56 protein-coding genes (1 of these 56 cut by a window edge) are annotated in these 54562 nt (G+C 68.4%); 28 read left to right on the top strand and 28 right to left on the bottom strand.

The features are described 5' to 3' along the window. The 14 genes in view from HV793_RS27870 to HV793_RS27805 are tightly spaced (at most 17 nt apart) and all read right to left on the bottom strand, a layout consistent with a single transcriptional unit that may run on beyond the window. Positions 1-94, bottom strand: the 5' end (the start) of a protein-coding gene (locus HV793_RS27870) for a beta-ketoacyl-ACP synthase (protein WP_175214288.1). 1106 nt of this gene lie to the left of the window's left edge; only the first 94 of its 1200 coding nucleotides appear in the window; its start codon is at positions 92-94; its stop codon lies beyond the left edge, outside the window. After that, positions 91-648 (bottom strand): DUF3261 domain-containing protein, encoded by a 558-nt coding sequence (locus HV793_RS27865; RefSeq protein ID WP_175214287.1) that lies wholly within the window; start codon positions 646-648, stop codon positions 91-93. The genes HV793_RS27870 and HV793_RS27865 overlap by 4 nt, the downstream gene beginning before the upstream one ends. An 8-nt stretch (positions 649-656) precedes the next feature. Then, entirely contained in the window at positions 657-1904 is a 1248-nt protein-coding gene (locus tag HV793_RS27860) for an NAD(P)/FAD-dependent oxidoreductase (RefSeq protein ID WP_175162733.1), read from the bottom strand. 15 nt (positions 1905-1919) lie between these two features. Continuing rightward, positions 1920-4280, bottom strand: coding sequence for an MMPL family transporter (locus HV793_RS27855; protein WP_175214286.1), 2361 nt, complete (start codon positions 4278-4280; stop codon positions 1920-1922). Continuing rightward, a complete protein-coding gene (locus tag HV793_RS27850; RefSeq protein ID WP_175214285.1) occupies positions 4264-4881 on the bottom strand; it encodes an outer membrane lipoprotein carrier protein LolA in 618 nt (205 codons plus the stop codon). Before HV793_RS27850 ends, HV793_RS27855 begins: the two co-directional genes overlap by 17 nt. Continuing rightward, a complete protein-coding gene (locus tag HV793_RS27845; protein ID WP_054458182.1) occupies positions 4878-5321 on the bottom strand; it encodes an acyl-CoA thioesterase in 444 nt (147 codons plus the stop codon). Before HV793_RS27845 ends, HV793_RS27850 begins: the two co-directional genes overlap by 4 nt. After that, a complete protein-coding gene (locus HV793_RS27840) occupies positions 5314-6237 on the bottom strand; it encodes a lysophospholipid acyltransferase family protein (protein ID WP_175162731.1) in 924 nt (307 codons plus the stop codon). The genes HV793_RS27845 and HV793_RS27840 overlap by 8 nt, the downstream gene beginning before the upstream one ends. Next, positions 6234-6986, bottom strand: a complete 753-nt coding sequence (locus tag HV793_RS27835; protein ID WP_119451660.1) for a glycosyltransferase family 2 protein — start codon at positions 6984-6986, stop codon at positions 6234-6236. The genes HV793_RS27840 and HV793_RS27835 overlap by 4 nt, the downstream gene beginning before the upstream one ends. Beyond that, positions 6973-8673, bottom strand: coding sequence for an ApeI family dehydratase (locus HV793_RS27830; RefSeq protein ID WP_175214284.1), 1701 nt, complete (start codon positions 8671-8673; stop codon positions 6973-6975). Before HV793_RS27830 ends, HV793_RS27835 begins: the two co-directional genes overlap by 14 nt. Before the next feature lie 3 nt (positions 8674-8676). Next, the gene (locus HV793_RS27825) at positions 8677-9225 is read right to left on the bottom strand and encodes a COG4648 family protein (RefSeq protein WP_175162726.1); all 549 of its coding nucleotides are present in this window, start codon (positions 9223-9225) and stop codon (positions 8677-8679) included. Then, positions 9222-9476 (bottom strand): acyl carrier protein, encoded by a 255-nt coding sequence (locus HV793_RS27820; RefSeq protein WP_013392999.1) that lies wholly within the window; start codon positions 9474-9476, stop codon positions 9222-9224. The genes HV793_RS27825 and HV793_RS27820 overlap by 4 nt, the downstream gene beginning before the upstream one ends. A 17-nt stretch (positions 9477-9493) precedes the next feature. Further along, entirely contained in the window at positions 9494-9754 is a 261-nt protein-coding gene (locus tag HV793_RS27815) for a phosphopantetheine-binding protein (protein WP_054458177.1), read from the bottom strand. Positions 9755-9758: 4 nt separating this feature from the next. Continuing rightward, positions 9759-10598: a lysophospholipid acyltransferase family protein gene (locus HV793_RS27810; RefSeq protein WP_119451677.1), complete on the bottom strand. Its 840-nt coding sequence runs from the start codon at positions 10596-10598 to the stop codon at positions 9759-9761. Next, positions 10595-11320 (bottom strand): beta-ketoacyl synthase chain length factor, encoded by a 726-nt coding sequence (locus tag HV793_RS27805; RefSeq protein ID WP_175214283.1) that lies wholly within the window; start codon positions 11318-11320, stop codon positions 10595-10597. The genes HV793_RS27810 and HV793_RS27805 overlap by 4 nt, the downstream gene beginning before the upstream one ends. Positions 11321-11603: 283 nt before the next feature. On the opposite strand from HV793_RS27805, the gene HV793_RS27800 reads away from it, so the two are divergent. The 7 genes from HV793_RS27800 to HV793_RS27770 all read left to right on the top strand — a co-directional run bounded on the left by HV793_RS27800 (position 11604) and on the right by HV793_RS27770 (position 18197). Continuing rightward, positions 11604-12089 (top strand): 4'-phosphopantetheinyl transferase family protein, encoded by a 486-nt coding sequence (locus HV793_RS27800; protein ID WP_244300665.1) that lies wholly within the window; start codon positions 11604-11606, stop codon positions 12087-12089. Between the two features lie 88 nt (positions 12090-12177). Next, positions 12178-13395 carry an NO-inducible flavohemoprotein gene (hmpA, locus tag HV793_RS27795; RefSeq protein WP_054458173.1) on the top strand — a complete coding sequence of 406 codons (1218 nt, stop codon included), beginning with the start codon at positions 12178-12180 and terminating at the stop codon, positions 13393-13395. A 61-nt stretch (positions 13396-13456) separates the two neighbouring features. Then, positions 13457-13894 carry an Rrf2 family transcriptional regulator gene (locus HV793_RS27790; protein WP_054458172.1) on the top strand — a complete coding sequence of 146 codons (438 nt, stop codon included), beginning with the start codon at positions 13457-13459 and terminating at the stop codon, positions 13892-13894. A gap of 108 nt (positions 13895-14002) precedes the next feature. Further along, the gene (locus HV793_RS27785; RefSeq protein WP_054458171.1) at positions 14003-15253 is read left to right on the top strand and encodes a D-amino acid dehydrogenase; all 1251 of its coding nucleotides are present in this window, start codon (positions 14003-14005) and stop codon (positions 15251-15253) included. Between the two features lie 154 nt (positions 15254-15407). Next, positions 15408-16310: a DMT family transporter gene (locus tag HV793_RS27780; RefSeq protein WP_054458170.1), complete on the top strand. Its 903-nt coding sequence runs from the start codon at positions 15408-15410 to the stop codon at positions 16308-16310. Positions 16311-16382: 72 nt separating this feature from the next. After that, positions 16383-17342, top strand: a complete 960-nt coding sequence (locus HV793_RS27775) for a proline dehydrogenase family protein (RefSeq protein WP_175214282.1) — start codon at positions 16383-16385, stop codon at positions 17340-17342. 21 nt (positions 17343-17363) lie between these two features. After that, a complete protein-coding gene (locus HV793_RS27770; RefSeq protein ID WP_175214281.1) occupies positions 17364-18197 on the top strand; it encodes a helix-turn-helix transcriptional regulator in 834 nt (277 codons plus the stop codon). Here the strand turns inward: HV793_RS27770 and HV793_RS27765 are convergent. Beyond that, positions 18116-18787: a flavodoxin family protein gene (locus HV793_RS27765; protein WP_175214280.1), complete on the bottom strand. Its 672-nt coding sequence runs from the start codon at positions 18785-18787 to the stop codon at positions 18116-18118. The two genes, HV793_RS27770 and HV793_RS27765, sit on opposite strands and share 82 nt — an antisense overlap. 128 nt (positions 18788-18915) lie before the next feature. Between HV793_RS27765 and HV793_RS27760 the strand changes: the two genes are divergently transcribed. From HV793_RS27760 to HV793_RS27745, 4 genes are all read left to right on the top strand, one after another. Next, positions 18916-19806 (top strand): LysR substrate-binding domain-containing protein, encoded by an 891-nt coding sequence (locus tag HV793_RS27760; protein ID WP_054458167.1) that lies wholly within the window; start codon positions 18916-18918, stop codon positions 19804-19806. 99 nt (positions 19807-19905) lie between these two features. Continuing rightward, positions 19906-20811 (top strand): LysR family transcriptional regulator, encoded by a 906-nt coding sequence (locus tag HV793_RS27755; protein WP_054458166.1) that lies wholly within the window; start codon positions 19906-19908, stop codon positions 20809-20811. A 159-nt stretch (positions 20812-20970) separates the two neighbouring features. Beyond that, on the top strand, positions 20971-21609 hold the full coding sequence (locus HV793_RS27750; protein ID WP_175214279.1) for a glutathione S-transferase family protein: 639 nt from the start codon (positions 20971-20973) through the stop codon (positions 21607-21609). A 29-nt stretch (positions 21610-21638) separates the two neighbouring features. Next, the gene (locus HV793_RS27745) at positions 21639-22610 is read left to right on the top strand and encodes a pyridoxamine 5'-phosphate oxidase family protein (RefSeq protein WP_175214278.1); all 972 of its coding nucleotides are present in this window, start codon (positions 21639-21641) and stop codon (positions 22608-22610) included. Between the two features lie 7 nt (positions 22611-22617). Here HV793_RS27745 and HV793_RS27740 read toward each other — a convergent pair whose 3' ends face one another. Continuing rightward, positions 22618-23073 (bottom strand): winged helix-turn-helix transcriptional regulator, encoded by a 456-nt coding sequence (locus HV793_RS27740; RefSeq protein WP_054458163.1) that lies wholly within the window; start codon positions 23071-23073, stop codon positions 22618-22620. Between the two features lie 117 nt (positions 23074-23190). Here HV793_RS27740 and HV793_RS27735 point away from each other — a divergent pair, with 117 nt between their 5' ends. Then, the gene (locus tag HV793_RS27735) at positions 23191-24438 is read left to right on the top strand and encodes an MFS transporter (RefSeq protein ID WP_175162714.1); all 1248 of its coding nucleotides are present in this window, start codon (positions 23191-23193) and stop codon (positions 24436-24438) included. Positions 24439-25413: 975 nt separating this feature from the next. Here HV793_RS27735 and HV793_RS27730 read toward each other — a convergent pair. Together HV793_RS27730 and HV793_RS27725 are read right to left on the bottom strand one after the other, a co-directional pair. After that, positions 25414-27183, bottom strand: coding sequence for an acyl-CoA dehydrogenase (locus HV793_RS27730; RefSeq protein WP_125473105.1), 1770 nt, complete (start codon positions 27181-27183; stop codon positions 25414-25416). Between the two features lie 37 nt (positions 27184-27220). Further along, on the bottom strand, positions 27221-28876 hold the full coding sequence (locus HV793_RS27725) for an acyl-CoA synthetase (protein ID WP_175214277.1): 1656 nt from the start codon (positions 28874-28876) through the stop codon (positions 27221-27223). Between the two features lie 162 nt (positions 28877-29038). Here HV793_RS27725 and HV793_RS27720 point away from each other — a divergent pair, with 162 nt between their 5' ends. Then, positions 29039-29749 (top strand): Crp/Fnr family transcriptional regulator, encoded by a 711-nt coding sequence (locus HV793_RS27720; protein ID WP_125473103.1) that lies wholly within the window; start codon positions 29039-29041, stop codon positions 29747-29749. 10 nt (positions 29750-29759) lie between these two features. Here HV793_RS27720 and HV793_RS27715 read toward each other — a convergent pair whose 3' ends face one another. After that, on the bottom strand, positions 29760-30464 hold the full coding sequence (locus HV793_RS27715; protein ID WP_175182302.1) for an aspartate/glutamate racemase family protein: 705 nt from the start codon (positions 30462-30464) through the stop codon (positions 29760-29762). Continuing rightward, entirely contained in the window at positions 30461-30919 is a 459-nt protein-coding gene (locus tag HV793_RS27710) for a MarR family winged helix-turn-helix transcriptional regulator (protein WP_119452062.1), read from the bottom strand. The genes HV793_RS27715 and HV793_RS27710 overlap by 4 nt, the downstream gene beginning before the upstream one ends. Positions 30920-31158: 239 nt before the next feature. On the opposite strand from HV793_RS27710, the gene HV793_RS27705 reads away from it, so the two are divergent. Together HV793_RS27705 and HV793_RS27700 are read left to right on the top strand one after the other, a co-directional pair. Then, a complete protein-coding gene (locus HV793_RS27705; protein ID WP_119452061.1) occupies positions 31159-33444 on the top strand; it encodes a nitric-oxide reductase large subunit in 2286 nt (761 codons plus the stop codon). Between the two features lie 79 nt (positions 33445-33523). Then, positions 33524-34405 (top strand): formylglycine-generating enzyme family protein, encoded by an 882-nt coding sequence (locus HV793_RS27700; RefSeq protein WP_175214276.1) that lies wholly within the window; start codon positions 33524-33526, stop codon positions 34403-34405. 17 nt (positions 34406-34422) lie between these two features. Here the strand turns inward: HV793_RS27700 and HV793_RS27695 are convergent, their stop codons facing one another. After that, positions 34423-35247, bottom strand: coding sequence for a Crp/Fnr family transcriptional regulator (locus HV793_RS27695; RefSeq protein WP_054458157.1), 825 nt, complete (start codon positions 35245-35247; stop codon positions 34423-34425). 156 nt (positions 35248-35403) lie between these two features. Between HV793_RS27695 and nirK the strand changes: the two genes are divergently transcribed. The 3 genes from nirK to aceE all read left to right on the top strand — a co-directional run bounded on the left by nirK (position 35404) and on the right by aceE (position 39718). Then, positions 35404-36486, top strand: coding sequence for a copper-containing nitrite reductase (gene nirK / locus HV793_RS27690; protein ID WP_175214275.1), 1083 nt, complete (start codon positions 35404-35406; stop codon positions 36484-36486). An 82-nt stretch (positions 36487-36568) separates the two neighbouring features. Next, on the top strand, positions 36569-36895 hold the full coding sequence (locus tag HV793_RS27685; protein ID WP_054458155.1) for a c-type cytochrome: 327 nt from the start codon (positions 36569-36571) through the stop codon (positions 36893-36895). Positions 36896-37054: 159 nt separating this feature from the next. After that, positions 37055-39718 (top strand): pyruvate dehydrogenase (acetyl-transferring), homodimeric type, encoded by a 2664-nt coding sequence (aceE, locus tag HV793_RS27680; RefSeq protein ID WP_054458154.1) that lies wholly within the window; start codon positions 37055-37057, stop codon positions 39716-39718. A 7-nt stretch (positions 39719-39725) separates the two neighbouring features. On the opposite strand, the gene HV793_RS27675 is transcribed toward aceE, so the two are convergent. Next, positions 39726-40349 carry a LysE family translocator gene (locus HV793_RS27675; RefSeq protein ID WP_175214274.1) on the bottom strand — a complete coding sequence of 208 codons (624 nt, stop codon included), beginning with the start codon at positions 40347-40349 and terminating at the stop codon, positions 39726-39728. A gap of 172 nt (positions 40350-40521) precedes the next feature. On the opposite strand from HV793_RS27675, the gene gorA reads away from it, so the two are divergent. Next, positions 40522-41880, top strand: a complete 1359-nt coding sequence (gene gorA / locus HV793_RS27670; protein ID WP_175214273.1) for a glutathione-disulfide reductase — start codon at positions 40522-40524, stop codon at positions 41878-41880. Positions 41881-41884: 4 nt separating this feature from the next. Here the strand turns inward: gorA and HV793_RS27665 are convergent, their stop codons facing one another. Further along, positions 41885-42700, bottom strand: a complete 816-nt coding sequence (locus HV793_RS27665; protein ID WP_175214272.1) for a DUF72 domain-containing protein — start codon at positions 42698-42700, stop codon at positions 41885-41887. 151 nt (positions 42701-42851) lie between these two features. On the opposite strand from HV793_RS27665, the gene HV793_RS27660 reads away from it, so the two are divergent. Next, positions 42852-43484, top strand: a complete 633-nt coding sequence (locus HV793_RS27660) for a LysE family translocator (protein ID WP_175214271.1) — start codon at positions 42852-42854, stop codon at positions 43482-43484. After that, on the top strand, positions 43484-43780 hold the full coding sequence (locus HV793_RS27655) for a hypothetical protein (RefSeq protein ID WP_125473095.1): 297 nt from the start codon (positions 43484-43486) through the stop codon (positions 43778-43780). The genes HV793_RS27660 and HV793_RS27655 overlap by 1 nt, the downstream gene beginning before the upstream one ends. Here HV793_RS27655 and HV793_RS27650 read toward each other — a convergent pair. Beyond that, the gene (locus tag HV793_RS27650; RefSeq protein ID WP_217481790.1) at positions 43751-44713 is read right to left on the bottom strand and encodes a LysR family transcriptional regulator; all 963 of its coding nucleotides are present in this window, start codon (positions 44711-44713) and stop codon (positions 43751-43753) included. The genes HV793_RS27655 and HV793_RS27650 overlap by 30 nt on opposite strands. 97 nt (positions 44714-44810) lie before the next feature. Here HV793_RS27650 and HV793_RS27645 point away from each other — a divergent pair, with 97 nt between their 5' ends. Genes HV793_RS27645 through HV793_RS27625 form a run of 5 tightly spaced genes read left to right on the top strand, consistent with a single transcriptional unit; the run spans position 44811 to position 49647 of the window. Further along, entirely contained in the window at positions 44811-45788 is a 978-nt protein-coding gene (locus HV793_RS27645) for a Bug family tripartite tricarboxylate transporter substrate binding protein (protein ID WP_175162694.1), read from the top strand. 14 nt (positions 45789-45802) lie between these two features. Next, a complete protein-coding gene (locus tag HV793_RS27640) occupies positions 45803-47059 on the top strand; it encodes a CaiB/BaiF CoA transferase family protein (RefSeq protein ID WP_175162692.1) in 1257 nt (418 codons plus the stop codon). Between the two features lie 23 nt (positions 47060-47082). Beyond that, positions 47083-47985 (top strand): SDR family NAD(P)-dependent oxidoreductase, encoded by a 903-nt coding sequence (locus HV793_RS27635; protein WP_125473092.1) that lies wholly within the window; start codon positions 47083-47085, stop codon positions 47983-47985. Beyond that, the gene (gene bktB / locus HV793_RS27630; protein ID WP_175214270.1) at positions 47964-49148 is read left to right on the top strand and encodes a beta-ketothiolase BktB; all 1185 of its coding nucleotides are present in this window, start codon (positions 47964-47966) and stop codon (positions 49146-49148) included. The genes HV793_RS27635 and bktB overlap by 22 nt, the downstream gene beginning before the upstream one ends. Before the next feature lie 7 nt (positions 49149-49155). Then, positions 49156-49647 (top strand): MaoC family dehydratase, encoded by a 492-nt coding sequence (locus tag HV793_RS27625; RefSeq protein WP_125473090.1) that lies wholly within the window; start codon positions 49156-49158, stop codon positions 49645-49647. On the opposite strand, the gene pdxR is transcribed toward HV793_RS27625, so the two are convergent. Beyond that, positions 49622-51100, bottom strand: a complete 1479-nt coding sequence (gene pdxR, locus HV793_RS27620; protein ID WP_175182298.1) for a MocR-like pyridoxine biosynthesis transcription factor PdxR — start codon at positions 51098-51100, stop codon at positions 49622-49624. The two genes, HV793_RS27625 and pdxR, sit on opposite strands and share 26 nt — an antisense overlap. 123 nt (positions 51101-51223) lie before the next feature. On the opposite strand from pdxR, the gene HV793_RS27615 reads away from it, so the two are divergent. Both HV793_RS27615 and HV793_RS27610 read left to right on the top strand, forming a co-directional pair. Further along, the gene (locus tag HV793_RS27615; protein WP_054458148.1) at positions 51224-51952 is read left to right on the top strand and encodes a GNAT family N-acetyltransferase; all 729 of its coding nucleotides are present in this window, start codon (positions 51224-51226) and stop codon (positions 51950-51952) included. Further along, positions 51943-52842 (top strand): DMT family transporter, encoded by a 900-nt coding sequence (locus HV793_RS27610; protein ID WP_175214269.1) that lies wholly within the window; start codon positions 51943-51945, stop codon positions 52840-52842. Before HV793_RS27615 ends, HV793_RS27610 begins: the two co-directional genes overlap by 10 nt. Positions 52843-52853: 11 nt before the next feature. Here HV793_RS27610 and HV793_RS27605 read toward each other — a convergent pair whose 3' ends face one another. The 3 genes from HV793_RS27605 to HV793_RS27595 all read right to left on the bottom strand — a co-directional run. Then, positions 52854-53792, bottom strand: coding sequence for a DMT family transporter (locus HV793_RS27605; RefSeq protein WP_119452052.1), 939 nt, complete (start codon positions 53790-53792; stop codon positions 52854-52856). Then, positions 53789-54124, bottom strand: a complete 336-nt coding sequence (locus HV793_RS27600) for a thioredoxin family protein (RefSeq protein ID WP_119452051.1) — start codon at positions 54122-54124, stop codon at positions 53789-53791. Before HV793_RS27600 ends, HV793_RS27605 begins: the two co-directional genes overlap by 4 nt. 110 nt (positions 54125-54234) lie before the next feature. Beyond that, positions 54235-54562 (bottom strand): M20/M25/M40 family metallo-hydrolase (locus HV793_RS27595; protein ID WP_175214268.1); only part of this gene is annotated, 328 nt, incomplete at its 5' end.

The following is a 54562-nucleotide window of genomic DNA, read 5'->3' as shown; positions in this document are numbered from 1 at the left end:
CCGAGGTGTCGCCGGCGAAGGCGGCGCGGGCTACCGCGTCGATGCCGGCACCCAGCGCGCACACCACGCCGGGCGTACCCAACCAGGTGTTCATTGCTGCTCCTTCAAGGGCGAGATCCGCCAGGTGACCTGGTCGGCAGTGGTGATGATGAACGTGCCGGTCTGCGCGGCCTGCGGCCAGCGCACGCTCCAGCGCGAACCGCCGCGGTCCAGCAGTTCGCGTTGCGCCGCGCCATCGTCCTCGCGGCTGGCGCGCCAGTTGCCGGCGCCGTAGGCCGCATCCAGTTCCGCTTCGGGCGTCCACGCAAACATCAGGGCGGCGAACAGATCGCGCGCCCCGGCATTGGGCCGCAGGAAGCCGTCGTTGCGCCATTGGCCGCGTTCCAGCATCTGGCGCGCCTGCGGCACGCCCATGGGATCGAACAGGGACCAGCGCAAGGCGGCGCCTTCGCGCTGCACCACCAGCAGCGCGTCCAGCGGCGGCTGGCCGGCGACGGCCTGCACCACATGCAGCTGCCGCGGCAGCGTGAAGTCCGCGTTGCGCGCCGGCAAGGGCGGCGCGCCCGCGCAGCCCGCCAGCAGGGCAAGCGCCAGCAGCGCGCCCAGGGTGCGTGCGGCGGACAGGAAGGAGGAGCGGGTGGCGGCCATGGTCGGAATCAGGCGGGCAGCGGCTGCGCTTCGGCGCCGCGGCAAAGTTCGCTCAGCATGCGCAGGCGGCGCTGCGGGTTGGCGACGAAGGGGTTGTTCCGGTCCCAGGCGTAGCCCGCCAGGATGGAGCTGATCATGCGCCGGATCTCGGGCTGCGCGTTCTCGTAGAAGACCACATCCTGGAATTCCCCGCTGTACCAGCCCTGGACATAGGCGCGGAAGGTCTCCACGCCCACCATCAGCGGATCGGCGAATTCGGCCTGCCAGTCGACCTGCGCACCGGTCAGTTGGCGGTGCAGCGCGTCGGCCGCCAGCTTGGACGAGCGCAGGGCGATGGTGACGCCCGAGGAAAACACGGGGTCCAGGAATTCCGCCGCGTTGCCCAGCAGCGCGTAGCCGGGGCCGTGCAGCTGCGTCACGCTGGCCGAATAGCCGCCGATGGTATTGGCGGGCGTGTCCCAGACGGCGTTCTTCAGGACGCGCCTGAGATTGGGCGCGGCGTCGGCCATCTCGCGCAGCGTGGCCATCAGGTCCTGGCCGGGGCCGCCGAAGAGGTTTTCGCCGCCCACGACGCCGAACGAGCAGCGGCCGTTGGAGAAGGGGATCAGCCAGTACCAGATGCCGCGTTCTTCCGGGTGCACGCTGATCAGGATCTTCTCGCGGTCGAAGCCGGGGTCGTCGATGCGGTCCTCGATATGGGTGAAGATGGCCTTGCGCGGCGGCATCGACGACGGGCGCTCCAGGTCCAGCAGGCGCGCCAGCACGCGGCCGTAGCCGCTGGCATCGAGCACGAACCGGCTCTGCACCTGGTAGGACGCGCCATCGGCGCCGCGCACATCCAGCAAGGGGGCGTCGCCGTCGAAATCGGCCGCCGTCACTTCCTGCAGGTAGCGCACTTCCACGCCCTGGCGGGCGGCATCGTCCGCCAGCACTTTGTCGAAGTGCGCGCGCTGCACCTGGAACGTGGTGCCGGGGCCGGGGCTGAACTTGTCGCGGAAATCGAAGTGGGTATAGCGCTCGCCGCAGGCAAACGCCGCGCCGTTCTTCACCTGGAAGCCGGCGGCCTGCACCGCCGGCAGCATGCCCGCTTCTTCCACGAATTCCAGGCAATGGGCGAGCAGGCTTTCGCCGATGGAAAAACGCGGAAACTGCTGGCGTTCCAGCATCAGGACGTCATGTCCTTGGCGCTTCAACAGGGCGGCGGCGACCGCGCCTGCCGGCCCCGCTCCTATGACTACGACTTCGCGATGTTCCATGCCGGGTATTTCCTTTTAGTTATTGAAAGCAGGATGCGGCGCGGCGGCGCGCGGCGGATTGATCCATGGCGCCCACAGCAGCGAGAAGGCCACGCCCAGCGCGACCGCCAGCCCGAAGTTGGCGATGGCGGGCGTCTGGCTGACGGCGAGCAGGCCGAAGGACAGCAGCGTGGTGGCGGCGCCCAGCAGGATGCCGACCAGGCTGGCGGCCGCGCCCGCGACCCGCTCGTACATGAAGATGGCGTAATCCACGCCGATGGCCGACACCAGCAGCAAACCGAACAGGCTGAACAGGGTGAGCGGCTGGCCCAGATAGCCCAGCGCGGCCAGGCTGCATGCGGTGGCCGCGAGCGGCACGGCCAGGATGCGCCAGGCGGCGGCCCGGCCCAGAGTCAGCAGCAGCAACAGCGCCGCGACCCCATAGGACAGCAGCTTGAGCTCGGCGGCTTCGATGCGCGTGGCCGCGAACATGCGATTCAGTTCGCCGCTGCGGTCCACCAGCGTGACGTCCGGGGCAACCCGGGCGATGGCCTCGAGCGCGGACGCGTCGCGCAGGCCCAGCAAGGTCACCATGCCTGCGGCCTGTCCTTCACGCACGCCCAGCCACAGCGGCCGCCAGCGTTCGGCCAGCGGGCCTTGCAGCGCGTCTTCGATGGCCTGCGGCGGCAGCGCGGCCATGGATTGCAGTTCCAGGCGCAAGGCGGCGTAGGGGATGCCGATGTCGGTAAGCGGCTTCCAGGCGTCGGGCTGCCCGGCCAGGCTGGCCAGCGTCGCGCCCAGCGCCTTCTGGTCGGCGGCCGGCGAGACCAGCTGGCTCAAGGCGTTGTAGGCGGCGAGATCGCCGCGCGCGACCAGCGCATCCAGCGCCTGCGACACCCGCGCCTGCCTGCGCAGCAGCTCGTCGGCGTCGGGCGCGCGCACCAGGAAGAACTGGCTGGTCGGCATGAAGCCGGTGATTTCGCCGATCTGCCGGGCCTGCTGCAGCAAGGGCGCGGGCAGGCTCAGCCATTGCCGCAGATCGTCCTGGATGCTCAGCCGGCTGATGCCGCCGGCAGTGGCGGCGATAAGGGCCAGGGCGCCCAGCCACAGCGCGGCGCGGCGTCCGGCCAGGCGCTGACGCGCGTGCAGCGCGGCCTCGGCAAAACGCAGCAGCGGCTGCCAGGGGCGGGGCCGCCAGCCGTCCATCCAGGCCGGCAACTGGCACACGGTGCAGGCGTAGGCGCCCAGCAGGCCGGCGGCCGAGAACACCGCGGTCTGCGTCAGCGCGGGGAATGGGGTGAACGCCAGCGCGACGTAGCCGACCAGGCTGGCTGCCAGGCTGATGGTCAGCCCGGGCAGGACGCGCCGCAGCGCGGGCCAGGCCTGCCAGTCGGCCATGCCATAGCTCTTGCCGAGCCAATGCATGGGGAAATCCACCGCTACGCCGATCAGGCTCGCGCCGATCACCAGGGTCAGGACGTGGATGGAGCCGAACACTGCCACGCAGGCCACCGCGCCGGTCAGCAGCCCGACGGCGACCGGCACGAAAGCCAGCAGCGCGCGCACGCGCCGCAGCGCCAGCAGCAGGACCAGCACGATGCCGATGGTGGCGCCGGTACCGATCCAGCTGCTTTCGGCAACCGCTTGCGCCCGGCCCGCGGCGGCGTACAGGGGGCCGCCGGCCACCAGCAGCTCGGCGCCGGCCGCGCCGAGCGCCGCGCGGTCCTGTTCGAGCTGCGCGGCGATTTGTTGGGGCGCGGCCGCGTCGAACGCATCGCCGCGGGTTTCTGCGCGCACCAGCATCCAGCGTCTGCCAGCATGTTCGGCCTGCAGGGTGCCCGTGCCCATGTCGTACTGCACCGCGCCGCCTGGGCGCAGCGCCTGTTCGGCGCGGCGCGTCAGGCCCAGCCAGTCCTGGTCCGCCGGCACCAGGCCCGAAGATGAAAATGGATCGGACAGCTCGCGTGCGCGGCGCTGGGCGTAGGCTGCGGGATCGGTCTCGAGCTGATGCCGGTCGGCCGCCGGCAGCATGGCCAGCCGGCCCGCCAGCAGTTGCGCGCGCAGCGCGGGCACGTCGATTTGCAGTTCCACCTGCACGGAAGAAAACAGGCCGCTGTCGGTCCAGCGCTGCGCAAGCAGGCGCGCGGGGGCCGCGGCATCCGCGCCGGCGTTTGCGCTTTGAGTCGCGACCAGCACGATGAGCTGGCGCGACAGGGGCTCCTGGATGCGGGCCTCGGCCAATTGGCGCGTGGCGTCGGCGCCGGCCTGGGGCACCAGCTCCATCAGGTTGGCCGACACCGGCCAGCCGTGGCGGCTTTGCCAGGCGCCGGCGCAGAGAATCAGCAGCAGCCCCAGCTTGAACAGCCGCGGCAGCCAGCGCTCAATCGGCGAACGCACGTTGCTCCTCGGCGGTCAGGGCCTGGGCGGCCTGCGCATCCGTCATTTGCAGCACGCTGCGGTCGCCCTGCGTCTCGCGCAGTTCGATGCGGTCCACCAGCTTGCCCCCGTTGATCTGGATGTTGTCGAAGATCTGGCGCAGCAGGACCGAGCGCGGCGTCAGCAGCAGCTGCCAGGCATCGGCGTCGCCAGTGAGCGCCAGGTCGAAGTTTTCGCGCATCCCGGCGGTGTCGCCTGCCAGCACGGACAGGAACAGCCGGTTCTCGCGGCCGGCGCCGGAATGCTGCGGCAGAGCCTGCCATTTGCCGGCTTCGTCGCGCCGGGAGATGCCGCGGGCGTCGATGCGCAGGTCCTGCGCGATCGGCGTGCGCAGCAGCCACAGCAGGCCCTTGCCCGCCGCCAGCGTGAAATCGCCGCGGCTGGTCAGCGGCTGCGGCAGCGAGCGCAGGAACTTCTGCTGCACGAAATGGCCGCGCACCACCGGCGTGGCGTTCAGCTGTGTTTGCAGGTCGGCCAGGTCGAAGGCGCGGGCGCCCAGCGGCAGCAGGGCCAAGGCCAGCAGGGCGCACAGGCGGCGTATGAAAACCAGGCGGCGCGTCATGCGGGCGTCTCCATCGATTGCAGCTTGCGTTGCACGGCATCGACCAGCGCGGCGGGCGAGGTCAGCTGCATCTCGCGGGTCTGGATGCAGACCGCCACCTGTTCGGACGTGGCCCGCGTCAGGCGCTGGCCGCTGGCGGCGTCCAGGATCAGGTAGTTGATCTTCAGCCGGTGCTCCCATTCCACCAGTTCGGCGCGCACCTTCAGGCGCTGGCCGAATTGTGCGGGCTGCGCGTAGCGCAGATGCAGGTCGATCACCGGCCAGGCGTAGCCGCTGGCGCGCATGGCGTCGTAGTTGTGTCCCAGCAGGTCCAGCAGTTCGCAGCGGGCCTGTTCCAGATACTTGACGTAGTGTCCGTGCCAGACGACGTTTAGCGGATCCACGTCGAAGAAGGGCACACGGATTTCGACTTCAGCGCCAATGGCGCCCCGTTTACGCATCGTCTTTCCAGAAAGGGTAGAAGTTGAACCATTGCAGCGGCGCCAGGCGGCAGTGTGCGGCCAGACGGTCGGCGTAGCGCTGGGCCAGCTCGGCGATCCGGGCCTGGCGCGTGGCGCGCGTCCATTCGATGCCGTCCGACAGGCGTTCCATCGCGACGCGGTAGCGCGCGCCGTGGCGCGTGCAGAACAGCAGGTTGACCGGGCAGCGCAACAGGCCCGCCAGCAGCCAGGGCCCTTGCGGGAACAGCGCGCTGGCGCCCAGAAAGTCCACCGGCGTGCAACGGTCGCCCTGCAGCGGCACGCGGTCGCCGGCGATGGCGAGCCATTCGCCGCGGTCCAGGCGCTGCGCCAGGTCCAGCATGGCCGGAGCATCCAGTTCGCTGACCTGGATCATGCGCAGCCCGCCGCCGGCCTCGTGCAGCAGCCGGCTGAAGTGAACCGCGTGCTTGTCGTGGACCAGCACATTGAGTTTCAAGGTGCCGCTTTGCTCCGCCAGCGCGCGGCAGACCTCGATATTGCCCAGGTGCGAGCCCACCAGGATCTGGCCGCGGTTGCTGCCCATTTGCGCGTGCAGGCCGTCAGGGTCGGAGATGTCCAGATGGGCCATCGTGATCTTGCCCTGCCAGACGTCCAGCTTGTCCAGGATGGCGTTGGCGAACGCGAGGTACTGGCGGTAGACCGGCATGCGGCGCGGCAGCGGCTCGGCCAGCGTGCCGGATTGCGCCAGACGGCGCTGGTAGGCCGCGATCGAACGCCGGGCGCGGGCGCCGCTGACATAGAAATACAGCACGACCAGCCAGACCACGGGCGCGACCAAACGGCGGCCCAGGGTGCGCGCGGCCCAGGCGGTCAGGCGCATCAGCAGGGCGCTGCCGCGCTCGGGCTGATCGGCCCAATGCTGATCTGTGGCGCTCATGGACGCTGACCTCCGGCAAGCCGGCGCCACAGCAGCGCCGGCGAACGCGCCAGCATGCCGAAGAAGAGGCGCGCGTGCATGCGGCTGATCAGCAGGTTGTCGCGCAGGCCCTGGAAGTGGGAAATGCCGCCTTCCGGGTAGGCCACGCGCGTCGGCAGCCAGACCATCGCGACGCCGCGCCAGTGCAGGCGCACCAGGACGGCGATGTCGAAATCCATGCGCCGGCCCACGCGCGCGCCGTCGATCACGGGCAGCGCCGCGGCCAGCGGGTAGACGCGGAAACCGCACATGGCGTCGGGGATGTCGAGCGAAAGCGTATTGATCCAGACCCACACGCGCGTCAGCCAGCGGCCATAGAGACGGCTGCGTGGCACGTCGTCGCCATACAGCGGCGCGCCGCAGACGAGGGCTTCGGGGCGAGCACGGGAGGCCGCGGCGAAGGCCGCCGCGTCCGTCAGGGCGTGCTGACCGTCGGCGTCGACCTGCAAGGCATGGGTATAGCCCAGCGCCGCCGCCGCGCGCAGCCCGTCCTGCACCGCCGCGCCTTTGCCGCCGTTGACCGCGCGCCGCAGCAGATGCGTATGCGGTTGGGCGGCCAGCGCATCCAGCGCGGCGGCGCAAGACGGTTCGGAGCCGTCATCCACCAGCACGCAGGGCAAGCCTTGCGCCACAAGCTGCGCGTGCACCGCGGCGACCGTGGCGCCGTGGTTGTACACGGGAATGAGCGCGCAGAGCTTATGCGGGGCCATGGCCGCCTGCCTGCAGAATGCGGCCGGAAGAGCAGGGCGCGTCGTTGACCGTGTAGGCGAAATACAGCTTCTGCTTCGAGGCGTCCCATTTGAGCGCCAGCATGGCGGTATCGCCCGGACGCAGCAGGCGCTGGAATTTCAGGGCTTCCATGCCGGCGAAACGCAGCTCGGGATGGAGGTCGCGTTGTGCCAGCGACATGGCCCAGCCGATCTGGACAACCCCGGGCACAACGGGAGCAGTGGGGAAGTGGCCGCTGAAATGCGCCAGGTCGCAGGGGATTTCCAGCCGGTAGCGGCGTTCGTGATCCGCCAGGCGCGGCAGTTCCTGCGCCTCGGGCGCAAGCGGCCGGGGGCCCGCGGCCGCTTCGAACACGCCGCGCGGCAGCTTGCCCTGGGCGTTGGCAGGCAGTTGCGCGAAGAAGCGCCAGGTGCGCGGAATGGCCAGCGATTCGAAGCCTGGGGCCAGATGCGCGCGCAGCGCATCCACTAGCGCCTTGCGGCCCTGGTTGCGCAAGGCATGCAGGCCGCCGGCCGACAGGGCGACCAGCGCGGCAAGGCGCGTGGTCCCGGCCAGACCTCCCATGCGCGCTTCGGCGACGTAGGAATGGCGCGCCAGCGCCTGTTCCAGCATGGGCAGGGAAATGCGCTTTTCCTCGATCTTCACGATGCGGTCGAGGCGGCCGAGCAGCCGGAAACCGTTATGCGCAAGCTCCGCGCCGTCGGCGGTCTGCGCCTCGGCCGGATTGACCCATGGCGATTGCACGCGCAGCGCGCCTTCGGCGTTCAGGTCGACGGCCACGCCGGGCAGCGGCTGCCAGGGACTGTCGCCTTCGCGCCAGGCGACGGCGCCGGTTTCGGAGCTGCCGTAGATCTCGCTGGGGCGCAGTCCCAGGTGCTGTGCGATATGGTCGGATGCGTCGGCGGGCAATTCGCCGCCGGACGAGTGGATGCGGGTCAGGCGGCCGCGCAGCTGGTCCCAATCCAGCCGCTGTCCCAGGCGGCGCAGCAGCGCCGGGCTGGCGATCCAGGTGCAGGCCGGATGGCGCAGGCTGGCCTGCTGCAGTTCTTCCGGATAAAGGCGCTGCGGCCGGTCCAGCTGGCGCCCGGCGCACAGCGGCCACAGCACCCTGAAGGGCAGGCCGTACATGTGTTGCGCCGATACGCTGCCCAGCACGGGGCCGCGCGCATCCGGCCATTGCTGCTGCAGCGCGCGGACTTCGTCCATCAGTTGCCGCCAGTGCTTGGCGATATGTTTGGGCGTGCCGCTGGATCCCGAAGTGCACAGCACCAGCGTCAGCGCAGGGTCCAGTTCGGCGGGCGCGAGCGGTGCGTGGCCTTGCAGCTCGGCCAGCCGGCACAGCCGCTCGGCCGGCAGCGGCAGATCAGTGTCGCTCAGCCAGGCGTCCACCATGGCGTCGAGCGTGGCGCAGGTCTGCGCCTGGGCGTCGCCCGGCAGCACCGCGACCACGCCGGCGCGCCAGCATGCGAACAACGCGACGGCCATGCGGGCGGCGTCCTCGAACCAGATCGCGACGCGTTGCAGCTGCCTCGCTTGCAAGGCGCCCGCGGCCTGCAGGCTGGCGCGAGCAAACGCCTCGCGCGTCAGTGGCGGCTCGTCGGCGACCAGCGCATCGGCCAAGTCAGGCGGGGCGGGCAGCAGCAGCTGCGCGAGATCGGTCCAGGCCATGCGTTACGCCGCCTTGGCGGCGGCGGGGCGCAGCAGCCATTCGCCCGCCAGCAGCAGGCCCATCAGCACATAGCTCACGGCGCCGTTGTAGACGGTCCACCAGCTCCAGGGGCCCCAGGCCGCAAGGGCCGCCGCCACGCTGCCGTTCAGGGCGAAGAAGGCGCACCACACGCGGGTGACATTGCGGGTGTAGCGCACGCCTTCGGGCGGCAGATCAGGGTGGCGCAGCCGGGCCAGTTGCTCGATCACGGGGCGGCCGCGCCGCAGGCTGGCGCCGAAGATAGCCAGCATCATGCCGTTGACCAGCACGGGATACCAGCGCAGCCAGTCTTGCGAATTCGAAACGGCCAGGACCAGGCAGAAGGCCACCGCCACAGCGGGCAGCAGGCGCGCGCCCGGCCGGGCGGCATCCGCGGTCAGGCCGCGCGCCAGCCACAGCAGGGCCAGCGGCAGCGCCAGCCAGGCGGCGCTTACCCGTCCCAGCGCCGCATGGACGGCGAAGGGATAGGCGATGCCGGCCACGGCCAGGGCTGCCGCCACGCCGCGTTTCATGCGGCGGGGTCCTGTTTCTGGCACATGGCCTGCACCACGTCCTCGACCGTGCGCACGGTGCGGAAGTCGTTGGCGTCGAGCTTGCGGCCGGTCTGGCGGCGCACATGGTCGATCAGGTCGATGGCGTCGATGCTGTCGATCTCCAGGTCCGTGTACAGGTTTGCTTCGGGCGTGATGCGTTCAGGTTCGATCTCGAACAGTTCGACCAGCGCGCCGCGCAGCGTGTTGAAGATTTCGTCGCGGGTATGCATCCTGGACTCCGTATCCTTTAGGCGCGGCGTTGCGCGGTGACAAACTCGGCCAGCTTGGCGATGCTGGCGAAATGCTCGCGCATGTTGCGCGTCTCGGGATCGATGGTGATGCCGTACCGCTTTTGCAGCGCGAGGCCCAGCTCCAGGGCGTCCACCGAGTCCAGCCCCAGTCCGTCGCCAAAGAGGTGGGCGTCGCTGTCGATATCGTCGGGCGCGATGTCTTCCAGGCCCAGCGAGTCGATGACGAGGGTCTTGAGTTCAAATTCCAGTTGGTTCATCCGGTCAGGACTCCACTTCCACCGCCCGAGGCGGTTGTTCATTCATGATGGCGCCGGCAGGCGCGGCGGGCGCCAGCTCGGCTTCGAAATAGGCGTGCAGGTAATCGTTCATCTTGCGTCCGGCGATGGGCAGCGGATGGGCGCCGCTCCAGGAGGCGGGATCGATGTCCTCGCCCACGCGGATCACATAGCGCATGCGGCAGGGCGGAATCCGGTACCAGGGCTCGCCCTTGGTCAGGCTGCGGGGATTCATGCTGATGACTACGGGCGTGACCACGCGCGCGCCGCGCAGCGCGATGGCGCAGGCGCCGCGATGAAAGCGCGGCATGGCGTCGCGCGGCGTGCGCGTGCCTTCGGGAAAGACGATCAGGGTTTCGCCCGCGCGCAGCACGTCGGCGGCGCGGTCGAACATGTCGAAGCTTTCGTCGTTGGTGATGTAGCCGGCATTGGCCACCGGGCCGCGGGTGAACGGGTTGGTGGCCAGGCCGTGCTTGACGATGCAGTTGGCGTTCTTGACGTGGCCGACCAGGAACACCACGTCCAGCAGCGAAGGGTGGTTGGCCAGGATCATCTGTCCGGGCTTGCCGAGGCGTTCGGCGCCCTTGAATTCCACGGTCAGGATGCCGGTGCGGACCATGAAGCGGATGAACAGGCGGAAGGTGCCGTTCAGCGCGCCGCGCGCGCGGCGCTGGCGGTCCGCCTTGTCGCCGGGCAGCAAGCGTTGGGGCGGGAACACCAGCACGCGCAGCAGCACGCCGCCCAGCCCGAAAAGGGTAAAGGCCATGCCGGTGGCGAACAGACGCCAGAGCCAGAAGTCCTGCCGGGGAGGCGTGGCGCTAGTCATGCCGTGCGTGTCCAGGTCCATAGTCGGGAGCGGTTGGCGTGGCGCCAGTCGGGCGTGCGCAGCAAGAGGTGGCGCAGCAGGTTCAGGGGATTGGGCCAGGCCTGCGCGCTGTCGGCGGCATCCGGCGCCTGCGGGGCCAGGGCCAAGGTCCAGTCGGCGCCGGGCTGCAGATGCAGGGCGACCGCATAAGCGTAGGGCGCGTCATCCACCCAGGGGGCGTAAGCTGCGGGCGGCCGTTCCTCGGCCAGCACCACGAGCACGTCCTGGTGGCCGGCATCGAACAGCATCGACGCCTCGATGCAGGCGTGCTCCAGGCCGTCGTCTTCCACCGACAAGGCCACGGATTCAGTGGTCTCGCGGCGTATGATCGACCACTGCGCGGCGATGGCGTTGTGGACCGACAGGCCGAAGGCCGTGGGCGACAGGGGTTCGTGCGCCGCCAGCGCTTGCAGCAGGCCGAAGTTGCGGGTGGTTTCGCCATGGCGGGAGGCAAACACCAGCGGCATGGGCGGGCGTCCCTCGGCCAACGGCCACGCGCACTCGAACACCCCGCGAGCCAGCGGGCTCAGGCGGCGGCGTTGCAAGGGAGGCAGGAAGTCCAGGCGGGGCGGATTCTGATTTCCGATCGGGCAGAACGGATGTTCGGCCCATTTCAACCAGTCGCCGGGGCCATCGATTCCTTGCGCCCAACCCTGCCATTGCGCGATCGAAAACGTCAACATAGCGCGCGATTCTACTATGGCGATGTCAGGCCATTTTGATTTAAAACGTTACATAATACACAATATTTCCTTTGTTTCTTACACTTCAGCTTGCTATTTGTTACTTTCTCCCGTGAACGTTCAGGAACTTTTAATCTGGTGGGCGGACAAAGGCGCGGCTGCGGGTTACCGCAGCCAGGAGCTGTCAGCGGAGGACGCCGCGCGCGCACAAGCGCTGCGCAGCCCGAAGGCGCAGCTCGATTGGCGGGTCAGCAGGGCTTTGCTGCAAGAGATCAGGCAGGCCATGCCGCCTGCGACCCTGTCGCTCAGCCACAGCGGCGGCCACGCGGTCTGCGCGTCCGCCCCGGCTGGGTGGCAGTTGGGCGCCGATCTGGAGCGAGTGCGGCCGCGCGAGGTCTTGCGCCTGGCCGAATGGGTATGCGCGCCGGCCGAGCAAGCCACGCTGGCTGGCCTGGAAGGCGCAGCCCAATTGGAACGCTTTTATCTCTTGTGGACGCTGAAGGAAGCCTTCATCAAGGCGGCCGGCCTGGATTTCCCTGCGGACATGGCTTCGGTAGGCCTGGACTTCGGCGGCAAGGCGGAATGGCGCCTGCGTGCGCCGCCGGGGCAGTGGCGCGCCTGTTCATGGCGCCTGGGCGAGGACTGGATTGCGTCCGTGGCGTGGCTCGGACAGGCTGGCGGCGCCACGCGTCCCCAATGGCGCGCGGGGACCGATTGCGTGTTACCGCCGCTTGCCATCCTGGGCGCATGGGCCAGCGGGCCGGATTGAATCGCCCGGGGTTTTTCAGTGGGCATTTAAAGATGTATTATAAATGCATGTTTAATGGCGATTCCGATCGCGCCACAAGGAGCAGTTGATGTTGAGTCCCCAAATCCGCGCCCTGGTCAAGGGCACGGCGCCCGTTCTCAAGACGCACGGCGTCGCGCTGACCAAGCATTTCTATGCCCGCATGTTCAAGCACAACCCCGAGCTCAAGCATGTCTTCAACCAGGGCCACCAGGCTGGCGGCGAGCAGCAGCAGGCGCTGGCCGGCGCGGTCGCGGCTTACGCCGAGCACATCGACGATCCTTCCGTGCTGATGCCCGTGGTGACGCGCATCGTGCACAAGCATGTCAGCCTGGGCATCCGGCCCGAGCACTACCAGATCGTGGGCAAGCATCTGCTGGCCTCCATCAGCGAAGTGCTGGGCGAGGCAGCCACGGAAGAGCTGGTGGCGGCCTGGGCCGCGGCCTACGGCCAACTGGCCGACCTGCTGATCGCCGAAGAGGCGCGCCTGTACGCGGAGTCGGCCGCCAAGCCGGGCGGCTGGACGGGCTGGCGCGCGTTCCGCGTGGTGGGCAAGCAGCGTGAAAGCGCCGAGATCACGTCCTTCTACCTGGCGCCGGCCGATGGCGGCGAAGTGCCTGCCTACCGTCCCGGCCAGTACGTGTCGGTGCGCGTGTTCGTGCCCGAACTGGGCCTGATGCAGCCGCGCCAGTACAGCCTGTCGGACGCGCCGGGCCAGGACCGCCTGCGCATCTCGGTCAAGCGCGAAGCGGCGGGCGCCGATACGCCGGCCGGCCGGGTTTCCAACGCCCTGCATGACCGCCTGGAAGAGGGCGGGGTGCTGGACGTGGCGCCGCCCCAGGGCGACTTCCATCTGCGCGAGGAAGGCAGCGCGCCGGTGGTGCTGCTGAGCGGCGGCGTGGGCCTGACGCCCATGGTCTCCATCCTGAACCATCTGGTGGGGTTGAACGACGAGCGCCAGATCCGTTTCGTGCACGGCTGCCGCAACAACTCGGTCCACGCCATGCGCGATCACGTCAACAGCATCGCCGCCGAACGCGCCAACGTGCGCAAGGCGGTGTTCTACGAGGAGGTCGGCCACGGCGACCAACCTGGCCGCGACTACGACTACGCCGGCCGGGTGGATCTGAACGCCATCCGCGACGAAGTCATCGTGCCTGGCGCGGACTACTACCTGTGTGGCCCGGCCGGCTTCATGCGCGCGCAGCGCGAAGCCTTGACCGGCCTGGGCGTGCCCGCCGACCGCATCCATGCCGAAGCCTTCGGCAGCGGCGGTGCGCCCGCCTGAGCGGTGTATCCTGGCGGCCTGAACTTTCGGGCCGCCAGCGTCCATCCCTTTCGTCCCAGCCATGCAACTGACCCGATTCACCGATTTCGGCCTGCGCGTCCTGATGTACCTGACGCAATGCCGCGACCGGTCCGCCGCCGTCACCATTCCGGAGATCGCCGACCGCTTCAGCGTGTCGCGCAATCATCTGGTGAAGGTGGTGCACTTCATGGCGCAGCAGGGTTGGGTCAGCACCTCGCGGGGCAAGGGCGGCGGCCTGCGGCTGTCGCAGTCCGCCGACCGCTACCGGCTGGGCGACCTGATCCGGCAGCTGGAGCAGCAGGGGCCGCTGATCGACTGCCGCGAACCTCCATGTGCGCTGGACGGCGCATGCCGGCTGTCCGGCGTGCTGGCGCAGACCTTGCAGGCCTTCTACGAGGCGCTCAACGGCTACACCCTGGCCGACCTGGTGCGCGACCCCACGGCCGCCGCCATCATCAAGCTGCATCGCGCCGCCTGAGGCGGGGCATGATGTTTTGTTATGGACCCTGCGGAGTTTGGCATTTGCCGGACGGGCGGGGCGCGTCCCAGAATAGCGTCGTGTCCCTGTCTTTCTGGATCTAAGAGTATGCGGGTTTGCGTAATCGGCGCCGGCGTCGTGGGCGTCACGTCGGCCTATTTCCTGGCGCGCCAGGGCCATGACGTGGTGCTGGTGGACAGCCAGGCGCGTCCGGCCGAGGTCTCCAGCTACGCCAATGGCGGTCAGCTCAGTTATAGCTACGTGGCGCCTTTGGCCGGTCCGGGCGTGCTGCCCAGCGTGCCGGGCTGGCTGCTGCGCGAGGACTCCCCGCTGCGCTTCCGGCCCAGGCTGGATCCCCATCAATGGCGCTGGTGCCTGCAATTTGCGCTGGCGTGCCGGGCCTCGGTGGCCAAGGCTTCCACGGTCCAACTGGCTGGCCTGTCCTATCTGAGCCGGGACGTCATGCACTCGCTGCTGGAGCAGGAAGACCTGGATTTCGGCCATCTGAAGAACGGCAAGCTCATCGCCTACCGCAGTCCGGCCTTGCTGGACAAGGCGCGCGCGCTGGTGGCGTACCAGGCCGACCTCGGCGCTGAACAGCAGGTGCTGGACGCGGCGCAGACCCTGGCGCTGGAACCCGCGCTGGCCGGCATGGGCGCAAGCCTGGCCGGCGCCATCTACACCCCCAGCGAAGAAGCGGGCGACTGCCGCCAGTTCACCGAGGCGCTGTTCGACCGCCTGCAGACCATGGCCAACGTGCAATGCGTCATGTCCAATCCGGTATCGGGCCTGCAGCGCGAAGGCCGCCGCATCGTGGCGGTGAACACGCGCGACGGCGACATCGGCGCTGACGCCATCGTGCTGGCCACCGGTATCGGCACGCGCGCGCTGCTCAAGCCGCTGGGCCATGACGTGCCGCTGTATCCCCTGAAGGGCTACAGCCTGAGCGTGCCGCTGGCCGAGGACGACGATTCGGTGGCGCCGCGCATCAGCGTCACGGACTACGAACGGCGCATCGTCTACGCCCGCGTGGGCGGCGTGCTGCGGATCGCGGCCATGGTCGACATCGGCAGCGCCGATGCCGGCATCGACACGGCGCGCATCGGGCTGCTCAAGCGCCAGGTGCACGAGGCGTTTCCGGCGCTGGACCTGCGCCAGGCGGCGCCTTGGGCGGGGCTGCGTCCGGCCACTCCCACCAGCAAGCCGCTGATCGGACGCAGCCATGCCGCCGACAACCTGTGGCTGAACATCGGGCAGGGCGCGCTGGGCTTCACCCTGGCCTGCGGCAGCGCCGCGCTGTTGACGGCCCAGATGGGCGGGCTGGAGCTGCCGCTGGATCCGGCGCCATTCCGCCCCTGATACGGCGATGTCCATTTTGCGATAGTGCCTGCCTTTTCATCGGCAGACGGACTGGATCGCGCTCAATAGGATAGCGATACTCCACCGCCTGCGTAGCCCCAAGCGGCGCCGCAAGCGGCCGGAGACCATCCCTCATCCTCCGAGCGCAACCACCATGTCCTACCTGTTTCCGTTGTTCGCCATTCTGTTCTGGGCGGGCAACGTCATCGTCTCCAAGATGGCCGCCAGCGCCATCTCGCCCACCGCCATCACCTTCTACCGGCTGGTGCTGGCCCTGTTCCTGATGGGCCTGTTCACGGCCGGCCCGGCCTGGCGCAACCGCAAGACCATCCTGCGCCATTGGCCCAAGCTGGCGCTGTACGGCGCCCTGTCGTCGGCGGTGTTCCAGGCGCTGTCCTATCGCGCCGCCGAAACCACCACGGCGACCAACATGGCCATCCTGACCGCGCTGATTCCCTTGCTGAGCATGCTGCTCAGCGTGGTGATCCTGCGGGATCCGCTGACCCTGGGCATGGCCGCTGGCGGCGCGCTGTCGTTCCTCGGCCTGCTGTACCTGGTGGGCCAGGGCGACATGCTTAGCGTGTTCCAGCACGGCATCCACGTCGGCGACGGCCTGATGCTGCTGGCTGCCTTGTCCTACGCGCTGTACGGAGTGTTGCTGCGCCACTGGAAGGTGCCGCTGCCGGCCTGGCAGTCCACCTTCGTGCAATCGATCTTCGCGCTGCTCTACATGCTGCCGCTGTACCTGCGCGTGCCGGCGGCGCAGGCTGCGCTGGACATGAACACGGTGCCGCTGATCCTGTACGCGGGCATCTTCTCGTCGGTGCTGCTGTCCTTCCTGTGGATCGAAGGCGTGCAGCGGCTGGGGCCCAACCGCTGCAGCATCTTCATCAACCTGCTGCCGCTGTTCACCGCGCTGGCCGCCTTCGTCATGCTGCGCGAGCAACTGCACATGTACCACCTGCTGGGCGGCGCGGTGACACTGGCCGGCGTGCTGCTGGCGCAGACGGTGCAGCGCCCGCTGTTCGGTCGCGCCCGCACGCTGGCGCTGGACTAGGAAGTTTCACTGGCGTTCAAGACGGGCGCGCGCGGTACCGGCACAGTGGCTCTCTTTATAGGGAGAGAGCCCATGAGCATGTTCCAGAGAACGGCGATCGCGCTGGCGCGCAGCCCGGGCGTGGGGCGGGCGATGCGTGCCATGGCGGCCCGCACGTCGCTGGCGGCCCGTTTCGTCGGCGGCGCGGACGTCGACGCCGCGGTCCGCACGGCCGCCAGGCTGCGCGAGGCGCACGGCATCCGCGCCTCGCTCTTCTACCTGGGCGAGTACGTGGACGATCCGGAGGCCATCGAGCACAACGTGGCCCAGACGCTCGGCGCCTGCCGGGCGCTGGAGCACGCAGGGCTGGACGTGCACGTGTCAGTCGATCCCACCGCCATCGGCTATATGCGCGACGACGCGCTGGGCCGGGACAATGCCCGGCGCATCGGCCTGGCGGCGCGCCGGACGGTCGGCCTGGGGCGCGACTGGATGGTGCTGGACATGGAGGATTCCTCCCTCTGCGACCGCACCTGCGCCTTGCATCGCGAACTGCTGCAAGCCGGCCTGCCGGCAGGCCTGACACTGCAGGCGCGGCGGCGCCGCACGCCGCTGGACCTGGCCTGGGCGATCCGTCAGCGCACCTCGCTGCGGCTGGTCAAGGGCGCGTTTCCGGAGCGCGCGCTGGACCACGCCGGCCGCGCGCACATCGACCAGGCCTATCTGGACGCCGCCGCCATCATGCTGTCGCGCGAGGCGCTGGAGTCCGGCTTCCAGCCCGTTTTCGGTACCCATGACGACCGCCTGGCCGGCGCCATCCTGGAGCTGGCGCGGGAGCGCGGCTGGCCGCCAGAAGCCTTCGAGTTCGAAATGCTCTATGGCGTGCGTCCGGACTGGCAGCTCGCGTTGCGCCGTTTGGGCTATAACGTCAGGGTCTATCTGCCCTTCGGCGGCGATTGGTGGCCGTATGCCGTGCGCCGCGTGGGCGAGAATCCCCGCAACGCGTGGCTGTTGGCCCGCACGCTCACATCGGACCAGAGCTACTTCGGCTAGGCGCTACATCCTCACTTGTTCATGGCGGTTTCCCAACATATCTGGCATTGCGGCGCCGGCCTGCCCGGCGATGTTTTGATCGCAGACCTGCGCGGCTACCGCTATGCGCCGCATTTCCACGACGCCTGGTCCATCGGCGCCATCGCGCAGGGCCGTTGCGCCTTCACCGTGCATGGCGTGCCGCAGGCCGCGGGCGAGGGCGATCTGGTGGTGATTGCGCCCGGTCAGGTTCATACGGGGGGCACCTCGGACGCGCCGCTGGGGTACCGCATGGCCTATATCGATCCGGACTGGTTCAGGGATCACGAACTCACGTTGTTTGCGGGCGGGGCCAGCCTGGCTGGTCCCGTGATTCGCGATCCGGCGCTCTGCCAGGCCTGGCTGGACGCGCTCACGCCCGATCCCATCGCCGACGCGCAGCGCCGCGAACGCCTCTCCGCCGCCTTGTTCGGCCTGCTGGCGGCACATGCGCAAGCCCGTACGGCGGCGGCAGACGACGCGTCCGACGTCTGCTCGCTGCTGCGCGCGCGTATGGCCTCGGACCCAGCCTGCGCGCCGGACCTGGAGGCCCTGGCGGTGGCGCAGGACCGCCACCGCACCACGCTGGTCAAGCAGTTCGCCCGGCGCTACGGCTTGCCGCCGTTGGCCTGGCTGCGCAACTGGCGGGTGGCGCGGGCCCGGGCGCTGCTGCGCGACGGCCTGGCGCTGGCCGACGCCGCGCATGCCGTGGGCTTCGCCGACCAGGCCCATCTGACCCGCGTGTTCAAGCAGGTCTACGGCAGCACGCCCGGCGTGCTGCGCAGCGCGGGGGCGGGCTCCCAGACATTGCGGGCGCGCGGCGTTTCCACCCGGTAGTCCGAGTACTTGCGGGTAAAGAACGTGGTGCCCAGTTCGGTCGCCGCCTGCAGCGGCTGGCGCGGGTCCGCCGCGATCTCGCCGCGCAGGTTGCCGGCGCCGTGCACGTAGCCGATGAAATCCGAATGGGTATAGCGCGCGTATTCCTGGATCTGGTGCACGATGCCCAGCGCCGCGCCCGGGTAGGTTTCCTCGGATGCCACCGCCAGGCCCAGGCGCTTGCCGGTCATGCGCTGCTTGACCCGTTCCGGTTCGGGTCCCTGGCCGGCATAGTGGCTGAACGAACGGTCGAAGAACGCCTTGGTCTGCGCCGACATGCCGTACCAGTAGATCGGGGTGCAGATCAGCACGCCGTCGGCCCGCAGGAAGTGTTCCAGGAACAGCTCGGAATAGCGGTCGGTCGGCGGGGGCGAGCGCCGCAAGTCCGGCAAAAAGGCCCCGATGTAGTCGTCCAGGAACAGCAGCGTGGCCTGGGTGCCCGCCGCCTCGGCCCCGCGCAGCGCAGCCGCGCCCAGGGCCGCGCTGTTGCCGTCGCGCCGCGGGCTGCCGACCAGGATCAGCAGGCGCTTGTCGGGATGATCTGAATTCATGTTTGATTCCTCTTGTTGGCATGGACGTTTCCATGTGGTGAGGAAAATTCTGTCCTGGCGGCTGAAAGGCGACAAATGATGAATCCTTGAATATGATGAATTGATTTCATCCATAGGGCCAGGAATCCATGTTTGCCACGCTACCGGTGACCGCGCTGCGCACCTTCGAGGCGGCTGCCAGATTGCTCAGCTTCAAACTGGCCGCGGCCGAACTGGCGGTCACTGCCACGGCCGTGTCCCATCAGGTCAAGGCGCTCGAGCGGCACGTGGGCTACGCGCTTTTTGAACGCGTGCCGCGCGGCGTGCGCCTGACGGAGAAGGGCGCGCGCCTTTTTGCCGGCGTGCACGGCGCCTTGCTCGATGTGGCGCAGACCCTGGACGCCTTGCGCGCCGCGCCGGCCTCGGGCGCGCTGACCCTGTCCACCACACATTCGTTCGCGGCCCTGTGGCTGGTGCCGCGGCTGGGCCGCTTCTACGCGGCGTTTCCTCAATATCAACTGAACCTGAACACCAGCGCCGAAGCGGTGGACCTGTTGCGCGACGCCAGCGTGGACCTGGCCATCCGCTACAGCCGGGCGCGCTGGCCCGGGCTGCACGCCGCCTGCTCGTTGCAGGAATGGTTCGGCGTCTATGGCGCGCCGACGCTGGCCGCCCGTCCGGGCAGGCGCGCGCCGTCGCTGGTGACCGTGCGCTGGCGCGATTCGCAGCTGTACGAGCAGGGCTGGCAGGACTGGTGCGAGGCCGCCGGCCTGCCGTCCTGGCGCAAGCCGGCGGCGCTGCATGCCTACGAGGAAGAGCACTACGCCCTGCAGGCCGCCATTGCCGGCCAGGGACTGGTGCTGGCCAGCTCCGTCATGGTGTCGGACAGCGTGGCGGCGGGTACCCTGGTGGCGTATCGTCCTGAGGTGCGGGTGGCGGGGGCGGCCTACACCGCGCTGTGCGCGCCGGGCCGCGAACGCCACCCGCCGGTCAAGGCTTTCCTGGGGTGGTTGCGCAAGGAGTTCGAGGCTCAAGCATGAGGCCGGGAAGCATGCGGCTCATATCCTCTGTAACTGGATTGACGCGCCCCTGCACGCGCTTCTACTCTCTTCCCGAAAATCAGCGCGGAGGCCGCGAGCGTGAATCGATTCCATGAAATGAGCGTGTTCCTGGCGGTGGCCGAGGCACAGAGTTTCGCCGCGGCCGCGCGCCGGCTGGAGATGTCGGCGCCCACCGTCACGCGTAGCGTGTCGGCGCTGGAGCGGCGGTTGGGCGCGTTGCTGCTGGTGCGCACCACGCGCAGCCTGCGACTGACCGAGGCCGGCCAGCGCTATGCCGACGACTGCCGCCGCATCCTCGACGAAGTCGAACAGGCCGACGATGCCGTGGCTGGCGCGATGGCCGCGCCGCGGGGCGCGCTCAGCATCACGGCGCCGGCGTTCTTCGGCGAATTGCACGTGATGCCGGCCGTGCTGGCTTATCTGCGCGCGCATCGCGAAGTCTCCGTGCGCACGCTGCTGGTGGACCGCGTGGTGAACCTGCTGGACGAACGCGTGGACGTGGCGGTGCGCATCGGCGCCTTGCCGGATTCGACGCTGACGGCGGTGCCGGTGGGGCAGGTACGCCGCGTGGTCTGCGCCGCGCCCGCCTTCCTGCGCGAACACGGCGTGCCGCAGGATCTGGAGTCCCTGCCGCGCTTTTGCACGGTCACTGCCGCCATGGAGGGCCGCACGCCGCAATGGCGCTTCCAGCAGGACGGCCAGCCCCGCAGCCTGCGCGTCGATTCGCAGCTGACGGTCACGTCCTTCCAGGCCGCGGTGCTCGCGGCCTGCGAGGGTTGGGGGCTGACGCAGGTGGTTTCCTACCAGGTGGCGCGGCACCTGGCCAGCGGCGCCCTGGAGGTGGTGCTGCGCGACTTCGAACTGCCGCCGCTGCCGGTCCACCTGGTGTACCCCGAAGGCCGCAAGAGTTCGGCCAAGGTGCGCAGCTTCGTGGAGTTCTGCGTCGAGGCCTTGCGGCGCGACCTGGCGACGCTGCCGGCGTAGCGACCCGTTCCTCGGACGCGCCCGCACGCAGGCATTGAAGGGACGGGGCGGCCGTCCTCTTTCTTTCATCCGCTGCAAGAGTGTCTTGCCGGCGCTGGCCGTTCACGCGAGCCCGGCGCCGGCCCAAGATGGAGTCTGAATCCGACTTGGAGCCCGCTCATGCAAACCGCCCATACCCCTACGCTGACCTTCTACAGTTTTCCCTTGTCCGGCCACGCCCATCGCGTCGCCCTGATGCTGTCCCTGCTGGATGTGCCCCACCGCAAGGTCGATGTGGACCTGCGCGGCGGCGAGCAGAAGCGCCCGCCGTTCCTGGCTTTGAACGCCTTCGGCCAGGTGCCGGTCATCGACGATGACGGGGTGGTGGTCGCGGATTCGACCGCCATCCTGGTCTACCTGGCCAAGCGTTACGGCGGCCAGGCCTGGCTGCCGGAAGACCCGGCCGGGGCGGCGGCGGTACAGCGCTGGCTGTCGGCGGCGTCCGGCCCGCTGGCGATCGGCCCGGCGGCTGCGCGCCTGGTGACCCTGTTCGGCGCGGCCTATGACGTGGACAGCACGCTGGCCCGCGCCCATGCCTTGCTCAAGGTCATGGACGGCGAACTGGCCGCACGCGATTTCCTCGCGGGCACGACGCCGACCATTGCGGACGTGGCCTGCTACGCCTATGTGGCGCATGCCCCCGAAGGCAATGTGTCGCTGGAGGCCTATCCGCACGTCCGCGCCTGGCTGGGCCGCATCGAAAGCCTGCCGCGTTTCGTGCCCATGGCCTCGTCGCCGGTGGGCCTGCTGGCCGCCTGAGGACAGGCGCCGCCCTCAAGGAGTACGCCATGGCCATCGCAGAACCTGCCGCCCTCCCGCCGTCGCCCTGGCACGCGGGCGAACGCCTGTTGCAACACCACGTCGGGATCGCCGAGCGCATGGCGGTGACCGGACCCAAAGTCATCCGCGACTACATGCCGGACCAGCACCGCCTGTTTTTCGAGCAGCTGCCGTTTCTGGTTGCCGGCGCGGTGGACGGGCAGGGCGATCCCTGGGCCGGCGTGCTGGAAGGCCTGCCCGGCTTCGTGTCCTCGCCCGATCCACGCAGCCTGCGCGTGTCCGCCGTGCCGGATGCCGACGATCCGCTGCTGGCCGGCCTGGGGATGGACCAGCAGGTGGGCCTGCTGGGAATCGAGCTGCACACGCGCCGACGCAACCGCGCCAACGGCCGCATCGCCGCCTGGGACGGCAAGCGCTTCGAGGTGGCGGTGACGCAGTCCTTCGGCAATTGCCCGCAATACATCCAGGCGCGGGAATTCCAGTTTTCGCGTTCGCCGGCGCTGCGCTTTCCGGGCGCGCCGAATGAGCGCACCGCGCTGGACGCCGCGGCGCGGGCGCTGATCGCCCGGTCCGACACGTTCTTCGTGGCGACCTACGCGGACGAGGGCGGCCGCAAGGTCGACGTCTCGCACCGCGGCGGCAAGCCGGGCTTCGTGCGGGTGGACGGCGACGTGCTGACCATTCCGGACTTTTCCGGGAACCGCTTTTTCAACACCCTGGGCAACATGGTGCTCAACCCGCGCGCCGGACTGCTGTTCATCGACTTCGAGCGCGGCGACGTGCTGCAGTTGACGGGCGCTGCTGAAGTCATCCTGGACAGCCCTGAGATCGCGCAGTTCGAGGGCGCCGAACGGCTGTGGCGGGTGCAAGTGCGGCGCGTGGTGCGCCGGCCCGGCGCGCTGGCCTTGCGCTGGCGCTTCGACTCGTACTCGCCCACCGCGCTGGCGACCGGGCAATGGCCGGCCGCGGGGGCTGCATAGCCCCGACCTAGCCCGGGAGGGCGGTCTTCTGCACCACGGCATCGTCCGGCCCGAGCAGGCGGCCGTCCTGCGCGCGGATTTCCAGCTTGCGCACGGGCTGGCCGCGCTTGCGGTCGATCAGCGTGGAATGGGGTTCGGCCGCGCCGTAGTAGTGGTCTTCGCCCCATTGGCGCAAGCCCACGATTACTGGAAAGAGCGCCCGGCCTTTGTCGGTCAGCACGTATTCCTGGTAGGCGCTGCCGTCCGAGGCCGGCGCCACTTCGAGGATGCCGTGCGCCACCAGCGTGCGCAGCCGGTCGCTGAGGATGTTCTTGGCCACGCCCAGGCTTTTCTGCAATTCGCCAAACCGCCGCAATCCATCGAAGGCGTCGCGCACGATCAATAGCGACCACCAGTCGCCGATCGCGTCCAGGGAGCGTGCCACCGGGCAGGCGGCGCCTTCGAGACTAGTGCGTTTGACCATGTCGGATCCTTGCTGAGGGAAAGGCGGTGATGGCTGGCGTATCGAAATTTCGGTTGCATTATAAAACCTCGAAAACTATTATTATGGTTTTATAACGCAACCAGAGTGGGGCAAGAGATGTCAGCCCGACCAGAACCCGCCGATTCCGCACCCCCAAGTCCGATGCCCAGGTCCCTGGTGATGCTGCTGGCGGTGGCCTGCGCCCTGAGCGTGGCCAACGTGTATTACGCCCAGCCTTTGCTGGACGCCATCGGCCGAGAGTTCGGCATCGCCGAAGGCGCGGTAGGCATCGTGGTCACGGCCACCCAACTGGGCTGCGCGCTGGCGCTTCTGTTCGTGGTGCCGCTGGGCGACCTGCTGGACCGCCGGCGCCTGATGCTGGGGCAGCTGGCGCTGCTGGTCCTGTCTTTGGCGGCCGTGGCGCTGTCGGCCGGCACGCCCTGGCTGTTGATGGGCATGGTGGCGCTGGGCTTGCTGGGAACGGCCATGACACAGGGCCTGCTGGCCTTGTCCGCGGCGCTGGCCGCGCCGGGCGAGCGCGGCCGGGTGGTCGGCGCCGCGCAAGGCGGGGTGGTGATCGGCCTGCTGTTGGCGCGCACGCTGGCCGGGGCCGTGGCGGACCTGTGGGGCTGGCGCGCGGTCTACGTCGTGTCCGCTGCGCTGGCCGCCGTGCTGGCGGTGGTGCTGGCGCGGCGTTTGCCGCAACGCCGGCTGCCCGCGGTGGACATGGGTTACTGGGCCTTGCTGCGCTCGCTCTACGGCCTGTTGGCTACCGAGCGCGTGCTGCGCGTGCGCGGCATGATCGCGCTGCTGATGTTCGCCGCCTTCAGCGCCTTCTGGACCGCGCTGGTGCTGCCCCTGAGCGCGCCACCGCATTCGCTGACGCACAGCGCGGTGGGCGCGTTCGGGCTGGTGGGCGTGGCGGGCGTGCTGATGGCGGCGCGGGCAGGGCGGCTGGCCGATAGCGGGCAAGGCGAGCGGACCACGGCCGTGGGCCTGGCGTTGCTCTGCCTGGCCTGGGTGCCGATTGCCTTTCTGGATCAGAGTCTGTGGTTGCTGGCGTTGGGTGTGCTGGTCCTGGATATCGCCTTGCAAGCGCTGCACGTGACGAATCAGACCATGATCTTCAGCGTGAATCCGCAGGCGCATAGTCGATTGGTCGGTGGCTACATGATGTTCTACGCGGTGGGGAGCGGGTTGGGGTCTATCGCTTCGACGGCGGTTTATGCGCAGGCGGGGTGGCTTGGGGTGTGCTTGCTGGGGGCGGGTATCAGTGTTGTGGCGCTGGCGTTCTGGGCGGTGACGTTGCCGCGTGGTGAGCGTTTGGCCGTTGGTTCTCAGGATGCTCGTCGTGGGGTTCTTTAGACGCCAGTCGCGTCGTGGGCTCGCGATGCGCGGGGCTGCGATTGCGGTCCGGAGCCTTCGCTCCGGACTTCCCCTTCGTCATCTTCGTCCTCGCCTTCGGCGACGCCTTCAGATTCCCTCGGGCTTATCGACGCCCCGCGCATCGCGAGCCCACGCCGCGACTGGCTCGGCTGCTTGAATCTTCACGGGCGCTGGGGCGGGCGGTGTGCTTGGCGTTCTGGCCACGGTCGGTGGGGGGGTGGTGTGTTTTGCGGGGCCCGCCCCAGGCCGGCCGCGCGGGCGGCCTCTTGGGGCTTACGCTGTATCTTGCGTCGCGCGATGGCGCTGCGCGCGGGTGACGGGGGCGTCCTCGTGATGACGCGTGCGGTTGGCGAGAACCAGGTTTGAATATGGTGGGTGCTGTGTTCGGGTTGATGGCGAAGCGCACGGGTCGGCCAGCAATCGTCATTTCAACGCAGGTGCCGGATGGGTGGCGCGCGTCCAGGTCTGCATGCGCAAGCGGCCATTCGCCGCGCGCCACCCATCACCGCCCACTCCCCCGTGTGCTGGGGATCAATAGCAAATCAGTCACCGCATCCGCGCAAGCGAACACAATCGAAATTCAAGAAATCACGTATGTCATTCTCGGCCGCCCGCGCGGCCGAGAATGACGGGCAACACAAGCATCGTCCCTGCCCACGGCTCTAGCAGCGCCCCAATCCAAGATTCAAGTAGCTCGTCGGCGCGGGCGCCTGAGTGGCGGGCAACCTCGATGCGCCCGAGGGAATCTGAAGGAACCGCCGCAGGCGGTGACGAAGATGACGAAGGGGCAGTCCGGAGCGAACGCTCCGGACCGCAATCGTGGGCGCCCGCCACTCAGGCGCCCGCGCCGACGAGCGGCCTACGGAGCACTGGGACGCGACTCCGAAGCCAATCGCCAATGAGACCTCAGACGAGACCCTCATGTATCAAGGGCCCGTAACGCACCACAAACAGCTACGGCTGCACCTCATACTCTCCAGATCCCAGCACCACCGCCGCCATCCCAGGCGCCTGGCTCAGCTTATGCAGCGCATAGCACTGCGCAGTCGCGATCTTTGCATCGTGGAAAACAGGATCTTCCTCGCGCAGATCCAGGCTCGCCAGCAGCGCCCGAGCCATCTGCCAGCCGGCAAACGTGGTGCCCGCCAGCAGCAGATACGGCACGGCGGCCGCGAACACCGCGTTGGGACGGCTGGCGGCGTTGGCCAGCACGAAGTCGATGGCGTCGGCCAGCGCCGCGCGGGCCTGGCGCAGCGGCGTCAACATCAGGCGGGCAGCGGATTCGCTGCGGGCTTCCAGCGCCGCTTCGGTCTTGCCGACTTCCGCCAGCAGGGCGCGGGCGACTGCGCCGCCGTCGCGCAGGGTCTTGCGGCCCACCAGGTCGTTGGCCTGGATCGCCGTGGTGCCTTCGTAGATCGTGAGGATGCGCGCGTCGCGGTAGTACTGCGCCGCGCCGGTTTCCTCGATGAAGCCCATGCCGCCGTGCACCTGCACGCCCAGGCTGGCCACGTCGATGGACATCTCGGTGCACCAGCCCTTGACGATCGGCACCAGGTATTCCTGCACCGCCAGATGGCGCTTGCGGGCTTCGGCGTCCGGGCTGGCGTGCGCCAGATCGGCGTGGCCCGCGGTGTAGTAGGCCAGCGCGCGGCCGGCCTCGGTCAGGGCGCGCATCGTGCCCAGCATGCGCCGCACGTCGGGGTGCTGGATGATGGCCACCGCGTCCTTGGACGAACCGTCCACCGGGCGGCTCTGCACGCGCTCGGCGGCATAAGCCAGCGCGTGCTGGTGGGCGCGGTCGGCGACGGCCACGCCCTGCACGCCTACCGCGTAGCGCGCGGCATTCATCATGATGAACATGGCGTCCAGGCCGCGGTTTTCCTGGCCCACCAGATAGCCCAGCGCGCCGCCCGCGTCGCCGAATTGCAGCGTGCAGGTGGGGCTGGCCTTGATGCCCAGCTTGTGTTCGATCGACACGCAATGGACATCGTTGCGCGCGCCCAGCGTGCCGTCTTCGTTGACCAGGAACTTGGGCACCAGGAACAGCGAAATGCCTTTGACGCCTTCTGGTGCGTCGGGCAGGCGCGCCAGCACCAGGTGCAGGATGTTCTCGGCCAGATCGTGTTCGCCGTAGGTGATGAAGATCTTGGTGCCCGAGATGCGGTAGGTGCCGTCGCCCACGGGTTGCGCGCGTGACCGCACCATGGCCAGGTCCGAGCCTGCCTGTGGTTCGGTCAGGTTCATGGTGCCGGTCCAGCGTCCGGAAATCATGGGCTCGATGAAGCGCTGCTTCAGTTCAGGCGAACCCGCCGTCAGCAGCGCCTCGATCGCGCCATTGGTCAGCAGCGGGCACAACGCGAACGACAGGTTGGCGGCGTTCAGCATTTCCGAGCAGGGCGAACCGATCAGGCCGGGCAGGCCCTGGCCGCCGTATTCCACCGGATGCGTCATGCCTTGCCAGCCGGCCTCCGCGTACATGTCGAAGGCTTGCTTGAAGCCAGGCGAAGTGGTGACGGCGCCGTCGCGCCAGGAGCTGGGCTCGCGGTCGGCTGCATGGTTCAGCGGCGCCAGCACGTCGCCGGCATAGCGTGCGGATTCCTCCAGCACGGCCTGGGTGGTGTCGGGCGTGGCTTCCTCGAAGCCGGGTAGCGCGGCGACTTGCGGCAGGCCCGCAAGGTGGTTCAACACGAACAGCATGTCTTTCACGGGGGCTTGGTACGTCATGGCGTCGGAGCTCCTGGATGGGATGGGAACGTGGGATTCAGCCGGCCTTGCCGGGGCCGGCCACGTCGATGGCCTTGGTCGCGCCGACGGCGGCGCGCAATTCGAATTTCTGGATCTTGCCGGTGGAAGTCTTGGGCAGTTCGCCGAAGCGCACCGCGCGCGGCACCTTGAAGCCGGGCAGCAGCAGCTTGCAGTGCGCGATGATCTCTTCGGCGGTGGCGCTGCAGCCGGGTTTGAGTTCGACGAAGGCGCAAGGGGTTTCGCCCCACTTGGGATCGGGCATCGCCACCACGGCCACCGCCGCCACCGCGGGATGGCGGTAGAGCGCGTCTTCCACTTCGATGCTGGAGATGTTCTCGCCGCCGGAAATGATGATGTCCTTGCTGCGGTCCTTGATGCGGACGTAGCCGTCGGCCGTCATCACGCCCAGGTCGCCGGTGCGGAACCAGCCGCCGGCAAAGGCCTGGTCGGTGGCGCGTTCGTTCTTCAGGTAGCCCTTCATGCAGATGTTGCCGCGGAACATGACTTCGCCCACGGTCTGCTCGTCGGCCGGCACCTCTTCCATGGTGTCGGGATCGCGCACGGATACGCCCGCCTGCAGGTGGTAGCGCACGCCCTGGCGCGCATTGCGCAGCGCGCGCTCTTCCTCGTCCAGCGCGTCCCAGGCTTCCTGGCGGGCGCACACGGCTGCGGGTCCATAGACTTCGGTCAGACCGTACACATGGGTCAATTCGAAACCGATGTCGCGCATCTTGGCGATGATGGCGGGCGCGGGCGCGGCGCCCGCCACCATGGTGCGCACCGTGTGGTCGATGCCGGCGCGCAGTTCGGCCGGCGCGTTGGCCAGCGCGCTCTGCACGATGGGCGCGCCGCAATAATGGGTGACGCCTTCATTGCGGATCAGGTCGAACACGGTCTGCGGATCGAACTTGCGCAGGCACACGTTGACGCCGGCGCGCGCGGCGACCGTCCAGGCAAAGCACCAGCCGTTGCAGTGGAACAGCGGCAGGGTCCACAGATAGACCGGATGCTTGGGCATGTCCCATTCGAGGATGTTGCTGATGGCGTTCAGGTAGGCGCCGCGGTAGTGGTAGACCACGCCCTTGGGATCGCCGGTGGTGCCGGACGTGTAATTCAGTGCGATGGCGTCCCATTCGTCCGCGGGGGGCTTCCAGTCGTAGCGGGCTGGGGCGCCGGCCAGGAAGGCTTCGTAATCGACCGCGCCGGGCAGCTCCGCCGGGGCGGTTTCCAGGTCGTGCACCGAAATGAGCTTCAGGTGCGGGAATTCGGCCCGGGCGCGCTGGGCGAGTTCGGCGTACTCCGTGTCCACGATCAGCGCTTGCGCTTCGCCGTGGCCCAGCATGAACAGCACGCTGGGGGTGTCCAGGCGGGTATTCAGGGTATTGAGCACCGCGCCCAGCATGGGCACGCCGAAATGGGCTTCGACCATGGCGGGAATGTTGGGCAGCATCACGGCCACGGTGTCGCCGCGCTTGATGCCGGCTTGTGCCAGCGCGCCGGCCAGGCGCTGCGCGCGTTCGTAGGTCTGGGCCCAGTTGCGCCGCACCTCGCCGTGGACGATGGCCAGCCGCTGGCCATAGACCTGGGCTGCGCGCGCGATGAAATCCACCGGGGTCAGGGCTTCGTAGTTGGCGTCGCGGCGCTCAAGGCCGCGGTCGAACATACCGCTCATGCTTGTCTCCAGTTGGGACGCGCAGGCGTCCCTTATCCGTGCGCGGGGAGTTTGATCCCCGTCGCTTGCCCTAGCTTACGGGGCCGCCGAAAATGCTGTCTGTCACCTGCATGACAGACGGCCGGCCGACCTGGCTTCCCCAAGTTTTACACAGTTATTCCCATGTCCGACGTTTCAAACATCGTTTCCGCCGAGGAACTGGCCGGCCTGTTCGGATCCTGTGCCTGGTTTACCGCGCTGGAGGCCCGCCACCAGGATCTGGTGCTGGCGACCGCGCGCGCCGAACACGTGCCCAACGGCGCCTGGATCGCGCGGCGCAATGCGCCGTCGGACTATTGGCTGGGCGTGCACACGGGTCTGTTGAAGCTGGCCATCTACAACGAATCGGGCCGCAGCTGCACCTTTTCGGGCGTGCCGCCGGGCGGCTGGTTCGGCGAGGGCAGCGTCATCAAGCGCGAACTGCGCAAGTACGACGTGGTGGCGATCCAGCCGTCGCTGGTGTTGCTGGTGCCTACGGCCACCTTCCATGCGCTGTTGTCGGCCAGCCTGCCTTTTTCGCATTTCGTCATCGGCCAGTTGAACAACCGCATGGGCGAGTTCATCGCTTCCATCCAGAACCACCGTTTGCTGGATGCGGACGCGCGCGTGGCGCAGTCGCTGGCGCAGCTGTTCAATCCGCAGCTGTATCCTTCCACCGATCTGACGCTGGCGATCTCGCAGGAAGAACTAGGCTATCTGACGGGCCTGTCGCGCCAGCGGGTCAACCAGGCGCTGCAGGCGCTGGCCGACCAGGGCATCCTGGCGCTGGCCTACAACCAGATCAAGGTGCTGGACCTGGAGCGCTTGCGCCAATACGGCCTGGACCAGATCTGAGGGCGCCGGATCAGGCGCCGCGCAAGGCGCGGGTGAGCGCGGCGCGCGCCAGGATGCGGGTCGAATCCAGCGTGGGCAGGGCCGAATTGCCGTCGTTCAGCACCAGCGGCAACTCGGTGCAGCCCAGTACCACGGCGTCGCAGCCAGCCTCGCGCAGGCGCTCGATCACGGCTTGCAGCTTCGCCACGGATTCCGGCTTGAACACGCCGTACACCAGTTCATCCATGATGACGCGGGCCAGCGTGTCGCGGTCCGCTTGCGCCGGCCGCAACCATTGCAGCCCGCGCGCTTCCAGCTTGTCCGGATAGACGCTGCTGTCCACCAGCCAGCGCGTGCCCAGGATGCCGATGCGGCGCAAGCCGCGCGCCTGGGCCTCGGCCGCGACCTCTTCGGCGATATGCAGCCAGGGCAGGGGCGACTGCGGCAGCACATGGTCCAGCGCCTGGTGGATGGTGTTGTCCGGGCAGATCAGGAAATCCGCGCCCGCGCGCGCCAGCTTGCCCGCCGACGACTGCATCAGCGCGCCCACCCCGGCCAGGTCGGCCTGGTCCAGGCAGGCGACATAGTCCGCCAGCGAATGCGTGTGCAGCGAAATCTCCGGGTGCGCGTGCGGGCCCAGGCGCTGGGCGCCTTCCGCGCACAGCGTGCGGTAGCAAAGCGCGGCGCCTTCCGCCGAGCAGGCGACGATGCCGATGTGCAGGGGCGTGGCGTTCATTCAGCAGACTCCTTGTTGGATGCGCGCACGTGGCGCGCGATGTCCAGGAAGCTCGCCGCCATGGCGTCTTGCTGCGCCTGCGGCAGCCGCGACAGGAACAGTTCGTCGACGGCGGGGCCGTAGACCTTCCACATCTCGCGGCGCAGCGCGCGGCCCTTGGGCGTGAGGCGGGCGTAGGTGGCGCGGCGGTCTTCGTCCGAGCGGAAGCGTTCGACCAGGCCTTCGGCCTCGATGCGGTCCATCAGGCGCGTCAGGTTGTAGCGCGCGATCACCATGCGCTCGGCGATCTCGAACATCCTGGCCGTGCCGTCGGGCGCGCGCTCCAGCGCCCATAAGGCGTCATACCAGGCCAGCGGCGGCAGGCCGGCGGCTGACAGGCGCTTTTCGATTTCTTCCACTACCAGCGCATGCGCGGTCAGGAAGAGGCTCCACGCATCGGGCTTGCCCGTGGCCATGCGGTCGGTTCCTTTGAAAGAGGTGGGAATGCTGCGGGGATTGTAAGAGGCGGGCGCCAGGCGCGACGCCGGCATTTCGCGGTCCAAACAACCCTTTATTGGTGATTTATACCCTGGCTGGCCACGGTGAAAAAAACCGTGTGAATTGCAATGCCATGATTTGCATGGGATTTTTCCTGGCACGGAATTCGCATATGGGTACGTACCCCAAAACCGCAACACTGGAGGGCGTTCCCATCATGGGTCCGTATCGGAAATTATGGTTCACCTTGATCGCCGTATTGGCGGTCACGTTCGCATTGCTGGGCTTTTACGGCGGCGAGGTCTATCGCCAGGCGCCGCCGATTCCCGGGCAGGTCGTGACGACCGACGGCAAACCGCTGTTCGGCCGCGACGACATCCTGGACGGCCAGACCGCCTGGCAATCGGTCGGCGGCATGCAGCTGGGATCGGTCTGGGGGCACGGCGCCTACCAGGCGCCGGACTGGACGGCCGACTGGCTGCACCGTGAACTGACCGCCTGGCTGGACCTGGCCGCGCGCGAGCAGCACGGCCGGGACTATGCGCAGCTGGACGCGGGCGCCCAGGCAGCGTTGCGCGCGGAACTGAAGGCCGAATACCGCGCCAACCGCAGCGACGCCGCCACCGACACGCTGGCGGTGAGTCCGCGGCGCGCGCGCGCCATGGCGCAGACCGCCGCCTATTACGACCAGCTGTTCTCCGACGCGCCCGCGCTGCACCGCAGCCGCGAAAATTTCGCGATGAAGGAAAACACGCTGCCCGACGCCGCGCGCCGCACCCAGCTCACGCATTTCTTCTTCTGGACGGCATGGGCCGCGGCCACCGAGCGCGAAGGCAAGGCGGTCACCTACACCAACAACTGGCCGCATGAACCCCTGATCGACAACGTGCCCAGCGCCGAAAACGTCATGTGGTCCATCCTCAGCGTGGTGGTGCTGCTGGCCGGCATCGGCTTCCTGGTCTGGGCCTGGGCTTTCCTGCGCGGCAAGGAAGACGACGAGCCGCTGGCGCCCGCCAAGGACCCGCTGACCACTTTCGCCCTGACGCCGTCGCAGCGCGCCTTGGGCAAGTACCTGTTCCTGGTGGTGGCGCTGTTCGGCTTCCAGGTGCTGCTGGGCGCCTTCACCGCGCACTACACCGTCGAAGGGCAGAAGTTCTATGGCGTCGACCTGTCGCAGTGGTTCCCGTATTCGCTGGTGCGCACCTGGCATATCCAGAGCGCGCTGTTCTGGATCGCCACGGGCTTCCTGGCCGCCGGCCTGTTTCTGGCGCCGTTGATCAACGGCGGGCGCGATCCCAAGTTCCAGAAGCTTGGCGTCGACATCCTGTTCTGGGCGCTGGTGCTGGTGGTGGTCGGATCGTTCACCGGGAACTACCTCGCGATCGCGCAGATCATGCCGCCGGACCTGAACTTCTGGCTGGGCCACCAGGGCTATGAATACGTGGACCTGGGCCGCCTGTGGCAGATCGGCAAGTTCGCCGGCATCTGCTTCTGGCTGGTGCTGATGCTGCGCGGCATCGTGCCGGCGCTGCGCACGCCGGGCGGGGACAAGAACCTGCTGGCGCTCCTGACCGCTTCGGTCGGCGCCATCGGCCTGTTCTACGGCGCCGGCTTCTTCTACGGCGAACGCACGCACCTGACGGTGATGGAGTACTGGCGCTGGTGGATCGTGCACCTGTGGGTGGAAGGCTTCTTCGAAGTCTTCGCGACCACGGCGCTGGCCTTCATCTTCTCCACGCTGGGCCTGGTGTCGCGCCGCATGGCCACCACGGCCAGCCTGGCCTCGGCCTCGCTCTTCATGCTGGGCGGCATACCCGGCACCTTCCATCACCTGTACTTCGCCGGCACTACCACGCCCGTGATGGCCATCGGCGCCAGCTTCTCGGCGCTGGAAGTGGTGCCGCTCATCGTGCTGGGGCATGAGGCCTGGGAGAACTGGCGCCTGAAGACCCGCGCGCCCTGGATGGAAAACCTGAAGTGGCCGCTGATGTGCTTCGTCGCCGTGGCCTTCTGGAACATGCTGGGCGCGGGCGTCTTCGGCTTCATGATCAACCCGCCCGTTTCGCTGTACTACATCCAGGGCCTGAACACCACGCCGGTGCACGCGCACGCGGCCCTGTTCGGCGTGTATGGCTTCCTGGCGCTGGGCTTCACCCTGCTGGTGCTGCGCTACATCCGTCCGCAGTACGCGCTGAGCCCCGGTTTGATGAAGCTGGCGTTCTGGGGCATGAACCTGGGCCTCGCGCTGATGATCTTCACCAGCCTGCTGCCGGTGGGGCTGATCCAGTTCCACGCCAGCGTCAGCGAGGGCATGTGGTACGCCCGCAGCGAAGGCTTCATGCAGCAGGAGCTGCTGCAGAACCTGCGCTGGGGCCGCACCTTCGGCGACGTGGTGTTCCTGCTGGGCGCGCTGGCCATCGTGATGCAGGTGATCCTGGGCCTTCTGAGCGGCAAGCCCGCGCTGGCCGAGCCGCGCCTGCAGGCCAAGGCGGCGCGCGGGTAGCGGCGCGCGGCGAGCGGCGCGCGGCGAGCGTCGGGCTCTTTGCTTCAGCGCAAAGAGCCCGGCCGCGGCAGCCGGTCCAATGGAATCCAGCCCGCGCCCGACCGGCGCGGGCATTCCGGAGAACCGCCGCATGCGCATCCTGCCGACCGTCATCGTTTCATTGCTGTTGACCGCTTGCGGGCCCCAGGACGGGGTCCGTTTTGCGTTGCCGGAAATCACGCGGCTGCCGCCGGGCGAGGTGAGCTACGTGCCGCCGGGCGAGGCCTTGCGCAACGGCTATCCCGCCACGCCCGCGCCGCGCGTCGCGCGCTATCCGGATGGCCTGGTCATCATGACACGACAGGTCAGCCAGGCCGAATACGCAGCGTGCGTGGAGGCCGGCGCATGCAAGGCGTTGGACCCCGCGCAGCGCCAGGCGGTTGCGCCCGACCTGCCCGCGGTAGGCATCAGCTGGACCGACGCGGTTGCCTACGCTGCGTGGCTGTCCGAACGCACCGGCAGGCGCCTGCGCCTGCCCAGCTATGCCGAATGGGTCTACGCGGCGGGCGAAGCCTATCGCGCGGACGTCTTGCCGGCCTTGCCCGATGGCAGCGACCCGGCGCAGCGCTGGCTGGCGGAATACGAACAACAGAGCCTGCGCGGCGCGCAGGGCGACGTCACGGTGCGCGCCTTCGGCGCCTATGGCCGCAACCGCGCCGGCCTGATGGACATGGCGGGCAGCGTGTGGGACTGGACCGCCGATTGCCATGCGCGGCGCGTGCTGGACGGGCTGCGCGATGGCGCAAGCGGCAATGCGGCGCAGGAGCAGGAGCAGGAAAGCCGCAACTGCGGCATACGCGTCGCGGCCGGCAGGCACGTCGCGTATCTGCCCGATTTCATCCGCGACCCCAAGGGCGGGGCGTGTTCGGTCGGCGTGCCGCCCGCCAACCTGGGGCTGCGGCTGGTGCTGGAACCCGGCTAGGCCGCGTTGCCTGCGCTCTATGCGCCGGCCAGCTCGGCGCTCGCGTCGCAGGCCTCGTCCGCGGCCGGCGACCCGTGGCGACAGGACAGGCAGGCCGAGCAGTCCACGGCGGGCGCGGCGTGCTCGCCCAGGCGGGCCAAGGCGGCGGGCGAGCGCAGCACCACGCGCTTGCGCCCGGCCGAGACGATGCCGCGCTGCTTCCAGTCGCTGAGCAGCCGGCTGACCGTGTGCAAGGTGGTGCCGGTCATTTCGGCGATGTCCTGGCGGGTGATGGGAAAGCCGATGCCGATGCCGTCCTGCATGGGCTGGCCGGATTGCTGCACCAGCCTCAGGATGGCGCGCGCGACCCGTTGTTCGACTTCATCGGTGGACAGCTCCTGGATGCGGACGTGCGCGTCCTGCAGGCGTTGTCCCATGGTTTGCAGTGCGGCCGCTCCCAACTGGGGATGGCAGGCGATGAAGCGTTCCCAGGCCGTGGCCGGCCACGCCAGGCAGACGCTTTCCTGCACGGTCTGCACCGTAGCCGGATAGCAGGGCTGCCGCATGGCGCAGGCCAGCCCGAACATGTCGCCGGGATTCACGTAGCGCACCACGACCTGTTCGCCCTCCGGCGTCAGCTGCGCCACCTTCAGGCAGCCATGCAGCAGCACGAAAAAATGCGCGGCAGCGGCGCCCTGGCGATAGGCCAAGGCGCCGGCCTCCAGGCGGCAAGGCACCGCGCCGCGCAGCGCGGCGTCCAGCTGCGCATCGGACAAGGGCCTGAACAGATCCAGGTTGCGAAGCAGGGCATGGCACAGGGGCGACGACGCCGCAGGCTGCCCGGAAGCGTGTGGAGGGTCCATGCCTTGATGGTGACATCGCGGCCGCGCGGCGGCAATGCACGGCGGCTCGCAAGCTGGTCTGAAGTTTGCGCTACAGCAAAGAACGCAAAAGGTGGCGAGCCTTCAATGGAAGCGCCGACAGACTCGGCGTTGCAGAAACCCGAACAGGAGTTGCACATGAACGCTTTGCGCCCCACCTTGCTTGCCATGGCATTGATCGCAGCGATGGCGGGCGGCCCGGCAGCCGCCCAGAACGCCGATCAGCTGGAACGCGCCAAGGTTGCGCTGGTCGCCCCGCCCATGGTCCACCCGCATGAGCAGGTGGCCCGTTCGGGTCCCAAGGTGATCGAATTCACGATGACCATCGAGGAGAAGAAGATGGTCATCGATGACAAGGGCACGACCTTGCAGGCAATGACGTTCAACGGGTCCATGCCCGGTCCGACCCTGGTGGTGCATGAAGGCGATTATGTCGAACTGACCCTGGTCAATCCGGCCACCAACGCCATGCCGCACAACGTGGATTTCCACGCCGCCACCGGCGCGCTGGGCGGGGCCAAGCTCACCAACGTGAACCCGGGCGAGCAGGCCACGCTGCGCTTCAAGGCGGATCGCAGCGGCACCTTCGTCTACCACTGTGCGCCCGAAGGCATGGTGCCCTGGCACGTGGTGGCGGGCATGAGCGGCACGCTGATGGTGCTGCCGCGCGACGGACTGAAGGATCCGCAGGGCAAGCCGCTGCGCTACGACCGTGCCTACACCATAGGCGAGTTCGACCTGTACATCCCCAAGGACGCGAACGGCAAATTCAAGGACTACGCGACCCTGGCGGAAAGCTATGGCGACACGGTCGAAGTCATGCGCACGCTGACGCCGTCGCACATCGTCTTCAATGGCAAGGTCGGGGCCTTGACGGGGGCGAACGCGCTCACGGCCAAGGTCGGCGAGACGGTGCTCCTGATCCATTCGCAGGCCAATCGCGATACGCGCCCGCATCTGATCGGCGGCCATGGCGACTGGGTCTGGGAAACCGGCAAGTTCGCCAACCCGCCGCAGAAGGACCTGGAGACCTGGTTCATCCGCGGCGGTTCGGCGGGCGCGGCGCTCTACACCTTCAAGCAGCCCGGCGTGTACGCCTACCTGAACCACAACCTGATCGAAGCCTTCGAACTGGGCGCGGCCGGGCATATCAAGGTCGAGGGCAAATGGAATGACGACCTGATGAAGCAGATCAAGGCGCCGGGTCCGATCCCGCGCTGAGCGCGGCGGCAGGGCGCGCGTGGCGCGCCTTGCCCTTGTCTGTCCGCTACGCCGTCACGCTTTTTCCTTTCGGAGCCTTGCCATGTCCTCGCTGTATCGAATTGCGTTCGCCGCCGCCCTGGCCAGCCTGCCCGTCGCGCAAGCGGGGGCCGAGTCGCTGGCCGCCATCAACCCCGCGGGCGAAAAGCTCTACAAGTCCGCCTGTGTCGTATGCCACGCCAGCGGGGTCGCCAATGCGCCCAGGCTGGGCGACAAGCAAGCCTGGTCGCCCTTTATTGCGCAGGGCACGGATGCGCTGTTGGCCACCGTGCTCAAGGGCAAGGGCGCGATGCCGCCGCGCGGCGGCTCGTCCGCGGACGAACCGACCCTGAGGGCCGCGGTGGAATTCATGATGGCTGCGTCCCGCTAGCGGGGAGGGCCTGGGGACCTGTCCTGAAATAGTTGCACTTGCAATTATTAAAATTCCTCCATACGATTGCAATTGCACATGATGCAATTGCAATTCACGATGCGAAATGACGGCGGCCGTACACCGGGATGCCGCCTTCGCGCCCACCAGGAGGACGCCATGGACACCCCGATAGAACCGACCGACGCCGACCCGCAGGAAACCCAGGAATGGCTGGAGGCCATGCAGGCCGTGCTGGCCCACGAGGGCCGGCCGCGCACCCACTATCTGCTGGACCAACTGATCGGCCAGGACCGCGCCGGCCACGGCGGCTATGCCGCGCCGAATGCCACGCCCTACGTCAACACGATCCGGCCGGCGGAGCAGGGTTCGTTTCCGGGCGACATGGGCATCGAGCTGCGGCTGGACGCCTATCTGCGCTGGAACGCCATGGCCATGGTGCTGCGCGCGGGCAAGACCTCGGGCGTGGGCGGACACATCGCGACCTACGCCTCGGCCACGACGCTGTACGAAACCGGCTTTCGCCACTTCTTCCGTGCGGCCACGCCGGACTTCCTGGGTGACATGCTGTACATCCAGGGCCATTCCGCGCCCGGCATCTATGCGCGCGCCTATCTGGAGGGCCGCATTTCCGAGGAAGAACTCGACCGCTTCCGGCGCGAGACGGCCGGCGGCGGGCTGGCGTCCTATCCGCATCCGCGCACCATGCCCGGGTTCTGGCAGTTCCCGACCGTGTCGATGGGACTGGGACCGCTGATGGCCGCCTATCAGGCGCGCTACATGCGCTACCTGGAAGACCGCGAGCTGATCCCCGCGCAAGGCCGCAAGGTCTGGGGCTTTCTGGGCGACGGCGAACAGGACCAGCCCGAGACGCTGGCGGCGGTGGCGATGGCCGGGCGCGAAAAACTGGACAACCTGATCTTCGTGGTGAACTGCAATCTGCAGCGCCTGGACGGCCCGGTGCGCGGCAACGCCAAGATCATCCAGGAACTGGAAAGCGTGTACCGCGGCGCCGGTTGGAACGTCATCAAGGTGATCTGGGGAGCCGGCTGGGACGCGCTGCTGGCGCAAGACCATGACGGCCGCCTGCGCCGGCGAATGATGCAGTGCGTGGACGGCGAGTACCAGGTGTTCAAGGCGCGCGGCGGCGCATACGTGCGCGAACATTTCTTCGGCGCCGACCCGGTGCTGCTGGAGCGCGTGGCGCACCTGAGCGATGAGGAAATCGGCGCGCTCAACCGCGGCGGCCATGATCCTGCCAAGATCTATGCCGCCTACGCCTCGGCGCTGGCCCATCGTGGCCAGCCCACCGTCATCCTGGCCAAGACCGTCAAGGGCTATGGCATGGGCGCGGCGGGCGAGGCGGCCAACACCAATCACCAGCAGAAGAAGATGGCGGATCCGGCCGTGCGCGCCTTCCGCGACCGCTTCTCCATTCCGGTGCCCGACGATCTGCTGGAACAGATCCCCTACATCAAGCCCGCGCCCGGCAGCGCCGAGCGGACCTATTTCGACGCCGCGATCGCGCGCGCGGGCGGCCATCTGCCGCGGCGGCAGGCCGGACCCGGGCCGCTGGCCACGCCGCCGCTGGAGGCGTTCGCCGCGCACCTGAAGGGCAGCGACGGCCGCGAGTTCTCGACCACGATGGCCTTTGTGCGGGTGCTGGCGCAATTGCTCAAGGACCCCGCCATCGGCCAGCGCGTGGTGCCCATCGTGCCCGACGAGTCGCGCACCTTCGGCATGGACGGCATGTTCCGGCAGGTGGGCATTTATTCGCACGTGGGGCAGCTGTACACGCCGCAGGACGCAGACCAGTTGAGCGTCTACCGCGAAGACCGGCGCGGCCAGATTCTGCAGGAAGGCATCAACGAGTCGGGCGCGATGGCCTCGTGGATCGCGGCCGCCACCGCGCACAGCACGCACGGCGCGGCCACGATTCCGTTCTACATCTTCTACTCCATGTTCGGCTTCCAGCGCGTGGGCGACCTGGCCTGGGCGGCGGGCGACATCCGCGCGCGCGGCTTCCTGCTGGGCGCGACCTCCGGACGCACCACGCTGGAAGGCGAAGGACTGCAGCACGACGACGGCCACAGCCACGTGCTGGCCTCGGTCATCCCTTCATGCGTGGCCTACGACCCGGCCTACGCCTACGAGATCGCGGTGATCGTGCAGGACGGCATGCGTCGCATGTACCAGGACGAAGAAGACGTCTTTTACTACCTGACGCTGATCAACGAGAAGACCGCGCATCCGCCCATGCCGCAGGGCGCCGAGGAGGGCATCCTGCGCGGCATGTACCGCCTGCGCGAAGGCGGCGACGGCGCGCTGCGGGTGCAGTTGTTGGGCAGCGGCGCGATCCTGGGCGAAACGCTGGCGGCGGCAGAGCTGCTGCGGCAGGACTTCGGCGTGGCGGCCGACGTCTGGAGCGTGACCAGCTATTCGGAACTGGGCCGCGACGGCCAGGAAGCCGAACGCTGGAGCCGCCTGCATCCGCTGGAGAACAGGCGCGCCGGCTACGCGGAGACGGTCCTGGCGGACAGCGAGGGGCCGGTGGTGGCCGCCACCGACTACATGAAGACGGTGGCCGAACAGATACGTCCGTTCATGCAGGACCGCCGCTATGTCACGCTGGGGACCGACGGCTTTGGCCGGTCAGACACGCGGGCAGCCCTGCGGGCCTACTTCGAGGTGGACCGGCATCACATCGCGCTGGCGGCCCTGAAGGCGCTGGCGGACGACGGACTGATGCCGCACGAGCGCGCGGCCGACGCCATCGCCCGCTACGGCATCGACCCGGAGGCCGTGTCCGCGGCGCGGCCCTAGGGGCAGGCTAGACGCGCCGCGCCAGCAAGGCCCAGATCCCGGCGGCGGACAGCAGGGCGCCGCCGCCCAGGTTGAAGCCGCGCTGGGCGCGGGGCGAGGCCAACAGGCGCCGGGCGGACCCGGCAAAGATGGCATAGGCCGTGGCGTTGATGCCGGCGCAGGCGACGAAGGTGGCCGACAGGATCCAGAGCTGGCGCGTCACGTCGCCCGCCGGATCGATGAACTGCGGCAGGAAAGCCACGAAGAAGATGATGCCCTTGGGGTTCAGCGCCGTCACCAGATAGGTGTTGGCGAACAGCTTCCAGCGCGAACCCGAGGCAGTGGCCGTGGGCAGGGTCGCCGGCGACACGCCGGCGCGCAGCAGCTTGAAGCCCAGGTACAGCAGGTACAGGCCGCCCACGATCTTGACCACCGTGAACCAGAACGCCGACGCCGCCAGCAGGGCGCCCAGGCCCAGCAGCGACAGCAGCAGGGCGGTGGAGTCGCCCAGCGCCACCGCCAGCACCAGCGGCAGGCGTGCGCGCCGGCCTTGCGCAATGGAGTAGCTGATGACGGTGAGTATCGTGGGGCCGGGCAGCATCACGAGGAGGGCGGACGCGCCCAGGAAGGCCAGCCAGGTTTCAAGCGACATGGGATCTGCTCCAGGGGTGGGGCTGCGCGCGGCGGCCAGCCTGCGGGCCACTGTATAGCAATCGCGGCCGCCTGCAAACCGGACGTGGCCGGGCGCGCGCGCCGGGTGGTGTTAAATACGGTTTTCCCCGGACAGTGAGCGCGGGCCTGCAAGGGCGCGCGAAGGAAACATCATGGCATTCGATTTTGATCTGTTTGTGATCGGCGCGGGCTCCGGCGGCGTGCGCGCGGCGCGTTTCGCGGCGGGCTTCGGCGCGCGCGTGGCGGTGGCGGAAAGCCGTTACCTGGGCGGCACCTGCGTGAACGTGGGCTGCGTGCCCAAGAAGCTGCTGGTCTATGGCGCGCACTACAGCGAGGACTTCGAGCAGGCCCGCGGCTTCGGCTGGAACGCCGGCGAGCCCAGCTTCGACTGGCCCACGCTGATCGCGAACAAGAATCGGGAAATCGAACGTCTTAACGGCATTTATCGCAATTTGCTGGTCAATAGCGGCGTCACCCTGCTGGAAGGCCACGCCCGCATCCTCGATCCGCACACGGTCGAGATCAACGGCAAATCCTATAGCACCGCCAATATCCTGGTGGCGACCGGCGGCTGGCCCCAGGTGCCGGACATCCCGGGCAAGGAACACGCGATCACGTCGAACGAGGCCTTTTTCCTGAAGGAACTGCCGCGCCGCGTGCTGGTGGTGGGCGGCGGCTACATCGCGGTCGAATTCGCCTCTATTTTCAACGGCATGGGCGCGCAGACCACGCAGGTCTATCGCGGTCCGCTGTTCCTGCGCGGCTTCGACCAGGGCGTGCGCGAGCATCTGCGCGACGAGCTGGTGAAAAAGGGCATCGACCTGCGCTTCAACGCCGAGGTCGTCCGGATCGACAAGCAGGCCGACGGCACGCTGGCCGCCACGCTGAAGGACGGCTCCGTGGTCGAGGCCGATTGCGTGTTCTACGCCACTGGCCGCCGGCCCATGCTGGACAACCTGGGCCTGGAGAACACGGCGGTCAAGCTGGGCAAGGGCGGTTTCATCGAGGTGGACGACGAATACCGCACGGCCGAGCCCTCCATCCTGGCCATCGGCGACGTGATCGGCCGTGTGCCGCTGACGCCCGTGGCGCTGGCCGAAGGCATGGCGGTGGCACGGCGCCTGTTCCGTCCCGAGGAATACCGCAAGGTCGACTACCAGCTGATTCCGACCGCCGTGTTCAGCCTGCCGAACATCGGCACGGTGGGCATGACGACGGAAGAGGCGCGCGCCGCCGGCCACGAGGTCAAGCTGTTCGAAAGCCGCTTCCGGCCCATGAAGCTGACGCTGACCGAGTCGCAGGAAAAGACGCTGATGAAGCTGATCGTGGACGCCAAGACCGACCGCGTGCTGGGCGTGCACATGGTCGGCCCGGACGCTGGCGAGATCGTGCAGGGCATCGCGATCGCGCTGAAGGCCGGCGCGACCAAGCAGGTGTTCGACGAGACCATCGGCATCCATCCCACGGCTGCCGAAGAGTTCGTGACCCTGCGCACGCCGGTCGCCCAATAAGGCGCTACAGCCGTTCGATCATGGCGCGCGCCGCCATCGGCGCGCGTTCCTTCGCGCCATTGATGAAGAACGCAAAGACGTCTCCCGGCCGCGCCTTTTTTTCCGGGGTGCCGGTGAGCGGCAGGTCGGCCGGGTGGCCGCCGCGGGCCCAGCTGCGCAGGCGGTCCGCCCAGGCGTCCAGCGCCTTGGGCGGGTAGCCCGCCTTGTAGGCCGTGCTGGCGCGCATCAGCCGCGCATAGACGAAAGCGGCGGTACGGTCGGCGATGGACGGGTAGTCCTCGCTGTCCGTGTAGACGGTGGCCGCACCGTGGCGCCGCGCCAGCTCCAGGTATTCCTCGCAGGCGAAGCTGTTATGGCGCACGTCCAGTACGTGGCGCAGCGGCAAGCCGTCCACCTTGTCCGGCAGCAGCGCGAGGAAGGCGCCGAAATCGTCCGCATCGAATACCTTGGTCGGCGCGAACTGCCAGACGATGGGCCCCAGCTTGGGGCCCAGTTCGGCGATGCCGCTGTGCACGAAGCGGTGGATCGAATCCTTGGCGCCCGCCAGTTCGCGGCGGTTGGTCGCGTAGCGCGAGGCCTTCAGCGAAAACACGAAGCCTGCGGGCGTCTCATCGCGCCATTTGGCGAAGGTGGCCGGCTTCTGGGTACTGTAGTAGGTGCCGTTGATCTCGATGGCGGTGAGCTGGCTGCTGGCGTATTCCAGTTCGCGCGCATGCGGCAGGTTTTCGGGGTAGAAGACGCCGCGCCAGGGGGCGTAGGTCCAGCCGCCGATACCGATGCGGATGGCGCCGTCTTTCGGATGAGAATGCGCTTGCGGCATGGCCGGCCCTCCAGGCGTGGGAACCGGACAACTGTATCGCCGGCGCCACTGGTCCGCAAACCCCCGCCGGAAGTTCGCTGTTCCGATACAGTTTTGCGCTAAGGTGTGGATTCACGTTTCCACTTTCCGCGCGGCCCCGCGCCGGCCCATCATGCCCGACCTTACCCATCTGATGACGTTCGCCCTGGTTGCCCTGGGCATGGTGCTCACACCCGGGCCCAACATGATCTACCTGGTATCCCGTTCCATCTCGCAGGGCGCGCAGGCGGGCCTGATTTCGCTGGGGGGCGTGGCGGTCGGCTTCGTCTTCTACGTGCTCTGCGCGGCGTTCGGCATCACGGCGCTGCTGATGGCGGTGCCCTACGCCTACGACGCGCTGCGCATCGGCGGCGCGCTGTACCTGCTGTACATGGCCTGGCAGGCGCTGCGCCCGGGCGGGCGTTCGCCGTTCCAGGTGCGCGAACTGCCCAAGAGCAGCCCGCGCACGCTGTTCACGATGGGGCTGGTGACCAATCTGCTCAATCCCAAGATCGCGATCATGTACGTGTCGCTGCTGCCGCAGTTCATCCAGCCCGAGCGCGGCAGCGTGTTCACGCAGTCGCTGGCGCTGGGCATGACGCAGGTGGTCATCAGCCTGACGGTCAATGCGCTGATCGCCATCATGGCCGGTTCCATCGCCGGGTTCCTGGCGGGCCGCCCCTTGTGGATGGTGGTGCAGCGCTGGCTGATGGGCACGGTGCTGGCCGGGCTGGCGGTACGCATGCTGATGGATAACCGCCGCTGATGCAGGCCGAAGACGGTTTCTTTGCGTCCTTGGGCGGCATGCTGGGCGAGGCGCTGCGCAGCGTCGTCGCGGGCTTGAAGTGGCTGCTGGGCGGCCTGGGCCATGCCTTCGGCGATTTCTACTCGGGGCTGGCCGGCGCAATGGGCATGAGCCCGTCGATCTTCAATTTCATCCTGCTGGTGCTGGGGCTGATGTGCCTGTGGGCCGCGGTCAAGGCGCTGCTGCGCCGTTCGATCATCGGATTCCTGTTCTGGGTGATCGTCGCGCTACTGCTGCTGGGCGGACTGGGCGCCTAGCGCTTCTCCAAGCGCTTCCCGCAAGAGGTCGACGCGGGGATTGGATGGTCCCTTCCGGGTTATCAAGGCCACCACGCTGGAAGGCGGTTCCGGGTGCGCGCGTATCTGCTTGACCGCGCCCGCGGGGGCCATAGTGTCGCGGATGAGGGCCATGTCCGGCACGATGCCGATGCCCAGGCCGCTGGCGACGAACTGCACGCCGGTGGTGGGGCTGGTGGATTCCACCACGGGCAGGGGCGCGGGCAGGCCGGCATGGGTGAAGCAGTCTTCAATCAGCTTGCGGCCCATGGATCCTTCGGCCGGCATTACCCAACGTTCCCGTGCCAGGCTGGCCCAGTCCACGCGCCGCGCGCGGACCAGCGGATGGCTGGCGGCCGCAATCACCGCGAACTGCACTTCAAACAATTTGACGTACTGAAACGCGGCCGCCCCGGATCCCAGCATCTGCAGCGGGAAAGTGGAAATCAGCGCGTCGATTTCGCCCAGCTCCAGCGCGTGGAGCAGGGCGGGCACGCGTTCTTCGAGCAATTGCACGCGCATCGGCCTGGCATGGTTCACCAGTTTCTCGACCACGCCGCGCAAGTAGGTCTGCGCCAGGAAGGGCGGCGCGCCGATGCGGATCTTCGCCGCGTAGCGATCGGCGGTCTGGGCGTCGGCGCGCAGATGTCCAAGCTCTTCAAGCAACAGCGCGGCGCCGCGCAGCACCACCTCTCCTTGCGGTGTCGGTTTCAGGCCGCGCGCGGTGCGCAGGAACAAGGCAAAGCCAAACGCGCTTTCGACTTCCGTCAGCGCCTTGCTCAGCGCGGGTTGCGTCAAGTTGAGCGCCTGGCTCGCGGCGCGCAGGCTGCCCGTGCTCTGCACCACTTGCAGCATGCGCAGATGGCGAAAGCGCAGCTTGGATACCAGATGGTCGGGTTCGATGGCGCCGGTCATGGGTTGAGATAGAACTGAAAGTTATCGCTATATCAAAATATATCAATTTTTTGATTAGCTGCGATCGCCTATCCTGCCCGCATAACAAGGAGACAACATGCAACGTCGTACTTTTTGCCTGGGCGCCCTTGGCGCGGGCATGATGTTCCGTTCCATGGCGAACGCCGCAGAGAGCTATCCGTCGCGGGCCGTGCGCGTCGTCGTGCCCTATGCCGCTGGCGGGGGACCCGACATCATGGTGCGGCAATTCGGCCCGGTGCTCGGCGCCAGGATGGGTCAGACCATCGTGGTGGAGAACAAGGTGGGCGCGGGCGGCGTGCTGGCCGCCCAATACGTGGCCCAGGCTGCGCCCGACGGCTATACCGTGCTGCTGGGTTCCAACTCGCACCTGATCCAGAAAGCCCTGCAGCCGAGCCTGATGTTCGATCCCGAGCAGGACTTTCTGCCGGTCACGGTGATCGGCGCCTCGCCCAGCGTCCTGGTCGTGTCCGCCAAGTCACCCTACCGCACGGCGCAAGACCTGATCGCCGCCCTGAAGGCGCAACCGGGCAAGATGAACTACGCCTCGGGCGGCATCGGATCGGCCGCGCATCTGGGCGGCGCGACCTTCGTCACGCTGCTGGGGGCCGAAGCCACGCACGTTCCGTTCAAGGGGTCGGTGGAGATCCCGACCTCGCTGCTGCGCGGGGACACGGATTTCGCCTTCGCCATTGCCGGGACCGCCGTGCCGCAGGTGCAGGGCGGCCGGCTGCGCGCGCTGGCCGTGACCAGCCGCGAACCCATGGCTGAGCTTGCCGGCGTGCCCACGCTGCGGGAGATCCTGGGCAGCGATCTGGCGGTCCAGGAATTCTGGTTCGCCTTCTGGCTGCCGCGCAAATCGAGCGCCGAGGTGGCCGACAAACTCTATGGCGCAACCACGGCGTCGCTCAAGGACCCGGGCGTCAAGAGCAACTTCGAGGCGGCAGGCGTCAGCGTGATCCAAAGCGACAGCCCGGAAGCCGCCGCGTCGTTCGTGCGCAGCGAGGCCCGCAAATGGGCTGAAATCATCAAACTGACCGGCATCACCGCCGGCTGACCCGCAGGAAATCCATGGCCAAGCCTCTTGAAGGCGTACGCGTGCTCGACTTGTCGCACGTGATCGCCGGTCCTCTCGCTTCGTTTTATCTGGCGCAACTGGGCGCTGAAGTCATCAAGGTCGAACCGCCCCTGGCGGGCGAAGTCCTGCGCTCGATGAAGAACGGCGTCGACACCGACACGCCCACCGGATTCGCGGCCATCAACGCCGGCAAGCAATCGCTGGCGCTGGACATCCGGACCCGCCAGGGCGCGGACCTGCTGCGCTCGCTGGCCGCCTCGGCCGATGTGTTCATCGAAAACTTCAGGCCGGGCGTGGTGGCGCGCTACGGGCTGGACTACGCCTCGATCAAGGCGGTCAAGCCCGACATCGTGTATTGCTCCATCTCGGGCTTTGGCCAGCAAGGGGCCTGGTCGCAGCGCGGCGCCTACGACCATGTGGTCCAGGCGATGACCGGCATGATGATGATGTCGGGCGAGGGCGACGACGCGCCGCCGCTGAAAGTGGGCTTTCCGGTGATCGACGTGGCCGTGGGCATGCTGGGCGCGCTGTCCATCGTGTCGGCGCTGCATCGCAGACTGCGCGAAGGCGCCGGGCAATACATCGACGCGTCCATGGTCCAGGCCTCGCTGGCGCTGATGTACACCAATACCTGCGCCTACCTGAGCGACGGCACGCCGACGCGCCGGGTCGGCAACCGGGGCTACACCGGCAGTCCCGCGGCCGATACCTACCGCTGTGCGGACGGCTGGCTGGCGGTGGCCGCGAACACGCCGGAACAATTCCGCAAGTTGACCGCCGCCATCGGAGTGGAGGCGCTGTGCAGCGACGCCAGGGCGCTGGATCTGGATGCCTTCAACCTGCCCAACGGATTCGTGGTGCCGAACGACCGCGAGTACGTGGTGCAACGGCTGAGAGCCGCGTTTTCGACCCGCAGCGCCGCGCAGCTCGAGGACCTGCTCAGCCAGGCCGGCGTGCCCGCGGCCAAAGTGAGAAAGCTCGAGGAGTTCCTCGACGAGGCGGACGCTACCGGTTGCGTGAGCCTGCCTGATCATCGTTTTCACCAGGGTGGACGCGAGCTGCGCACGCATGGGCTAGGCTTTGCCTTCGAGCAGGACGGCGGCCCGACTCAGGCAGGCGCTCCCGCGCTGGGCGAGGGCACGCGCGAGGTGCTCAGGCGCGTGGGCCTGGACGACGCCGCGATAGCCGAGCTCGAGCGCGCCGGCGTCCTGCGGACCCAGGCCGACACCGCGCTTCCCCTGATCCCCTGAACAACCATTCATCCGGAGACTCTATGACTCAACTTTTGCAAGGCCGCGTCGCCATCGTGACCGGAGCCGGGCGTGGATTGGGCCGCTCGCATGCGCTGGAGCTTGCGCAGCACGGCGCCAAGGTGCTGGTGAACGACCTGGGCGCCGACCGGCCGGACTCGCCGGCCCAGGCCGTGGTGGACGCGATCCGCGCGGCTGGCGGGGACGCCATGGCGCATGGCGCCGACGTGACCCAGCCGCAGCAGGCCGAGGCGATGGTGCAGGCGGCCATCGCAAATTGGGGGCGCGTCGACATCCTGGTCAACAACGCGGGCATCCTGCGCGACAAGACCTTCGCCAAGATGAGCCTGGAGGACTTCCGCCTCGTGATCGAGGTCCATCTGATGGGCGCGGTGCATTGCACCCAGGCGGTGTGGAACGCCATGCGCGAACAGAACTATGGCCGCATCGTCATGACCACCTCGTCCTCGGGACTCTATGGCAACTTCGGCCAAGCCAATTACGGCGCGGCGAAGATGGCGCTGGTCGGCCTGATGCAGACCCTTGCCCTCGAAGGCGAGCGCTACGGCGTGCGCGTGAATTGCCTGGCGCCGACGGCCGCCACGGCCATGACCGAAGGCCTGCTCGATGAGCAGGCGCTGGCCTTGTTGACGCCGGACTCGGTCAGTCCCGCCCTGGTTGCCCTGGTGGCCGAAAACGCGCCCACCCGGACCATTCTGATGGCGGGCGCGGGCAGTTTCGAGCAGGCCAATATCACCATGACCCGCGGTATCCATCTGAGTGGAGAGGAGTTGTCCGCGCAGGCCCTGATCGGCCGCCTGGACGAAGTGTCCGACCGCGCGCAGGAAACGGTTCCCGCCACCGGTTTCGACCAGTTGCGCCACGAGATCGCCAAGGCCCAGGCATGCGAAACCGAGAAGTTGTAGTCCTGTCTGGCGTGCGCACGCCCATCGGCAGTTTCGGCAAGAGCCTGAAGGACGTCCCGCCCACGGCGCTGGCCGCCGAGGTGTTGAAAGCCGCCGTGGCGCGCGCGGGCCTGGCGCCTGCGCAGATCGAGCACGTCTGCTTCGGCCAGGTCATCACGACCGAAGCGCGTGACCTGTACTTGTCGCGGGTGGCGGCGATCGAGGCCGGTTGCGCCGACGGCACGCCGGCATTCAACGTCAACCGCTTGTGCGGCTCGGGATTGCAGGCGGTCGTTTCGGCGGCGCAGTCCATCCTGCTGGGCGACTGCAAGGTCGCGGTGGCGGGCGGCGCCGAGAGCATGTCGCGCGCGCCGTACGCCACATCGGCGCTGCGCTTCGGCGCGCGCATGGGCGATGCGCCGATGACCGATATGCTGCTGGGCGCCTTGCATGATCCGTTCCACCGCATCCACATGGGCGTCACGGCGGAAAACGTCGCCAGGCGCTACGGCATTACGCGGGACGCGCAGGATGCGCTGGCGCTGGAGAGCCACCGCCGCGCCGCGCGCGCCGTGGCCGAAGGCCGCTTCGACGCGCAGCTCGTGGCCATCACGACGCCCGGCCGCAAGCCCATTGTGTTCGCGCAGGACGAGCACGTCCGCGCCGACATCGCGCCGTCGGACCTGGCCGCCCTGACGCCCGTATTTTCTTCCGACGATGGCACGGTCACGGCGGGCAACTCCTCCGGCATCAATGACGGTGCGGCCGCGCTGGTACTGATGGAGCGTGCCGAGGCGCTGGCCCTGGACGCGCGCCCCATGGCCCGCCTGCTTGCTTACGCCCATGCCGGCGTGGACCCGCGCTACATGGGCATGGGCCCGGTTCCCGCCGTGCGCGCCGCCCTGGCCAAGGCAGGCCTGTCCGCCGCCGATATGGATGTGATCGAGTCCAACGAGGCCTTTGCGGCGCAGGCCTGCGCGGTGGCGAGCGAACTGGATCTGGATCCGGCCAAGGTCAATCCCAATGGTTCGGGCATTGCGCTGGGGCATCCGGTGGGAGCCACGGGCGCGATCATCGCTGTCAAGGCCTTGCACGAACTCGAGCGCATCGGCGGACGGTACGCGCTGGTCACCATGTGCATAGGCGGCGGGCAGGGCATCGCCGCAATCTTTGAACGCATCTGAAGCCGCCATGACACGCAATCCTGTTGCATCTCCTCTGCCGTTCGACTCGATCCAGTCCTTGCTGAACGCCGTGGGGCAACCTCCCATTGTTTCCGACGCGCTGCTGATCGATCAGGACATGATCGACCGGTTCGCGCAGGTCACGCTCGATACGCAGTGGATCCATGTGGACCGGCTGCGCGCGCAAGCGGAATCCCCCTATGGCGACACCATCGCGCATGGCTTTCTGGCGCTGTCGCTGCTGACGCACTGGCAGAACAGCTGCATCGCCTTTCCGGGCGCAGCGATGTTGCTGAATTACGGATTCGACAGGGTCCGCTTCACCGCGCCCGTGGTTTCCGGCACGCGCGTGGCCGCCAGCTTTTCCTTGGCCGAGGTCGTGGAGACCGGCACGGGCATGGCCCGCTGCGCCTGGAAGGTCGCGATCCAGGCGGAGGGGACGCTCAGGCCGTCGGTGCATGCCGACTGGCTGATCATGGTGCGGTACGGGAGCCCTTGAGTCCCAACGTCACGTCGCGGAGCCTGCGCACCAGGCCCGCGAACCGCTCGGCTCCGGTATTGCCATATCCGATCACCAGGCCATTGTCCTCCGCCCGCGGCGCCACCGCGAACGAGGACAACGCGCCCGGATTCATCCCGATCTTGCGCGCCTGTTCCACGATCTCCCGGTCGGGATATGCAGCAGGCAGCCGCACCGTCAGATGCAGCCCGGAATGTCCGCCCAGGACTTCGTGTTCGATCCCCAGATGCGCCGCCAGCGCCTCGCGCAATGCTCCCTGGCGTTCTCGGTACAGGCGCCGCATGCGGCCCAGGTGGCGCGAGAACTGGCCGTTTTCCATGAAGGCCGCCATGGTCAGCTGTTCCAGCCGGTGGCCGCCGCGCAGCATCTCGATGATGGATGGCATCGCCTGCGCGGCGATGGCTTCGGGCAGCACCACGAAACCCAGGCGCAGCGCCGGGAACATGGTCTTGCTGAAGGTGCCCACGTAGAGCACCGGCGCGTCCTCGACCAGGCCCTGCATCGCGGCGATGGGTTCGCCCTGGTGGCGGAATTCGCTGTCGTAGTCGTCCTCGATGATCCAGGCGCCGGCCTGGCGGGCGCGTTCGATCAAGCCCAGGCGGCGCGGCAGGGACAGCACCGCGCCGGTCGGGTACTGGTGCGACGGCGTTGTCTGGATGAGGCGGGGCGGGCGTTCCTGCCAGGCGCTTTCGGGAATCACGATGCCGTCCGCGTCCACGCGCATGGCAACCACGTCCAGGTCGCCGCCATGGAAGGCGGACTTGGCGCCGCGGTAGCCGGGGTCTTCCAGCCAGGCGGTGTCGCCAGGGTTGGTCAACAGCTGCACGCAGAGCGCCAGCGCGCCCTGGGCGCCTTCGGTGATGACGATGCGCGAGGCGTCGCAGCGCACGCCGCGCGACACGCGCAGGTATTGGGCGATGGCTTCGCGTAGCGCCGGCTCGCCCACGGGATGGCCGTAGCCCAGGGCCGTGGCCGGGGCGGCTTGCAGCGCGCGGTCCTGCGCGCGGCGCCATGCGTTGATGGGAAACTGCGTCAGCGCAGGCGTGCCGGGCGTCATGGGCAGCGAACCGTCGTGGGCGTAGCGCGTGGAGACGATGCGCGTCAGCCGCTTGGCGGTGAGCGAGGGCTGGTCCGTGGGCGGCGTCGCGCGCTTGGCGGCGATGGCCGCGGCGGCCGACAGGGGAGCGACCCGCGTGCCCTGGCGGTCGGCGATCACGTAGCCTTCGGCCGTGAGCTGCTCGTAGGCGATCAGCACCGTGTTGCGCGAGATGGCCAGTTCTTCTGACAGGGCGCGCGACGAGGGCAGCTTGCCGCCCGCGGGCAGCTGTCCGGCCAGGATGGCTTGCTTGAGGCGCTGGATCAGCTGGCGCTGGCGCGGCAGGGCGCCGGGGCCGCGCGTGAGCGGGCTGGAAAGCAGGGCGGGGGTATTCATCTTGGCCCTATTAAAATTCTGGATCGTGGTGCTTTTTATGATGCCACGATTCCGATATCGTGAGGGCATGCGTACTGCGTCCGTCCCTTCGGGCGGCGCGCCAACCTGAAGAGGCCCCGTAGCATGCAACCCCGCGTCAACGCCTACCAGCAACCCATCGGCCCGGACATGACGGGCTGGACCACGCGTCCGCGTCCGCCCCTGACACCCATCGTCGGCCGCTATTGCCGGCTGGAGCCGCTGTCGGCCGAGCGCCACGCCGAGGATCTGTTCCACGCGTTCAGCCAGGCGCCGGACGACAGCGACTGGACCTACATGTCGGTGGGACCCTTCGCGGACCTGGCGGCCTACCGCCAGTTCGCCGAGAAGGCGCAGGCCGGCAATGACCCCTTGCATCACGCCATCATCGACCTGGAAACGGGGCGCGCCATCGGCACGCTGGCGCTGATGCGCATCGACCCGGCCAACGGCGCGATCGAAGTCGGCTTCGTGTCGTTCTCGCGCCAGCTCAAGCGCACCCGCATCGCAACCGAGGCCCAGTTCCTGCTGATGAGCCGCGCCTTCGACGAACTGGGCTACCGCCGCTATGAATGGAAGTGCGATAGCCTGAACGCGCCGTCGCGCGCGGCGGCTCTGCGGCTGGGTTTCCAGTTCGAGGGCATCTTCCGCCAGGCCACGGTGTACAAGGGCCGCAGCCGCGACACGGCCTGGTTCGCCATGGTCGACGGCGACTGGCCCGCGCTGCGTGCCGCCTATGAGCGCTGGTTGAGCCCCGACAATTTCGATGCCCAGGGCAAGCAGCGGCAGGGCCTGTCCGAACTGACGGCACAGGCGCGCGCCGCGTGCGCCTGATCCCGGTTGCGCTGGCCCTGTTCTGGGGCCTGAACTGGCCGGCGGTGAAGATCATCCTGTCGATTTTCCCGCCGTTCACGCTGCGCCTGCTCGGCCTGGGCAGCGGCGCGGTGCTGTTGTTGCTGCTGGCGCGAGCCAAGCGGGTGCCCCTGCTGCCGCCGAGCGAGTCGTGGCGCGGCATCATCGTGGGCGGCCTGCTTGCCGTTGCGGCCTTCAACCTGCTGGTGGCCTGGGCGCAGCTCAGCACCAGCACCTCGCGCGCGGCGGTGCTGACCTTCACCATGCCCATGATGTCGGCCGTGCTGGCCTGGGCGGTGCTGGGCGAACGCCTGGACCGGCGCCGGGCGCTGGCGCTGCTGCTGGGCGCGGCCGGGGTTTCCATCCTGGCCTGGCCGGTGCTGCGCGCAGTCTTCGGCGAACACGATGCGGCCGCGGCCAAGGGTCTGGTGTTTCCGCTGGTGGCGGCTTTCGGCTGGGCCGCCGGCACGGTCTACTTGAAGGGCTGGCCGGTGGCCGGCGATCGCATCGTCGTCACGGCCTGGCAGTTGGCGGTGGGCGCGGCTTGCGCCTTGGGCGGCATGCTGATCGCGGGCGAATCGTTCCCCACGCAGGGCTGGAACGGCCGTGTGGTGGCGGCGCTGTCGTTCCACATCATCCTGGGCACCGCCGTCGCGTACTGGCTCTGGTTCGTGCTGAGCGAGCGCGTCAGCGCCACGGTGGCCGCGCTGACCACATTGATGGTGCCGGTGGTGGGAGTGCTGGGCGCGATGGCGCTGGTGGGCGACCGGCCCGCCGCCTTGGACTGGTGGGGATTCGCCCTGGTGCTGGGAGGCGCCGCGCTGATCGTGCTGAACCTGGGCGCGGCGCCCGCGCCGCGATCCAGGCCATAGGCGAGGGTGGATCAGCGCGCGCGCCGCAGCTTCTCGCGCAGCAGTTCGGCGCCGCTCACCAGGGTGATGCCGGTCAGCACCAGCAGCGCGCCCAGCACGAAACCGGCGTCCAGCGGTTCGTCCAGGATGAGCACGCCGAAGCTCACGCCGAACAGCGGCGTCATGAACGACAGGACGGACAAGCGCGAAGCCAGGTAGCGGCGCAGCAGCCAGAACCAGGCCAGATAGCTGGACAGGGCCACCACCACGGACTGGAAGGCGACGCTGAGCACTGCCGCCTGCGTATAGCGAAAGCCGGCGTTGCCGGTGGCCGCGGCGTAGGCCAGCAGGGTAATGGCCGCGACCGCCATCTGATAGAACAGCGTCTTGGCAGGCGCGGCTTCGGACAGCGAGGTCTTGCGGATCGCCACGGTGGTGGCGCCCCAGAACAGGCCGGCCAGGAGGCCCATCGCATCGCCCAGCAGCATGTTGGGCGCGCCGGCCGATCCCGCCGGCTGGCCCTTGCCGAGGAAGGCCACGGCGATGCCGCAGAACGCCACGGCCACGCCCACCCACTGCAGCGGCTTCAGGCGTTCTTCGGGCAGCAGCCAGTGCAGTCCCAGCGCGGTGAAGATGGGCGCGGTGTACAGGAACACCGACATGTGCGAGGCCGTGGTGTAGACCAGGCCCTGCGCCACGAACAGAAATTCCCCGGCGAACAGCAGGCCCACGATGAGACCGGGCAACGCCGTGCCGTCCATGACGGCACGCAGGCCTTCGCGCCGCCACACGGCCACGGCCAGCACCAGCGCCGCGAACGCCGAGCGCAGTCCGATCTGCATGATGGGCGAAACATCCGCGGCCACCAGTTTGATGGCGATCTGCTGGAAGCCCCAGCAGACGCACAAGAGCAGCATGGCGCCGGTCGCCAGCCCGTCCAGCGGCTGGCGCAAGGGCTTGGCGGCGCTCACGGCAGTTCGGCGGGGTAGCTGTCCAGGGCCAGGCCGATCTGCTGGCGCAGATCCCATTCCGCCAGCGTCGATTGCACCGGGCCGAAGAAGGCGCCGTCGCGCGTCACGAACATGGCGGGCAGGTGGAAGACTTCGTAGCGCTCGACCAGGCCGCGGTTGTCGCCGGCGTCGACCCAGCACACGCGTTCCACGGGCAGCTCCAGCTGCGGCAGTTGTTCACGGGCGACGCGGCAGGTGCCACAGGTGCGGCTGTGGAAGACCAGCAGGGACAGCCCGGGCGCGTCCAGCAGGTAGCGGTCGGCGGTGCTGTCGTTGAGTTCTATCTGTTCCATGGGGCGGGCAAGGCGGGAGAGGGCGCCGGTCGCGGCGCGAGGCGCCCATTATGGCAGCGCCCCGCCCGCGGGCGGGAGATACCCGCGGGCCTGGCAGGGCCGTCCCGGCCTCAGGCGGCGCGCAGCTTGCGGTCCAGTTCCAGCACCGACTGGTACAGCACGCGGGTGCCATCCAGCAGCTGCGTGGGTTCGATCCACTCTTCCGGGCAATGGCTGCGGCCGTTCAGGCAGGGGATGAAGATCATGCCGATGGGGCCGGTGGGCGCCATGTAGACCGCGTCGTGGCCCGCGCCGCTGGGCAGGCGCATGGAGGCGTAGCCCAGCTGATCGGCGGCGGCCTGCACCGCGTCCATCACCAGCGGCGTGCAGTCCGTGGGCCGCGCGCGGCTCAGCTGCGTGAAGCTTGCGGACAGGCGCAACGCGGTCAGGTCGGTGGCC

The sequence above is a fragment of the Achromobacter aegrifaciens genome, assembly GCF_902859965.1.
In the GTDB taxonomy this organism is placed as follows: domain Bacteria; phylum Pseudomonadota; class Gammaproteobacteria; order Burkholderiales; family Burkholderiaceae_B; genus Achromobacter; species Achromobacter aegrifaciens.
Note: the sequence above shows the minus strand (reverse complement) of the source record. Positions and strands in the feature narration are given on the sequence as shown.

Excerpts from the sequence above, each read along its gene's own strand:
- HV793_RS27805 (WP_175214283.1), bottom strand. The coding sequence starts at position 11,320 with ATGTTGACGTTTTCGATCGCGCAATGGCAGGGTTGGGCGCAAGGAATC.
- HV793_RS27780 (WP_054458170.1), top strand. The coding sequence starts at position 15,408 with ATGTCCTACCTGTTTCCGTTGTTCGCCATTCTGTTCTGGGCGGGCAAC.
- hmpA (WP_054458173.1), top strand. The coding sequence starts at position 12,178 with ATGTTGAGTCCCCAAATCCGCGCCCTGGTCAAGGGCACGGCGCCCGTT.
- HV793_RS27615 (WP_054458148.1), top strand. The coding sequence starts at position 51,224 with ATGCAACCCCGCGTCAACGCCTACCAGCAACCCATCGGCCCGGACATG.
- HV793_RS27860 (WP_175162733.1), bottom strand. The coding sequence starts at position 1,904 with ATGGAACATCGCGAAGTCGTAGTCATAGGAGCGGGGCCGGCAGGCGCG.
- HV793_RS27600 (WP_119452051.1), bottom strand. The coding sequence starts at position 54,124 with ATGGAACAGATAGAACTCAACGACAGCACCGCCGACCGCTACCTGCTG.
- HV793_RS27710 (WP_119452062.1), bottom strand. The coding sequence starts at position 30,919 with ATGGCCACGGGCAAGCCCGATGCGTGGAGCCTCTTCCTGACCGCGCAT.
- HV793_RS27730 (WP_125473105.1), bottom strand. The coding sequence starts at position 27,183 with ATGACGTACCAAGCCCCCGTGAAAGACATGCTGTTCGTGTTGAACCAC.
- HV793_RS27820 (WP_013392999.1), bottom strand. The coding sequence starts at position 9,476 with ATGCATACCCGCGACGAAATCTTCAACACGCTGCGCGGCGCGCTGGTC.
- HV793_RS27655 (WP_125473095.1), top strand. The coding sequence starts at position 43,484 with ATGCAGGCCGAAGACGGTTTCTTTGCGTCCTTGGGCGGCATGCTGGGC.
- HV793_RS27735 (WP_175162714.1), top strand. The coding sequence starts at position 23,191 with ATGTCAGCCCGACCAGAACCCGCCGATTCCGCACCCCCAAGTCCGATG.
- HV793_RS27850 (WP_175214285.1), bottom strand. The coding sequence starts at position 4,881 with ATGACGCGCCGCCTGGTTTTCATACGCCGCCTGTGCGCCCTGCTGGCC.
- HV793_RS27650 (WP_217481790.1), bottom strand. The coding sequence starts at position 44,713 with ATGACCGGCGCCATCGAACCCGACCATCTGGTATCCAAGCTGCGCTTT.
- HV793_RS27765 (WP_175214280.1), bottom strand. The coding sequence starts at position 18,787 with ATGAATTCAGATCATCCCGACAAGCGCCTGCTGATCCTGGTCGGCAGC.
- HV793_RS27720 (WP_125473103.1), top strand. The coding sequence starts at position 29,039 with ATGTCCGACGTTTCAAACATCGTTTCCGCCGAGGAACTGGCCGGCCTG.
- HV793_RS27700 (WP_175214276.1), top strand. The coding sequence starts at position 33,524 with ATGGAATCCAGCCCGCGCCCGACCGGCGCGGGCATTCCGGAGAACCGC.
- HV793_RS27825 (WP_175162726.1), bottom strand. The coding sequence starts at position 9,225 with ATGAAACGCGGCGTGGCGGCAGCCCTGGCCGTGGCCGGCATCGCCTAT.
- HV793_RS27800 (WP_244300665.1), top strand. The coding sequence starts at position 11,604 with ATGCCGCCTGCGACCCTGTCGCTCAGCCACAGCGGCGGCCACGCGGTC.
- HV793_RS27840 (WP_175162731.1), bottom strand. The coding sequence starts at position 6,237 with ATGAGCGCCACAGATCAGCATTGGGCCGATCAGCCCGAGCGCGGCAGC.
- HV793_RS27830 (WP_175214284.1), bottom strand. The coding sequence starts at position 8,673 with ATGGCCTGGACCGATCTCGCGCAGCTGCTGCTGCCCGCCCCGCCTGAC.
- HV793_RS27725 (WP_175214277.1), bottom strand. The coding sequence starts at position 28,876 with ATGAGCGGTATGTTCGACCGCGGCCTTGAGCGCCGCGACGCCAACTAC.
- nirK (WP_175214275.1), top strand. The coding sequence starts at position 35,404 with ATGAACGCTTTGCGCCCCACCTTGCTTGCCATGGCATTGATCGCAGCG.
- HV793_RS27695 (WP_054458157.1), bottom strand. The coding sequence starts at position 35,247 with ATGGACCCTCCACACGCTTCCGGGCAGCCTGCGGCGTCGTCGCCCCTG.
- HV793_RS27635 (WP_125473092.1), top strand. The coding sequence starts at position 47,083 with ATGACTCAACTTTTGCAAGGCCGCGTCGCCATCGTGACCGGAGCCGGG.
- bktB (WP_175214270.1), top strand. The coding sequence starts at position 47,964 with ATGCGAAACCGAGAAGTTGTAGTCCTGTCTGGCGTGCGCACGCCCATC.
- HV793_RS27745 (WP_175214278.1), top strand. The coding sequence starts at position 21,639 with ATGGCCATCGCAGAACCTGCCGCCCTCCCGCCGTCGCCCTGGCACGCG.
- HV793_RS27865 (WP_175214287.1), bottom strand. The coding sequence starts at position 648 with ATGGCCGCCACCCGCTCCTCCTTCCTGTCCGCCGCACGCACCCTGGGC.
- HV793_RS27675 (WP_175214274.1), bottom strand. The coding sequence starts at position 40,349 with ATGTCGCTTGAAACCTGGCTGGCCTTCCTGGGCGCGTCCGCCCTCCTC.
- HV793_RS27835 (WP_119451660.1), bottom strand. The coding sequence starts at position 6,986 with ATGGCCCCGCATAAGCTCTGCGCGCTCATTCCCGTGTACAACCACGGC.
- HV793_RS27640 (WP_175162692.1), top strand. The coding sequence starts at position 45,803 with ATGGCCAAGCCTCTTGAAGGCGTACGCGTGCTCGACTTGTCGCACGTG.
- aceE (WP_054458154.1), top strand. The coding sequence starts at position 37,055 with ATGGACACCCCGATAGAACCGACCGACGCCGACCCGCAGGAAACCCAG.
- HV793_RS27660 (WP_175214271.1), top strand. The coding sequence starts at position 42,852 with ATGCCCGACCTTACCCATCTGATGACGTTCGCCCTGGTTGCCCTGGGC.
- HV793_RS27760 (WP_054458167.1), top strand. The coding sequence starts at position 18,916 with ATGTTTGCCACGCTACCGGTGACCGCGCTGCGCACCTTCGAGGCGGCT.
- HV793_RS27750 (WP_175214279.1), top strand. The coding sequence starts at position 20,971 with ATGCAAACCGCCCATACCCCTACGCTGACCTTCTACAGTTTTCCCTTG.
- HV793_RS27845 (WP_054458182.1), bottom strand. The coding sequence starts at position 5,321 with ATGCGTAAACGGGGCGCCATTGGCGCTGAAGTCGAAATCCGTGTGCCC.
- HV793_RS27790 (WP_054458172.1), top strand. The coding sequence starts at position 13,457 with ATGCAACTGACCCGATTCACCGATTTCGGCCTGCGCGTCCTGATGTAC.
- HV793_RS27705 (WP_119452061.1), top strand. The coding sequence starts at position 31,159 with ATGGGTCCGTATCGGAAATTATGGTTCACCTTGATCGCCGTATTGGCG.
- HV793_RS27815 (WP_054458177.1), bottom strand. The coding sequence starts at position 9,754 with ATGAACCAACTGGAATTTGAACTCAAGACCCTCGTCATCGACTCGCTG.
- HV793_RS27770 (WP_175214281.1), top strand. The coding sequence starts at position 17,364 with ATGGCGGTTTCCCAACATATCTGGCATTGCGGCGCCGGCCTGCCCGGC.
- HV793_RS27775 (WP_175214282.1), top strand. The coding sequence starts at position 16,383 with ATGAGCATGTTCCAGAGAACGGCGATCGCGCTGGCGCGCAGCCCGGGC.
- HV793_RS27740 (WP_054458163.1), bottom strand. The coding sequence starts at position 23,073 with ATGGTCAAACGCACTAGTCTCGAAGGCGCCGCCTGCCCGGTGGCACGC.
- HV793_RS27645 (WP_175162694.1), top strand. The coding sequence starts at position 44,811 with ATGCAACGTCGTACTTTTTGCCTGGGCGCCCTTGGCGCGGGCATGATG.
- gorA (WP_175214273.1), top strand. The coding sequence starts at position 40,522 with ATGGCATTCGATTTTGATCTGTTTGTGATCGGCGCGGGCTCCGGCGGC.
- HV793_RS27665 (WP_175214272.1), bottom strand. The coding sequence starts at position 42,700 with ATGCCGCAAGCGCATTCTCATCCGAAAGACGGCGCCATCCGCATCGGT.
- HV793_RS27625 (WP_125473090.1), top strand. The coding sequence starts at position 49,156 with ATGACACGCAATCCTGTTGCATCTCCTCTGCCGTTCGACTCGATCCAG.
- HV793_RS27685 (WP_054458155.1), top strand. The coding sequence starts at position 36,569 with ATGTCCTCGCTGTATCGAATTGCGTTCGCCGCCGCCCTGGCCAGCCTG.
- HV793_RS27785 (WP_054458171.1), top strand. The coding sequence starts at position 14,003 with ATGCGGGTTTGCGTAATCGGCGCCGGCGTCGTGGGCGTCACGTCGGCC.
- HV793_RS27715 (WP_175182302.1), bottom strand. The coding sequence starts at position 30,464 with ATGAACGCCACGCCCCTGCACATCGGCATCGTCGCCTGCTCGGCGGAA.
- pdxR (WP_175182298.1), bottom strand. The coding sequence starts at position 51,100 with ATGAATACCCCCGCCCTGCTTTCCAGCCCGCTCACGCGCGGCCCCGGC.
- HV793_RS27810 (WP_119451677.1), bottom strand. The coding sequence starts at position 10,598 with ATGACTAGCGCCACGCCTCCCCGGCAGGACTTCTGGCTCTGGCGTCTG.